This window comes from Streptomyces sp. CNZ287, from assembly GCF_007827615.1.
On the sequence record NZ_VISV01000005.1, the window covers coordinates 57,018 to 114,688 of the forward strand.

The window sequence follows — 57,671 nt, forward strand, 5'->3', positions numbered from 1 at the left end:
CGTCCATCTGATCGACCCGCTGCCGCCGGGCGCGGGCCGGGAGTGGCGCACCGGGCAGGACCGCTCGCTTCTGCTGGACAGGACGGCGGGCCGGGTGACGGCGTTCGCCGGCGAGGGCGTGATGCCGGCGGACGCGCCGCAGCGCCGCGGGCCGGGACTGTACGAGTGGGCGCGGGCGCTGGCCCGTTCCGGAGCCGGCGGCGCGGACGCCGCCGAGGCGCGCCGGCTCGGCCCGGACTCGTATCCGACCCGGGCGCTCGCGGGCAGTTACTTCCGGTGGGTGTTCCGGCAGGTCGCCGTGGCGAGCGCGGAGTCCCTCGCGCTGCGGGTGCACGCGGCGCAGGCGGTGGCGCTGGACGACGGGCCCGGCGGCACCCAGGAGATCCGGCTCACCGGCGGCAGGCGGCTGACCGGCCTCGACGCCGTGGTGCTCGCGCAGGGCCGGATGCCGGTGCTGCCGACCGCGCGGGAGCGCGGGTACGCCGCGTTCGCCGCCGAGTTCGGCCTGGTCTACGTCGCCCCCGGGAACCCCGCGGACGCCGACCTGAGCGCGATCGCCCCCGGTGAGCCGGTCGTCCTGCGCGGTCTCGGGCTGAACTTCTTCGACTACCTGACGCTGCTGACCACCGGGCGCGGCGGCCGGTTCGACCGCGACCGGGACGGCCGGGTCACCTACCGGCCGTCCGGCCGCGAGCCGCGGGTCCTGTGCGGTGCCCGCCGCGCGGTCCCGTACGGGACGGGCGGCGGGCACCGCAACGGCGGCGGCCGGCGCCTGCCGCGGGTGTTCACCGAGGAGCTGACCGCCCGGCTGCGCGCGCAGCACGACGGGCCGCTCGACTTCCGCGAGTCCCTGTGGCCGCTCATCGCCCGGGAGATGGAGTCCGCGTTCTACACCGCGCTGCTCCCCGGCCGCGACCGGCCGGAGCGGGCGCCGGTGCTCCACGGCGTCCGCCCGGGTGCCGGTCCCCGCGGGGGCGCCGCGGGCGGGCCGGTCGAGGCCGCCCTCGACGTGCTGCACGACCTGCGCGACGAGGTCCGGCTCGCGGTCGACCACGCGGGTCTGGGCGGCGAGTCGCGCCGCCGCGACCTCGACGGCTGGTTCGCCCCGCTCGGCACCTACCTCTCCGGCGGCCCCGCGGCCCGCCGGACCGAGGAGCTGATCGCGCTCGTCCGCGCGGGCGTGGCCCGGATCGTGGGCCCGGGGATGCAGGTGGCGGCCGACCGGGAGGCGGGCACGTTCGCCTGCGAGTCGCCGTGGGTCAGTGGCTCGCGCGAGACCGCCCGGGTGCTCGTCGAGGGCCGGCTGCCCGGCGTCGATCTGCGCCGCACCGCCGACCCGCTGCTGCGGCACCTGCTCGACACCGGGCAGTGCCGCCCGTACGGGCTGGGCCCCGGCAGGACCGGCTACGTCGCGGGCGGACTCGCCGTCACGGGGCGGCCGTTCCACGTCGTGGACGGCGACGGGGCGCCGCACCCGCGGCGGTTCGCCGTGGGCGTGCCCACGGAGTCCGCGGACGGGGTCACCGCGGCGGCGATCCGCCCGGCGGTGGGCTCGGCGACGCTCACCGACACCGACGCCATCGCCCGCGCCGTCCTCGCCCCGGCGGGACCGCCTCCGCGCGGGCGCGACGACCGCAGCAACCGCCGGGCGGAAGAAGCGCGGCGGGGCTGAGCCGGGTGCCGGGCACCACCACCGCACGGGGGTGCCCGGCCCCCGGACAGGAACCGCCGGCCCCCGCGCCGTCGCGCGGGGGCCGGTGCTCCCTGTCGTACGGATCCGCCTGCCCGGGCGGCCCGCCGCCTGCGGGCTACGGGCGCGGGGGCTTCAGCCCGAGAGCCGGGCGGTGGCGCGGCCCTGCACGATGCGGGCCACGTGCACCCGGGACGGGCAGTCGAGCCGCTGCATGACCTGCCGCAGGTGGTTGACCACCGTCCACTCGGACAGCTCCAGCGCGCGGGCGATCTGCCGGTTCGTCATCCCCTCGGCCACCAGCTCCGCCACCTGGAGCTGACGGTGCGTCAGTCGCTCAAGACCGCCCGCGGGCGCGGCCTCCGCCTCCTCCCGCGCGGCCTCCGCCAGCGCGGCGCGCGCGGCGAGGAGCATGCCCCCGTGGCCGTCGGGGGCCGCGGGCTCCGGCGCCCCCTGCGGCGGGTCGTCGCCGCGCTCCGGGATCCGGTCGGCCAGCGCGCCCAGCCGCCGGTACGCCTCCCCGCCGGCCGGCACCGTCCCGGCGGCCGCGAGCAGCACGGCGCGGACGTCCCGTACCGGCGCGGCGTGCGCCAGCAGCAGTTCCACTGCCTCGCCTGCCCCGGCCCGGGCCCGGGCGTGGCCGCGCTGCGCCACCGCAAGCGCGGCCAGCGTCAGCGCCGCCTGCCGCGGCTCGCCCAGCTCCAGCAGCCCGCGCGCCGCCTTCACCAGCGGCTCCTCCGGCTGCCGCCGGCCGACGGCGGCGCGCGCGGCGGCGAGCGTACGCAGTACGCGGGCGGCCGCGACCGTGCCGCCCGGGGCACGCTTGCCGGCGAGCGCGAACTCGGCCTGCTGGAGGGCGCCCACGGCGTCGCCGCGGCCCAGCATCAGCTCGGCGCGGAGCGCCGCGGCGCGGGCGGCGGCGTCGAGGGAGCGGCCGAGGCGTTCTATGTACGCCTCGGCGCGTGCCCAGTCGCCTTCCGTCAGGGCCCAGCGGGCCGCGGCCTCCGTGGCCTGGGCGCCCTCGGCGCCCGTGAGCGCCGCCAGGGAGCCGTCGAGCAGTGCGCCCGCGGTGCCGAGGAGGTCGTGTACGGTCCACGCCTCCTCCAGCGCCAGCAGCATCCGGGCTGCCGCGGCGTGCTCGCCTGTCTCCTGGTTCAGCCGGGCGATCGCGAACAGATCGGGCGTGCGCTCGGCCACCAGCTCCAGCCAGTACGCGCGCTCCTTCGGCAGCCGCAGCCCCTGCCGGGCCTGGAGCGCGAACTCCAGCGTGTGCGCGGCGTGCCGCGCCCGGGTGGCCGCCAGGTCCGCGGGGTCCGCGGCCAGCCGCGCGCGGTAGTGCTGACGGGTGGCGCGGAACATCCGGAACTCGGGCTCCGCGCCCTCGCGCTTGACGCTGTGCAGCAGGCTCTTGCGGACCAGCGCGTCCAGTCCCTGCACGGTCTGCGCCCAGGTGAGGCCGGCGACCTGCTGGGCCACGGCCAGGTCGAAGGCGCCCTCGCAGACCGAGAGACGGCGCAGCAGTTGCAGCTCGCCGGCGGTGAGCGCCGCGTCTCCCCAGGAGAGCGCGGCGTCCATGGAGCCGTGCCGGGAGGGTACGTCCACCAGCCTTCTGCTGTAGAGCTGTTCGCCGTCGCGTATGCGCTGGAGCATCCGGCGCGGGCTGAGGGCGCCGACCGCGCGGGCGGCTTCCTCCACCGCCAGCGGCACGCCCTCCAGGAGTGCGCAGATCTCCGCGATGCCGTCGCGGTCCGCGGCGGAGGTGACGGCCCAGCGGTAGTGCGGCTGGAGGCGGGCGACGAACAGCCGCGCCGCGTCGGACGCCGCGGACGGTCCCGCCGCCCCGGCGGCGCCGGTGGCCAGCGGGCCGAGCGGGAAGATCCGCTCGGCGTGGATGTCGAGCGCGACCCGGCTGGTGAACACCACGCACAGCCTGGGGATGCGCCGCAGCAGCACGGCGATGTCCCCGGCGACGGCGCGGGCGGCCAGGTCCCCGTTGTCGAGGACGAGCAGCAGCTCGCGGTCGGCCGCGCGGTCGGCGAGCGCCGTCCAGGCCGCCTCCCGGGCGTCGCCGTCCGGCGGCCGGCTCAGTGCCGCCGCGACCCGCGTCCAGACGCCGTCCGCGTCGGCGGCGGCGGCCAGGTCCACGCTCACCGCGGCGCTGGGGTCCGTGCCGGTACGGTCCGCGAGCGCGGCGCGTACGAGGGCGCTCTTGCCCACGCCCGCCAGGCCGGTGACCGTCAGCAGCCGGCAGCCGGGGGCCGCCAGCCTGGCCCGGACGTCGGCGATCTCCTGCTCCCGGCCGATCAGGGTGTCGTGGAGCCCCGGAGGCCCCTCGGGAGCGAGGTCGGCGTCCCACTCGCCGGGTGCCGTAGAGCGGGTCAGTTCCACGAGAATGCTCACCAGATTGCCCCCTTGGCAGCGTCGATCAGGTGGTCCCCCGAGAGCACCAACAACGTCGCCTCTTTCCGGTGCATCTCATCTCCCCGCATCGCGTGACCAGCGTGCGCTCCGCACATCCAGAACCGCTGAAGGATCGGTGGAAGAGCAGGCCCGGTCACGCGTATCCGCGCAGGTGCGCCCGCAGGCGGGGGGCCGGCGGGCGGGGGTGCCCCGGCGGCGGGCGGCCCCGGCCGCGTACGGCAGCCGGAAGGCGGCGGTGCCGCGGCCGGCTCAGGCGTCCGGTTCCCGGGCGCACGGCAGCACGGCGGCCACCGCGAAACCGGCCGCGCACGGACGGTGGCCCGCGGTGAGCAACCCGCCCACGCTACGGGCGCGTTCCCGCATGCCGGCGATGCCGTAGCCCTCGCGCCGCGGGCCCGCCGCCGGCAGCGGCTCCCTGCCGCGGCCGGCCGGTCCTTCGTCGGTGACGGAGACCGACAGCGCCTCCGCGTCCTCGTCGTAGCGCACCTCGACCAGCACCCGCACGCCGGGCCCCGCGTGCTGCACGGCGTTGGTGAGCGACTGCTGCACGATCCGGTACGCGGCCGCCCCCACCGCCTGCGGCACCTCCGGCTCCGCCGCGACCTCCAACCGCACCCGCGCGCCCGCCGACTGCGCCGCCTCGGCCAGTCCTTCGAGTCCCGCGAGCCCCGGCAGCGGCCCGGTGGCGTCCTGGCCGCCGTCGCCCGTGCGCAGCACCTGGAGCGTCGTGCGCAGCTCCGCGCGGGCGTGCCGGCAGGTGCCGGCGATGCCGTCCAGCGCCTCGGCGACGGCCTTGCGGTCGAGCCGGTCCGGATCCGAGACGAGGAGGTGGGCGGCGACGGAGGTCTGCACCCCGATCAGCGTGATGCTGTGCGCCAGCAGGTCGTGCAGGTCGCGGGCGATGCGCAGCCGCTCCTCGACCACGCGTCTGGCCGCGGTCTCCTCCCGGGTGCGCTCGGCCCGTTCGGCCCGCTCGACGATCGCGGAGAGGTAGTTGCGGTGCACCCGGGCGGCCTCGCCGAAGAGGGCGACGGCGATGATCCAGCCGGAGATCCGCAGGATGTCCATGGCGCGGCTCATGTCGACCGTCGTCAGCACGCCCGTCAGCGCGGCGAGCATCCCGCCGACGACCAGCGCGGTCCGCAGCCGGGGCCCGGCGAAGGCGAGCGAGTAGACGGCGACGACGGTGGCGGGCCCCGGCGCGTGGTGGACGTTCTGCAGTGCGTGGTACGGGAGTTGCAGGGCGATCACCGCCGCGAACGCCGCCATCGGCGCAGGACGCCGCCACGCGAGCGCGGCGCAGGTGGCGGCCAGCAGCACCCAGCCCAGCGCGTCGGGCCGGTGCGCGCCCTCCTCGACCTCCGCCAGCAGCGCGAGCCCCGCCGACATGGCCGCCACGGACACCGCGAGCGCTATGTCCCTGCGGAGGGGCATCACGAACCGCCCCTGTACCGATATCGGTGACGGCATGCGGTTCTTCCTCACCCGGACGGCCCGGTCGTGTCGTCGCGGGGAGGGGCTCCGGGCGACGGTGGAAGCCCCGCCGGGCAGCCCTTGGGGGTGCCGCCCGGCGGGGCGGGGACCGCGGGTTCCGGCCGGGGGAACCGGAGCCCGCAGGCTGGTGGGTTGAGCACCGCGCCGGCCGCCGGACGCCGCCCGTCGCGGACCCGGCCGGGGGGAGCGGGCCCGCACAGGAGGCGGACGCGCCGCCGCTACCCGGACACCTCCCCCACCCGTTCGGGACGACTGATGTTCCCGTGCTCGTACGTACCCAGCGTCCCGGCAGCCCGGGCAGGTGTCCTCGCTCCCGCGACCGAGACCGGCGCTACTGCCCCGGGCGGCCCGGGCGGGCCGCTACTCCCGCGGGAGTACCCGCCGGTAGTAGTGCGTCTCCCGGTCAGCCGCCGGGGGTGAGCTTCCTGGTCATCACCACGTGCGGACCGACGCCCTCGATGTCGAACTCGGCGCCGCGCACCTCGAAGCCGTGCTTCAGGTAGAAACCGGCCGCCGAGGTACGGGCGTTGCACCAGACCAGGTGCGCGTCGCGGGCCGCGGCCTCGGCGAGCCCCGCGGCCAGGACGGCGACGCCGTAGCCCCGCCCGCGGACGGCGGGCGCGCTGGCCATGCCGCGGAAGCGGTAGGCGGGGGTGCCGTCGCCGGGGAGGAGTTCGGGGCAGAAGGAGACGCAGGCCGCGAGCGCGCCCCGCTCGTCGTACGCGGCGAGGTGGAAGGCGCCCGGCGCGCCGTCCTCCGCGAACTCCGCCTCGGCGGGCGGGCGTCCGGGCAGCAGCACGGAGTGGCGCAGTGCGAAGATCTCGGCGACGTCGACCCGGGCGGTGCGGATGGCCATGCGCCGAGCATAGGCCGGGCCCGCGGGACTCCCGCCGGGCGGGGGGCGTTGCCCGTACGGCGGCGCCCTCTCCGCCGCACGCCTCGGGCCCGCGACCGTCAGGTGGACGGACGGCGGGCCCGCCGCGGCACGGTCCGCTCCCTACGCGATCAGGTCCGCCAGCGGCACCGCCGGGTCGCCCAGGCGCTCCGCATCGACCCGGGCGCCGGAGCGGACCAGGTTCTGGATGCCCTCGGTGACGTCCCACACGTTCATGTTCATGCCCGCGAGCACCCGGCCCTCCTTGAGCCAGAAGGCGACGAACTCCCGCCGCCCCACGTCCCCGCGGCACACCACCTGGTCGTACGAGCCGGGCGGCGCGTGCCCCGAGTACTCCAGGCCCATGTCGTACTGGTCGGAGAAGAAGTACGGCACCCGGTCGTACGTCACGTCCTGCCCGAGCATGGCGCGGGCCGCGGCCGGGCCGCCGTTGAGCGCGTTCGCCCAGTGCTCCACCCGCAGCCGGCCGCCCCCGGCGGCGGGGTGGAGGAAGGAGGCGACGTCGCCGGTGGCGTAGACGTCGGGGTCGGAGGTGCGCAGCGAGGCGTCGGTGGCGATGCCGCCGCCCTCCGCGCGGGGCGCGACGTCGAGCCCGGCGGCCTCGGCGAGCGCGGTGCGCGGGGCGGCGCCGATGGCGGCCAGCACGTCGTGCGCCGGGTGCTCCTCGCCGTCGTCGGTGAGCGCGGCCAGCACCATGCCGTCCTTGCCGGTGATCGCGGTGAGCCGGGCGCCGAAGTGGAACTTCACCCCGTGCTCGCCGTGCAGGTCGGCGAAGACCTGGCCGATCTCCGGGCCGAGCACCCGGTGCAGCGGCGTGGGCTCCGGCTCGACGACCGTGACCTCCGCCCCGTACGTGCGCGCCGCCGCGGCGACCTCCAGGCCGATCCAGCCGGCGCCCGCGATGACGAGCTGGCCGTTGTCCCGGCCGAGGGCGGCGAGGACGCCGCGCAGCAGCTCGGCGTGGGCGAGGCGGCGCAGGTGGTGGACGCCGGCGAGGTCGGTGCCGGGGATGTCGAGGCGGCGGGGCTCGGCGCCGGTGGCCAGGAGGAGCTTGTCGTAGTGCACCCGGGTGCCGTCGCCGAGGCTCACGGTCTTCGCGGCGCGGTCGAGCGCGGTGACCGTCTGCCCGAGGTGCAGTTCGACCTCCGCCTCCGCGTACCAGCCGGACGGCTGCGCGAAGACGCTGTCGCGCTCTTCCTTGCCGAGGAGGTAGCCCTTGGACAGCGGCGGTCGCTCGTACGGGTGGTCGCGCTCGTCGCCGATGAGGATGACCCGGCCGGTGAACCCTTCCGATCGCAGCGTCTCTGCTGCTTTCGCACCGGCCAGTCCTCCACCGACGATGACGAACGTCTGATGTGCGTCGACCACTTCACGCCTCCTAGTCCCTGGCCCCGACCATCCATTTTGCCGTGTCCTCGGCTGCGTTGCCGACACCGCGAGCCTCCCGCACCGGGGCGTGACGGCGGAAGGGGGAGGCGCGCCAGGGCTGGGCGGACGGGCGGGGCGGCGGACGGGACGGGCGGGATCGGGGGCGGGCCGCGAGCGGCGGCGGTGCAGGGGCGGGTGGTGGGAGAACGGGCTGGTGGGGGCGGTGACGGGCGGGTACGGGGGCGGGGCGGGACCCCGGTACGCGACCGGGGGCGCTCCGGCCTCCCCGCCCGCCCCCGTGCCCGACGGTGCGCCGGTGGCCGGAACTCGCCGTTCACCCCGGCGGCGGTCGTGGCGCCGGGGGCGCACCGCCGCCGCGTGCGGGGAGCTACCCGGTCAGCCGGGCGTGCAGCCGCCGCGCCGCCGCGTCCGTCAGCGCCGCGATCTGGTCCACCACCGCCCGCAGCCGCCCGGCGTCGTCGGCGGCCTCCTCGTACAGCGCCCGGAACTGCGGGTCCAGGCCCGCCGGCGCCCCCGCCGTCAGCGCCCCGGCCAGCTCCCCCAGCACCACCCGCTGGTCCGCGCGCAGCCGCGCCTGGTCGGGGCGCTGCATGACGAACCGGTCCGCGACCGCCTTGAGCACCGCGCACTCCAGCCGCTCCGCCCGCGGCACGATCAGCTCGGCGGCGTAGCGCGACAGCGCCCCCGTGCCGTAGGCGGCGCGCGTGGCGCCCTCGGCGGCGAGGCAGAACCGGCCGATGAGCTGGCTGGTGGCGTCCTTGAGACGGGCCTGCGCGGCGGCGGTGCCGTCGTAGCCGTGCGGCCACCACTCCTGGGCCAGCAGCCGGTCGAGCGCCTCGGCGAGTTCCGCGGCGTCCGTGCCCGGGGCGTACCGCCCGGCGGCGACGGCGAAGACCTCGGCCCGCTCGGGACCGGCGAGCAGCACCGCGGGGTCGAGGTGGCCGGCGTGCAGGCCGTCCTCGACGTCGTGGACGGAGTACGCCACGTCGTCGGACCAGTCCATGACCTGCGCCTCGAAGCAGGTGCGGCCCGCGGGACCGCCGGGCGCGCCCGCGCGCAGCCAGTCGAAGACCGGCCCGTCGTCGGGGTACACGCCGAACTTCACCGCGTCCGGGCCCGCCGGGTGGCCGCCGCGCCGCCAGGGGTATTTGGTGGCGGCGTCCAGGGCCGCCCGGGTGAGGTTCAGCCCGACGGACCTGCCGTCGTCGGTGAACCGCTTGGGCTCCAGCCGGGTGAGCAGCCGCAGCGACTGCGCGTTGCCCTCGAAGCCGCCGCAGGGCGCGGCCAGCTCGTCGAGCACCTGCTCGCCGTTGTGCCCGAACGGCGGGTGCCCGAGGTCGTGCGCCAGGCAGGCGGTCTCGACGAGGTCGGGGTCGCAGCCGAGCGCGGCGCCCAGCTCGCGGCCGACCTGAGCGCACTCCAGGGAGTGCGTGAGCCGGGTGCGGGGCGTGGCGTCGGCGAAGGTCAGGGCTTGGCCGCCCACGCCGTCGTCGCTCACGCCGGGCGTGACGACCTGGGTCTTGCCCGCGAGCCGGCGCAGCGCGGCGGAGTGCAGCACGCGGGCGCGGTCGCGCTGGAAGGCGGTGCGGCCGGGGCGCTTGTCGGGCTCGGGGGCCCAGCGTTCGAGGTCGGCGTCGGTGTACCCCATGCACGGAACGGTAGCCGGGCCGGTGCGCGGGGGTTCGGGCGGTACGGGCCGGACGCCCCGGTTCGTACGGGATGGGCGCCTCCGGTGCCGGTCGTGTGCCGTCCGCTACGCCGCCACCTCCGCGATCCGCGTCTCGTACGCCGGCACCGCCACCTCCTCGTCGTCCAGGCACCGTCCCGTCGCCAGGTCGAACCGCTGCTTCAGCAGCGGCGACGCCACGAACGGCCGGCCCCCCTCCGCCGGGGGCGCCGACCCGAGCAGCCCCCGCGACAGCACGTACGCACCGGTGAACGGGTCGCGGTTGCCGATCGCGTAGGCGTTGCCGGTGCGGCCGAGGAAGACGGCGACCTGGGTGCCGTCCGGCAGCAGCGCCGCGACGCCGCGGCCGCGGGTGAGCAGGGCGAGGTCGCACACCGGGTGCCAGCCGGCCGCGGTGCGGATCTCGACGCGCAGGACGGTCCGGGCGGGCGCGTACGCCGTCGTGGTCATGCGGAGGCTCCTTCCAGCGTCCCGCGCACCGGGATGGCGGGGCCTGACAGCAGGGTGAGGTCGGGCTTGACCTGGTCGCGCTCGGGGACGAACCGCACGGTGGGGTCCGGCACGCCCGGCGCGTTGACGAACGAGACGAAGCGCGCCAGCCGCTCGGGGTCGGCCAGGGTGGCGGCCCACTCGTCGCGGTAGTGCGCGACGTGCGCGGCCATCTGCTCCTCCAGTTCGGCGCCGATGCCGAGGGAGTCGGCGACGACGACGTCCCGCAGGTGGCCGAGGCCGCCCTCCAGCCGCTCCAGCCAGACCGAGGTGCGCTCCAGCCGGTCGGCGGTGCGGATGTAGAACATCAGGAACCGGTCGATGAGCCGGATCAGCTCGTCGTCGGCGAGGTCCTGGGCGAGGAGGTCCGCGTGCCGGGGGGTGGCGCCGCCGTTGCCGCAGACGTACAGGTTCCAGCCGTTCGCGGTGGCGATGACGCCGAAGTCCTTGCCCTGCGCCTCCGCGCACTCGCGCGAGCAGCCCGAGACGGCGGCCTTCAGCTTGTGCGGCGAGCGCAGCCCGCGGTAGCGCAGCTCCAGGTCGATGGCCATGCGGACGCTGTCCTGCACGCCGTAGCGGCACCAGGTCGACCCCACGCAGGACTTCACCGTGCGCAGCGCCTTGCCGTAGGCGTGCCCGGACTCGAACCCGGCCTCGACCAGCCGGGCCCAGATGGCGGGGAGCTGGTCGACGCGGGCGCCGAAGAGGTCGATGCGCTGGCCGCCGGTGATCTTCGTGTAGAGCCCGAAGTCGCGCGCCACCTCGCCGAGCACGATGAGCTTGCCGGGGGTGATCTCGCCGCCGGGCACGCGCGGGACGACGGAGTACGAGCCGTTGCGCTGGAGGTTGGCGAGGAAGTGGTCGTTGGTGTCCTGCAAGGCGCCCTGTTCGCCGTCGAGCACGTAGCCCGCGGCGCCGATCTCGGGCGCGAGCGAGGCGAAGATCGACGCGACGGCGGGCTTGCACACCTCGCAGCCGTCGCCGCTGCGCGCCTCCTCGCGGCCGTGCTCGTCGAGGAGGCGGACGTACGAGCTGATCCGCTTGACGCGGACGATCTCGTACAGCTCGGTCCTGGTGTGGGCGAAGCAGCGGCACAGGCCCTTGTCGACGGCGACGCCGCGGGCCGCCAGCTCGTCGTTGACCAGCGCGGTGAGGACCTTCTCGCAGGAGCCGCAGCCGGATCCCGCGCGGGTGCACTTCTCCACCTCGCGCACGGTGGTGCAGTCGTGTTCCGCGACGGCGCCGCGGATGGCGGCCTTGGTGACGTTGTGGCAGTTGCAGACCACGGCGTCGTCGGGGAGCGCGGCGGGCCCGAGGGCGGCGGGGGCGCCGGCGCCCGGGGGGAGCACCAACTGCTCGGGCGGTACGGGCGGCACGCTGCCGGTGAGCGGGCGGAGCATGCCGTACGCGTCGGTGTCGCCGACGAGGACGCCGCCGAGGAGGGTGCCGTCGCGGGCGACGACGAGCTTCTTGTAGAGGCCGGCGCGGGAGTCGGAGTAGACGACGTCGAGGCAGTCGTCGGCGGTGCCGAGGGCGTCGCCGAAGGAGGCGACGCCGACGCCGAGGAGCTTGAGCTTGGTGGAGGTGTCGGCGCCGGTGAAGGTCTTGGGGGCGGCGGCGGGGGCCTGTGCGGTGGCGATCGCGGCGGCGGCGGTCTCCGCCATCTCGTACCCGGGCGCGACCAGCCCGTAGACCCGGCCGTCCGCGGCCTGCGCGCACTCGCCGATGGCGAAGACCGCCGGGTCGGAGGTCCGGCACCGCTCGTCCACGGCGACGCCGCCGCGCTCGCCCACGTCCAGGCCCGCCTCGCGGGCGAGCCGGTCCCGGGGGCGTACGCCCGCGGAGAAGACCACGAGGTCCGCGGCGACCACCGAGCCGTCCGACAGCTCCATCCCGGTCACCGCGCCGGCGGCGTCGGTGCGGATCTCCTTCCCCGCGACCCCGGTGTGCACGTCGAGCCCCAGGTCGCCGATGGTGCGGCGGAGCGCGGCGCCGCCGCCCTCGTCGACCTGGACGGGCATGAGCCGTGGCGCGAACTCCACGATGTGCGTCGCCAGCCCCAGCCCGCGCAGCGCGCCCGCCGCTTCGAGCCCGAGCAGTCCGCCGCCGACGACGACTCCGGCGCTCGCCCCCTGCGCGTACGCCTCGATGGCCAGGACGTCCTCGACCGTGCGGTAGACGAAGCAGCCGCGGGCGTCCTTGCCGGGGACGGGCGGGACGAAGGGGAAGGAGCCGGTGGCCAGCACCAGCACGTCGTACGGGACGGTGCGGCCCGCCGCGGAGGTGACGGTGCGCGCGGCGCGGTCGACGGCGACGGCGGGGTCGCCGACGTGGAGTTCGATGCCGTGCTCCGCCATGAACCCGTCGGGGGTGACGGAGAGCCCTTCCGGGGTGGTACCGGAGAAGTAGGAGGTGAGGTGCATGCGGTCGTAGGCGGGCCGGGGCTCTTCGCAGAAGACGACGACGCGGTGGGTGTCGGTGACGCGGTGCTCGGCGAGGGCTTCGAGGAAGCGCTGCCCGACCATGCCGTGTCCGACGAGCACGAGGGTGCGGGAGTGCGGGGCGGCGGTCATGGTCCGGAACCTCCGAGGTGGTCGGTGAGCAGGTGGTGCAGCGGGGTGCCCGCGGGCAGCGGCGTGTCGCCCTCCCAGGCCCGGGCGAGGGCGCCGACCGCGGCGAGGTCGCCGAGGAGGATGCCGCCGACGAGCCGGTCGGCGCGGACGACGACCTTGCGGTAGACGCGGCGGGTGGCGTCGGCGAGGTGCACGACGTCGTCGCCGGGGGCCGGTTCGGTTTCGCCGAAGGCGGCGAGGTCGAGGGGGGTGTCGGCGGCGGAGAGTGTGAGGCGGGTCAGCGCGCGGGTGCCGGTGTAGCGGGGCTCCCGGGGGCCGGACCCGGTGAGGATGCGGGCGAGCAGGTCGGCCTGGTCGAGCGCGGGGGCGGCCAGTCCGTAGAGGACCCCGGCGTGCTGGGCGCAGTCGCCGATGGCGTGGACGGCGGGATCGGAGGTACGGAGCGCGTCGTCCACGACGACACCCGCGCTTACGTCGAGCCCGGCGGCCCTGGCGAGCCCGACGCGGGGCCGGACACCGCAGGCGAGGACGACGAGGCGGGCGTCGAGGACGTAGCCGTCGGCGAGTTCGACACCGGTGACGGCGCGGGTGGCGGGGGCCGGGCGCGGGGTGGCGGCAGAGCCGGTCAGGGGCGCGGCGGGGCCGTCGCCGGGCCCGGCGACGCGGGCGCTTCCGGCAGGGGCGAAGGCGGAGCCGTCCGCAGGCGCGGCGGGGCCGTCGCCGTCGGCCCTGCGGGCCGGGGGCCGTGCCGTACGGCGCGGGCGCCCCGGCGCCGCGGCGCGTGTCCGCACGCCCCGTACCCGGCACTCCGTGTGGACCTCCACCCCCAGCTCCTCCAGGTGGGTCCGCAGCAGCCCGGCCGCCGCCGGGTCGAGGTGGCGCTCCATCAGGCGCTCCCCCTGCTGCGCCAGCACCACCCGCGCGCCGCGGCGGGCCAGCGCCCGGGCGGCCGAGACGCCGAGCAGCCCGCCGCCGACCACGACCGCGGCGGCGTCCGGGGTCGCCGCCGCGGCGAGCGCAAGGCAGTCGTCCATCGTCCGGAAGGCGTGCACCCCCGCCGGCAAGGCGACACCGGCACCGCCGGCGTCGTCGCCGTCGTCGTCGAACAGCCCGCGCAGCGGCGGCAGCACCGGCCAGGCGCCGGTGGCCAGGACCAGCACGTCGTACGGCACCGCCCGCCCGTCGTCGCACTCCACCCGGCGCGCGGCGCGGTCGACGCGCACCGCGCGCACGCCCCGCAGCACGCGGACAGCGGGGCCCGCCGCAAGGTCGGGGAGGCGGATCACGTCCGGCGCGTAGTGCCCGGCGAGGACGTCGGCGAGCAGCACCCTGTTGTACGGGGCATGCGGCTCCTCCCCGACGACCGTCACGCCCGCCCCGGCACCGGCGAGCTGCCGCGCGAGCCGCGTACCGGCCATGCCGCCGCCGACGATCACGACGCGACGCCCGCCGGCGGGTGCGGCGGGGCCGGCGGGTGCGGCGGCTTCGGGCACGGGCAGGTTCATGCGCCCACCCTGCGGCGGGGCCGTTACCCCGCCGCATCACCACTGTTTCCGCGGCGCAACACTGCCCTCAGCGGCGGACGGGCGGCGCTGTGAGCGGCCGGCGGGCGGCGCGGGACCGCACACTTCGCTGCCCTGCATCCACCCGCACAAGATCGGGCTGGAGCCGGACCGCATCGCGCTGGCGTACAGACCGGGGCCCGGCAGAGCCGCAGCCTACGCCGCGGTCCCGAAGGCCATGGAGACTCTCCCCCGCGGTCGGTGACGCTGATACCGGCGTACACCAGGTCGAGCGCCCGGCGACGGCGCTCCGTCTCCCGGGGGCCGATCCGTGCCCCTGCCGCCCGTCACGGGGAGTGCGCGGGCGGCGGGGGTCCACGCCGGGCCGCCCTCCGCCCTCGCCGAGATGTCCGGCGGCGGGGGCGGGAGTTGAGCCACGCGGGGCGGGAGTCACGGGGGCGGCGGGGCGCGTTCGGGCCATGTGCTCGCCACGGGCCCCGCACCCCGGGGCGGGCCGTTAACACGTAGCCGCTGCGGGTTGCCTGAGCTGAAACTCGGCCCACACGACCTTGCCAGGGCCGGTGCGGTCGGATACTCCCCAGTCGTCCGCGAGCGTGGAGACGAGCATCAGCCCGCGGCCCCGGTCGTCGGTGTCCAGAGGCGTGCACACGTGCGGGGTGGCGATGCTGGCGTCGTGCACCTCGATGCGGACGACGCTGTCGGTGCAGATGATCCGAACGAGGAAACGCCGGCCAACGGGGGTGTGCTGCAGGGCGTTGGTCGCGAGTTCGGAGACGCACACGCGGATGTCGTCGGCCTGCTCGGAGGTGCATCCATCGATGTGACCAGCCACGAAACTCCGTGCACGGCCGACGGCCGCGGCGCTGCGGGGGAACATGCGCGAGTTCACGCGGAGTCCGCCCGTTCTGGGGTGGGCACGGAGTCGGGGTCGCCGCGGAACCGGTCAGCCGCGGCAGTCCGGCGGCGGATGCCGACACCGCGGCTCCGGTGCGGTTGGCCGCTGTCGTCCGGCTCTGCCTCGATCGCCTGTAGTAACTCCGGCTGAGGCGACAGGTGTTCGTACACCATGCGTCGACCCTCCTTACTCTCAGCATCGTCAGAATTCTCTCCCTAGCGTGCTCCCCACTCTCTGCGCCACGCAAGCAAATGCATGAAAGAATGAGAATTCTCAATCGTTGACGAGAGTGTGACCAAGGAGAGGGGAAGCGGCATGACACGCGCTGATCACGCACGGCAGACTGTCGGGCAGAACCACGGGAGCGGAGGAGAAGTGAGCGCACCGACAGTGCGACGGCGCAGGCTCGGCGCCAAGTTGCGCGCTCTTCGCGACGGGCGCGGCCTCACGTTGGAGGAGGCGGCCGAGCAGTCCGGCGGGCGGATCACCGTCGCGAAGCTGTCACGGCTGGAGACTGCACGGAGCGCGGCGAAGGCTGTCGACGTTGAGGCACTGCTCGATCAGTACGAGGTCACCGACACGGAGTTGCGGGCCGCCGTGCTCGCGCTGACCCGCGAGGGTGCCCGGCGCGGCTGGTGGCAGTCGTACCGCGGCGTGCTGTCACCTGTGTACGAGGATCTGATCAGCCTTGAGGCCGAGGCTGAAGCGCTGTACACGTGGCAGCTCTCCGTCATCCCGGGGCTGCTCCAGACGGCCGAGTACGCGCGGGAGATCATCGGGGCGACGGCGATGTCCGAGACTGTCGATGCCAAGGTAGATGCGCTGGTCGAGGTGCGCCTCGCTCGGCAGGCCGTCCTGACCCGTGAGAACCCGCTCGACCTGTGGGCGATCATCGCCGAGAGCGCCCTGTCCACGCAGTGCATGGGCGAGGGCGTCATGCGCGATCAGCTCGCCCGGCTGCACTTGCTGAGCAAGCGGCCGAACATCAGCATTCAAGTCCTGCCCACGGACAGCCCGCCGCACGTCGGGCAGTTGGGCTCGTTCTCCGTGCTCAGCTTCGAGGGACATCGGGACCTCGACGTGGCGCACTCAGAAAGCCTGACCTCGTTCGTGTACTTCGAGGACCAGGAACAGGTCAGCGCATACCGGGACGCCATCAGCCGGCTACGGGATGCCGCCCTGCCGGTCGAGGTGTCCGCCGAGCGAATCGCAGAGAAAAGGGATCAGGTATGAACCACATGAACGACGCCTCAACCCTCGCCGTGGCCTGGTGGAAGTCCAGCCACAGCGGCGCGCAGGCCGACTGCGTCGAGGTCGGCATCGTCGACGAACGGGCCGTCGCGGTACGCGACAGTAAGGACCCTGCGGGGCCGGCGCTGCTGCTGACCCGCGACCAGTTCGCCGGACTGGTCGACTCGGTCCGCGCGGGACGCTTCGAGGTCTGAGCGACATGACGAATCGCCCCCTGCACGGCCGTGCAGGGGGCGATTCGTCGCGCTCTCAGCCCAACGCTTCGATCGCCTTGAGGATCAGCGCCCGCGCTTCCGCGCCGTACACCGCAAGCTGTGTGAACTTCGCGAACGCCTGCTCGTACAACTCGATCTCGCTGGGCGCGGTGACTCGCACGCGCGCGGCCAGCAGTTCAACGTTGACCTGCGAGTCATCGAAGATCGTGAACGCCTCCAGCGGCCACATGACTGTCTCCCGCGGCATGGCAGTGGGCACGATGCCGAGGGAGACCGCGGGCAGCGTCATGCACGCGAGCAGGTTGCCCAACTGGCCCGACATCACGCCCGCGTCGCCGAGGCGATGGTTCAGCACGTGTTCCTCGACGAGTACCGCGAAGCGGTGGTCGCCTTCGCGGATGACCCGTGAGCGCCGCATGCGCGCGGCCACAGCCTCGCTCACGTCGTCCGGGGTGCCGCGGAAGCTGGCGATGGTGCCCATCAGAGCGGTGGCGTAGGCCGGCGTTTGCAGGTAGCCGGGTACGACGTTCGAGGCGTAGGTGCGGAAGGCTCTGGTGCGTTCGTACAGCGGTGCGGCGGCTTCCTGCAGTCGGCGTAGTCCGGTGCGTTGGAGCCGCCGCCACTGGACGTACATCTGGTCGGCCTGCCGGTTGGCGGCGATGAGGTCGGGAGCCTGCCCCTCGGCGTGGCACGCGGTGCACCAGGCGCGTATGTCGGCGTCGGACGGGGCAGTGTGGGCGTTCTCGATACGTGACGGCTTGGCGACCGACCAGCCGCAGCGCGCGGCGAGTTCCTTGCTGGTGATCCCCGCGTCCAGGCGCAGCTCTCGCAGCCGGGCCGCGAGAGCTGCACGCGCCTCTTGAGCACTGGACGACGGGGACATGGGCATCGGTGCTACTGGATCTCGTATTCCTCGTGCGGGATCGCGCGTGCCCAGACGTCCTCGAAAGCCGCGGCGCAGCGTTCGACGAGCGATCGATCATCCTGCAACTGCAGCCAGCTCGGCAAGGAGCGCCGGGACGCGCGCAACCGCGGCGACCACTCGGCCGCCACCGACTGCTCCGTCCTCATCCGCCGGCATCCCGCCCACTGAACTCCCGCCCCCTGGCCGACCGAATCCTTTGGCCAGGGGGCGGGCTCCGGCCGAACGACCGCACATCGGCCCGGCCGGACGCGCCCCCACCTGCCGCAACCTGCCGGCCCGGCAGGCGGGGCGCCACACCACCGCCCCGGGCGGTCCGGGGCGCGCCGGAGAGGAGGCACACCCGATGACCTTCAACAACCCGCTGACGATCACCCCCGCCGCCTGGGGCGACCCGGGCGACGAGGACGACAACACCGACATCGAGGACGGCGACGGCGGAGGCGGCAACCCGTCACCCGGCCACCGCTGACATACCCCGACATGTCAGTCCCCGCGGCTACGGTGCCGCGGGGGCCGACACAGACCGACAGGAGCAGCATGGGCAGCGAGCAGACCGGCACCGGCCGCGTCACCGTCTTTACGCTCACCCACCACTGGCCCGATCGCCGCTGCCTGCTCGCCTACACCACCACCGGCGACTTCGGCACCACAGCCATCGTCGGCGTCCTGCCGGTGCCGGAACTGGAACACCCCGAACTGCTGGCGGTCGCCGCCGCACATCACGCCCAGGGCCTGTACGGCTCCCGCCGCGGGCACGAGAACGCCTGCGCCGGCTGGGTGATCTGCACCGGCTGGTCCGCCCGCATCGGCGGCTCCGGCCCCCGCCTCGACGTCCAGCACACGGCGTGGAGCCTGCACCTCGACCGCCGCATCCCCCTGGCCGAGCAGATGTACGGCCACGACGTACTCCACACCGGCACCTTCACCCTTAACGACGACGAGCTGATGCAGCAGGCCCTCCAGCTCATCCGATGAACGTCCGCCGCCAGCACGGCGGACGGTCCCCACCAGCCCTCGGCCGGGGCCCCCGCCCCCGGTTACCCCGCCGCGGCCACCGCCTCGTCCACGCCCCGCTCCCGCGGGCCCAGATGGCGCGGGTCCGGCGTGAACACCGCGTCGTACGCCGCCTTCGCCGCGCCGGGGATCTCCCGCAGGCCGCCGTAGTACCAGGCCCCGCGCCGCGGCTCGTCCACCCCGACCCCGTACGCGTCGATGCCCGCCGCCCGGCACAGCGCCAGCGGCCGGCGGATGTGGAAGCCCTGGCTGACGAGCAGCGCCCGGTCGACGCCGAAGACGCGACGGGCGCGGGCGCAGGAGTCCCAGGTGTCGAAGCCGGCGTGGTCGCGGACGACGGCGGCGGCGGGGACGCCGAGGCCGACGAGGTAGCGCCGCATGGCGGTGGGCTCGTCGTAGCCGCGGGTGCTGTTGTCGCCGCTGACGAGGATGGCGTCGACCTTGCCGAGTTCGTACAGCTCGGCGGCGGTGTCGAGGCGGTGCGCGAGGTACGGGGACGGATCCTCGCCCCACAGCCCGGCGCCGAAGACGAGCGCCACGGGCGCGCGCGGCGCGCGCTCCGCGGCCACGACGCGGTCGCCGGCGGCGACGAACAGCCACGCCGGGGGCAGCAGCGCGAGGACGCACGCCAGCACCGCGGCCCGCAGCGCCCGCCGCTGCCCGGCCCGCGTCCGCGGCCACCGCGGCCGCGGCACGCCACCCGGCCCGCGCGCCCGTACACCGGGCCGCGCCCGCCCCGCCGGCCGCCGCGCCCCCGTCCCCGGCAGCCGCTCCCGTACGGCCACCGCGGCCCGTCTCGCCCGGTCCCCCCACAGCGTCCCCACGCGGAACTCCCCTCCCCGTCCCCTGAAACGAAGCCGCCCCTGATCCCGGTTCCACCCCGCCTCCCGGACGCCTCCCCACCGGGGGTTACGCTCGCCCGACGATGCCCGACATACCCCTGTTGACCCTGGTCATGCTCTGTCTCGCCGCCGCCGCGGCAGGCTGGATCGACGCCGTGGTCGGCGGCGGCGGGCTGCTGTTGCTGCCCGCGCTGCTGCTGGGGTATCCGCATCTCCAGCCCGCGTATCTGCTCGGCACGAACAAGGCCGTGGCCATCGTCGGCACCTCCGCCGCGGCGGTGACGTACGCCCGCAAGTCCCCCGTCGACGTACGGCTCGCCGTGCGCATCGGGGCGGCGGCGCTCGCCGGCTCCGCGCTGGGGGCGTTCTTCGCGGCCGGGGTGAGCAGCGACGTGCTGCGGCCGGTGATCATGGTGGTGCTGCTCGCGGTGCTCGCGTTCGTCGCGCTGCGCCCGTCGTTCGGCACGGACGCCCCCGCGACCGGCCCGGTGACGCCGCGCCGGATCGCCGCCGCGGTGGCGCTCGCGGGGCTGGGCATCGGCTTCTACGACGGGCTGATAGGCCCGGGTACGGGCACGTTCCTGGTGCTCGCGCTGACGGCCGTGCTGCAGATGAACCTCGTCCAGGCGTCCGCCACCGCCAAGATCGTCAACGTCTGCACCAACTTCGGCGCACTGGTGATGTTCTCGGTCCAGGGCACGGTCCTGTGGTCGCTGGCCGCGCTGCTCGCGGTCTTCAACCTGGGCGGCGGCTGGCTCGGCGCGCACATGGCGCTGAAGAAGGGCAGCGGCTTCGTCCGCGGCGTCCTGGTCGTCACGGTCGTCGGTCTGGTCGCCAAGCTCGCCTACGATCAGTGGGCATGACGGACTTCCTGACAGTGCTCACGACGACGGACGCCCGGGAGAAGGCCGATGCGCTGGCGCGCGGGGCGGTGGAGGCGAGGCTGGCGGCGTGCGCGCAGGTGAGCGCGGCGGTCACGTCGGTCTACCGCTGGCAGGGCGCGGTCGAGGAGACCCGGGAGTGGCAGGTGCTCCTCAAGACGACGACGGCACGGTACGCGGAGCTGGAGGCCCACCTGCGCGAGGCGCACGACTACGACGAGCCGGAGATCATCGCCACCCCGGTGACCCACGGCAGCGCCGGGTACCTCGCGTGGGTGGAGCGGCAGACGACGGCCTGACGCCGCGTACGCGACGCACCCGCCGCTACTCCCCCGCGGGACCCGCGCGCCCTGCCCGCTCGATCCGTACCGCGCACACCTTGAACTCCGGCATCCGCGACACCGGGTCCAGCGCCGGGTTCGTCACCGTGTTCACCCGCCCCGCGCCCGGCCAGTGGAACGGCATGAACACCGTGTCCGGCCTGATCGCCGTGGTGATCCGGGCCGGCGCCACGGCCCGGCCGCGTCGGGAGAGAACCGCGACCGGGTCGCCCTCGTCGGCGCCCACGCGGGCGGCCAGCTCCGGGTGCATCTGCACGTACGGCCCCGGTGAGGCCGCGTTCAGCTCGCTCACCCGGCGCGTCTGGGCGCCCGACTGGTACTGGGCGAGTACCCGGCCCGTCGTCAGCCACACCGGGTACTCCGCGTCCGTCTCCTCCGCCGCGGGCCGGTGCTGCGCCCCCGAGAACCGCGCCCGCCCGTCCGGCGTCGCGAACCGGTCGAGGAACATCCGCGGCACCGGCTCGCCGCCCTCCGGGCACGGCCAGAACACGCCGCCCTCCGCCTCGATCCGCGCGTACGTGATCCCCGAGTAGTCCGCCTTCCCCCCGGCCGACGCCCGCCGCAGCTCCGCGAAGACCTCCTCCGCCGCCACCGGGAACCCCGCCGCCCGCGCCGGCGCCAGCCGCTCGGCGAGGCCGCGCAGCACGTCGAGGTCGCCGCGTACGCCGGGCGGCGGGTCGGCGGCGCGGCGGCGCAGCAGCACCCGCCCCTCCAGGTTCGTGAGCGTGCCGGTCTCCTCCGCCCACTGCGCCACGGGCAGCACGACGTCCGCGAGCGCCGCCGTCTCCGACAGCACCACGTCCGCGACCGCCAGGAAGTCCAGCGACCGCAGCCGCCGTTCGACGTGCGCGGCGCGCGGCGCGGAGACCACCGGGTTGGAGCCCATGAGCAGCAGCGCCCGCACCCCGTCGGGCCCGGGGGCGCCGAGGGCGTCGAGCAGTTCGTACGCGCTGCGCCCGGGGCCCGGGAGGGTGCCGGGGTCGACGCCCCAGACGGCGGCGACATGGGCGCGGGCGGCGGGATCGGTGAGCAGCCGGTAACCGGGGAGCTGGTCGGCCTTCTGGCCGTGTTCGCGGCCGCCCTGCCCGTTGCCCTGTCCGGTGAGGCAGCCGTAGCCGGAGTAGGGGCGTCCTGGACGCCCGGTGGCCAGGCAGAGGTCGATCCACGCGCCGACCGTGTCGGTGCCCTTGGACTGCTGCTCGGGGCCGCGGGCGGTGAGGACCATGGCCGCCCCGGGGTCGCAGAAGAGCGCGACGGCCCGCCGCAGTTGCGGTACGGGCACGCCGGTGATCCGCTCGACCAGCTCCGGCCAGTGGGCCATGGCGGCGGCGCGGGCGGCGGGCCAGCCGGCGGTGCGTTCCGCGATGTAGGCGTCGTCGGTGCGGCCTTCGGCGATCACGAGGTGGAGCAGCCCGAGGGCGAGCGCGAGGTCGGTGCCGGGGCGGGGGGCGAGGTGCAGGTCGGCCTGCTCCGCGGTGCGGGTGCGGCGCGGGTCGACGACGACGAGGGTGCCGCCGTTGGCGCGCAGCTCGGTGAAGTAGCGCAGGGCGGGCGGCATGGTCTCGGCCGGGTTGGCGCCGACGAGGATCACGCAGCCGGTGCGGGGGATGTCGGCGAGGGGAAAGGGCAGGCCGCGGTCGAGCCCGAAGGCACGGGTGCCCGCGGCGGCGGCGGACGACATGCAGAAGCGGCCGTTGTAGTCGATCTGGGAGGTGCCGAGGATGACGCGGGCGAACTTGCCGAGCGCGTACGCCTTCTCGTTGGTCAGCCCGCCGCCGCCGAAGACCCCCACGGCGTCCGCCCCGTGCCCGTCCCGGGCCGCCGCGAGCCCGGCGGCGACGCGGTCGAGCGCCTCGGCCCAGGAGGCGGGGCGCAGCGGTGCGCCGGGGTCGTCGCGGCCGTCGCGTACGAGGGGCTGCGTCAGCCGGGCGGCGGAGCCGAGGACGGCGGGCGCGGTGCGGCCCTTGCCGCACAGGGCGCCGCGGTTGACGTCGAACGCCGGGCGCTCCCGCACGTCGAGCCCGTCGCCGGCGGCGGCCGGTGCGAGCGTCATGCCGCACTGGAGGGAGCAGTAGGGGCAGTGGGTGTCGACGGTCATGGGGTGAGGGTGCGGGACGGATGTCACCCCCGGTGGACGGGGGTATTACGGGCGGGGTTCGCCGTCCTCAGCGGCGGGGGCGCAGGGGAGTGAGCAGCCGTCAACAAGACGAAGCGGCGGGGAAACGGCGCCGCAACGGCGGTGGGGCAGGCTCGCCGTATGACGACCGCGGCAGAGCTGATGAGCAGGATCACCGCCGAGCTGAGCACGGGTCTTGCGGCGGCGGGCAGGGGACGGGGGCGCCCGACGCTGGTGGCGGTGGCGCACGGGAGCCGGGACCCGGCGGCGGCGCGTACGGTACGGGCGCTGCTGGCGGCCGTACGGGCGCAGCGCCCGGGGCTGCGGGTACGGCCGGCCCACGTGGAACTGAACGAACCGCTGCTGCGGGACACGTTGCACACGCTGACGGGCGACGCGGTCCTCGTCCCCCTGCTCTTCGCCCGGGGCCACCACGTCACGAGGGACATCCCGGATGCGGTACGGGCGGCGGGGGTGTGGCCCTCGGCCCGCGTCGCCGGCCCTCTCGGGCCCCATCCCCTCCTCGCCGCCGCGCTCGCCGGCCGGCTGGCGGAAGCCGGGTGGCGCGGTGACGGGGTGGTGCTCGCCGCCGCCGGGTCGCGGGCCGCCCCGGCGGCGGCCGACACGGCCGCCACCGCCGCGCTGCTCGCCGGCCGGCTCGGGGTGCCCGTGCTGCCCGCGTACGCCTCCGCGGCCGCGCCGACCGTCGCGGAGGCGGCCCGCACCCTCGCCGCCCGGGGCTGCCGCCGTATCGGGGTGGCCTGCTGCTTCACCGCCCCCGGCCTCTTCGCCACCCGCACCGCCGCCACCGCCCGCGACCTCGGTCTGACCGTAGCGGCGCCGCTCGGCGCCCACCCGGCGCTCGCCCGGCTCATACTCCACCGCTACGACGAAGAGCTCGCCCGCGCCGGCACCCGGGCCGGCGCCCCCGGCGCCCCGGCCGCCGCCACCGCCCGTGCCGCCGCCTGACGGCGAGCGGACAGCTCTGCGTAACCGGACTGTTGCCGCTCCGTCAACCTCGCAGTTCTATGGTGCGAAGGCGGCTCGCGGGCGGCTGTCCCCGGGCTCCCCCACCTCAAGGAGTGGATGGTCGTGGAGCGCCGTTCTTTCCTGCGCGGAGCGGTCGTCGGCGGTTCGTCCGCGGCGTTCGGCGGCAGTCTGTGGCGGGGTTCCGCCGCCGCGGATCCGGCGCAGCCGGGGGCCGGCCCGTACGGGGCGCCGGGCCAGGCGGACGGGAACGGGATCCGGCTGCCGCAGGGTTTCACCAGCCGGGTCGTGGCCCGCTCCGGGCAGCAGGTGGCGGGGACGTCGTACACCTGGCACCCCGCGCCCGACGGCGGCGCCTGCTTCGCCGACGGCGACGGCTGGATCTATGTCTCCAACTCCGAGGTCACCCCCTCGGGCGGGGCCGGCTCGATCCGCTTCACCGCCGCCGGCGAGGTGGCGGGCGCGTACCGCATCCTCTCCGGAACCCGGCAGAACTGCGCGGGCGGCAAGACGCCGTGGGACACCTGGCTCTCCTGCGAGGAGGTCGACCGCGGCTACGTCTACGAGACCGACCCCTGGGGCGCGAAGGCCGCGGTCCGGCGGGACGCGATGGGCCGCTTCACGCACGAGGCGGCGGCCGCGGACCCGGAGCGGCGGGTCGTCTACCTGACCGAGGACGTCTCCGACGGCTGCTTCTACCGCTTCCGGCCCACCACCTGGGGCTCGCTCTCCGCCGGCACCCTGGAGGTGCTGCGGATGGGCTCGGGCACCTCGGGCCCGGTGACGTGGGCGCAGGTGCCGGACCCGAGCGGGGCGTCGACGGCGACGCGCAACCAGGTCGCGGGCGCGAAGCGGTTCGACGGCGGCGAGGGCTGCCACTACGCGAGCGACAGCGGCATCTGCTGGTTCACGACGAAGGGCGACGGCCGCGTATGGCAGTACGACGCGGCCGCGCAGACCCTGGAGCTGGCGTACGACGACTCCCTCGTACCGGGCGCCGCCCCGCTCACCGGCGTCGACAACGTCACCGGCAGCCGCTCCGGCGACCTCTACGTCGCCGAGGACGGCGGCACCATGGAGATCTGCCTCATCACCCCCGACGACGTCGTCGCCCCGTTCCTGCGCGTCGAGGGCCAGGGCGGCTCGGAGATCACCGGCCCGGCCTTCACCCCGGACGGCACCCGGCTCTACTTCTCCAGCCAGCGCGGCACCACGGGCAGCTCCTCGGGCGGCCTCACGTACGAGATATCGGGCCCGTTCCGCACCTGAGCCCGCCCGCCCCCGTCACCGGGGGTTCCGCCACAGCCGTACGGCGCCGTCCTTGCGGTCGGCGCCCGCGATCAGCTTCCCGTCCGGGCTGAACGTCACCTCCTCGACCGCGCCCTTCCCCTCCTCGTCCTCCTCGCCGGTCTCCAGGAGCGCGCGCGGCATGCGGTCGGCCACGTTCCACAGCAGCACGCCGCCGCCGAGGGCGGTGGTGGTGGCGATGGTCTTGCCGTCCGGACTGAACTCCAGGTCCGCGACGGCGGTGAGGTAGTCGTTGCGGAGCATCCCCTTCTTACGGCCCGTGGTCACGTCCCACAGCCACACCTCGCCGTCGGGGTGGCCGACGGCGAGGGTCCTGCTGTCCGGGCTGAACGCCGCGGCCGTCGCCTCCCGGGGCTGGTCGAGGATCTGGCGCGGGCCGTCCTGGCCGTGTGGTTGCGGGTCGAGCTTCGCGACGTTCCAGAGCTGCGTGGTGTCGTTGCGGCCGGAGTTGCTCTCGGAGTCGTCGCCCGCCGAGGCCACCGTCCTGCCGTCCGGGCTGAAGGCGAGGGCCGTGACGTCCGACCTGTGGTCGAAGTACGCGACGATGTCGTCCGAGCGCTCGGCGGGGTCGAACAGGTACACCGAGCCGGTCCTGCTGCCGATGGCGAGCAGCTTGCTGTCCGGCGAGAACGCCAGGCTCTCGCCGCCCATGTGCAGGTAGTTGAGCGGCCGGTGCTTCGCCACGTCCCACAGCCCGGTCTGGCCGGTGGGGAGGCCGGTGGCGAGCAGCTTGCCGTCGGGGCTGTACGTGACGGTGCCGACGCCGAACACGTTGCCGGCCTCGTCGTCCTGGGTGAAGGCGGCGCGCTGCTTGCGGCGGGCGACGTCCCAGAGCCGGATCTTGCCGTCGTCGCCGACGGTGGCCAGCGTCTCGCTGTCCGGGCTGAAGTCGATGCCCGCGGGGCCGGCGGCGCGGGCGGGGAAGGCGAGGGTGCCGGTGGGCTCGTACGTGTCGTACGGGGAGTCCGCCTGCGGCTTGCCGGGGTCGCCGGAGGGCAGGAAGACGGCGATCAGGACGAGGACGAGAACGACGGCGACGGCCCCGCCGATCAGCAGCGCCAGGGGCGCGAGGGTGCCGGTACGGGCGTCGGGGTCCGGGGGGCGGGGCACGGTGCCGGGGGCGGCCGGGGCGGCGGCGGTGCGGGTGGCGAGGTCGTGCGGGCCGGGCGCTGCCGGCGCGGCGGGTCCGGCGGGGGGCGTGCCGGCCTCGTCGAGCGCCGTGGGCCGGGCGGACACCGTACGCTCCGCGTCCCCCGGGCCTGACGCCACGGCCGGTCCCGCGACGCCGGGAGAGGTGCCCGGCGCCGGCACCGCTAAGACGGTGGCCGGGTGTCCACCCGCGCCCGCGGCGGCGGCCAGGCGGCACAGCTCGATGACCTCGGCGGGCGTCGGCCGCCGCTCCGGATCCTTCGCCAGGCAGGCCGCGGCGACGGCCCGTACCGGCTCGGGACTTCCGTCGAGGTCGGGTTCCTGCTCCAGGATCCGGTAGACCACGCCGTGGTCCGTACCGCCGCCGAAGGCGTGCCCGCCGGTCGCGGCGAAGTGGGCGACGCCGCCGAGGGCGAAGATGTCGCCCGCCTCGGTGACCGTCTGGCCCCGGATGTACTCCGGCGCCATGTAGGCGGGGGTGCCGGTGCGTACGCCGGTGGCGGTCACGGCGGTGAGGTCCGCGGCCCTGGCGATGCCGAAGTCGATGACCTTGGGCCCGTCATCGGTCAGCAGGATGTTGGAGGGCTTGAGGTCGCGGTGGATGACGTCGGCGGCGTGGATGGACTGCAGCGCCTCGGCCACTCTGGCTATGAGCGCCAGCGCCGCGTCGGCGGGCAGCGGCCCGCTCTCGGCGACCGCGTGCTGGAGCGAGGGCCCGGGCACGTACGCGGTGGCGAGCCAGGGCTCGTCGGCCTGGAGGTCGGCGTCGACGACGGGCACGGTGTAGAGGCCCTGCACCCGCCGGGCGGCGGCGACTTCCTGTGCGAAGCGCTGACGGAACGCCGCGTCGCCCGCGTACTCGCGGTGCACGAGCTTCACCGCCACCGCGCTGCCCGCCGGCGTGCGCCCCAGATAGACGCGGCCCATGCCGCCCGCGCCGAGCACCGCCTCCAGCCGGTAGGGACCGGCCACGGCGGGGTCGGCCGCCCCCAGCGGCAGGTGCGGCGGCGCGACCGCGGACCACCCCGCGTCCCCCGTACGGCCGTGCGGCACGGCCGACTCGTCCGGTCGGGACATGCTCCCCCCTCACCCCCGGCGGCCTGCCGACCGCCTCGCCTGCCCGGAACCGCCACCCGCGGCCCCGTAGAGCGAACGACAGCGTAACGAACACCGCCCCGCCCGCGGTCCTCGCGGTGAGCGGCCGGTCTCCCTTCCCGCACGGAGCGCTTTCGTGTCGGCGGGCGCGGTGCACCGGGCGCGTTTACGGTGGTCGGGGGTGTGCGTACCGCAGGCGGCACGGCGCGCCGCCCTGACTGCCGTGTGCTCGACGGAAGGTGACCCATGAAGATCGCAGTCATCGGCGGAACCGGCCTGATCGGGTCGCAGGTCGTGAAGAAGCTGACCGCGGCGGGACACGAGGCCGTGCCGCATTCACCGTCCACGGGAGTGGACGTGATCACCGGCGAGGGCCTGGCCGAGGCGGTGGCCGGCGCCGACGTCGTCGTCAACCTGACGAACTCCCCGACGTTCGACGACGCCTCCCGGGCGTTCTTCCAGACCTCGATGGACAACATCCTGGCCGCGTGCCGGGGCGCCGGGGTACGGCACGCGGTGATCCTGTCGATCGTCGGCGTCGACCTGGTGCCCGGCCTGGACTACTACCGGGCCAAGTCCTTGCAGGAGGACATCCTGAAGGCCGGCCCGATCCCGTACTCCATCGTCCGCGCCACCCAGTTCATGGAGTTCATGGCGCCGACCCTGGCCATGACCACCGACGGCGACACCGTCCGGCTCCCCTCCACCCCGGTCCAGCCGATCGCCGCCCAGGACGTCTCCGACACGGTCGCCGAGGTCGCCGCGGGCAGCCCCCTGAACGGCACGGTGAACATCGCGGGCCCGGACGTCTTCCCCCTGGACGAACTCGGCCGGATCACCCTGACGGCCCGCCCCGACGGCCGCGCGGTCGTCACCGACACCACCGCCGGCATGTTCGCTGCGGCCCCCGGCGACGCCCTCCTCCCCCCGCCCGACGCCCGCATCGCCCCCACCCGCTACCGCGAGTGGCTCGCCTGAACCAGGGTCGAGGGGCGGCGCCCCCGCACGGGCGCCGCCCCTCTGGGAACCGGTCTGCCGTCGGGTGAGGGTCAGGGCAAACGCCGACGGTGGCCGGGGGATCAGGTGGCCGGTTGCGGCTTCCTGCCGGTCCTGGCGTCGCGGGCCGGCTTGCCGTTCGGGGAAGTCCCGTTCTGCGCAGCGCCGTTCCGCGTCCCGTTCGCCGCCGCGTGGGCCGCCGCCCGTGCCGCCTCCAGCCGGGCCACCGGGATGCGGAACGGGCTGCACGAGACGTAGTCGAGTCCCACGTCGTGGAAGAAGTGCACCGACTCCGGGTCGCCGCCGTGCTCGCCGCACACGCCCAGCTTCAGGTCGGGGCGCGTCGCCCGCCCCGCCTCCACCGCGTCGCGGACGAGCGCGCCGACGCCGTCCTTGTCGATCGTCTCGAACGGGGAGACGCCGAAGATGCCCTTCTCCAGGTACGCGGTGAAGAAGCTCGCCTCCACGTCGTCGCGTGAGAAGCCCCAGACGGTCTGCGTCAGGTCGTTGGTGCCGAACGAGAAGAAGTCCGCCGACTCCGCGATCTGACCCGCCGTCAGTGCGGCGCGCGGCAGCTCGATCATCGTGCCCAGCGACAGCTTCAGCTCCACTCCCCGCGCAGCCTCGACCTCCGCGATGACGGCCTCTGCCTCGTCCCGTACCAGCTCCAGTTCCTGCACCGTGCCCACCAGCGGGATCATGATCTCCGCCCGCGGGTCGCCCTTCGCCTCCAGGCGCTGCGCCGCCGCCTCCGCGATGGCCCGCACCTGCATCGTGAAGAGCCCCGGGATCACCAGCCCGAGCCGCACGCCGCGCAGGCCCAGCATCGGGTTCTGCTCGTGCAGCCGGTGGACGGCCTGGAGCAGCCGCAGGTCGTTCTCGTTGTGGTCCTTGCGGGACTCGGCGAGCGCGACCCGTACCGACAGCTCCGTGATGTCCGGCAGGAACTCGTGCAGCGGCGGGTCCAGCAGCCGCACCGTGACCGGCAGCCCGTCCATCACCTCGAAGAGCTGCACGAAGTCCCGCTGCTGGTGCGGCAGCAGCTCCTTCAGCGCCGCGTCGCGCTCCTCCTCGTGGTCGGCGAGGATCAGCCGCTCGACCAGCTCGCGCCGCTCGCCGAGGAACATGTGCTCGGTGCGGCACAGCCCGATGCCCTGCGCGCCGAAGCGGCGGGCGCGGGCGGCGTCGTCGAAGTTGTCGGCGTTGGCCCGGACACGCAGCCGGCGGATGCGGTCCGCGTACGACATGAGGCGGTGTACAGCGACGACGAGTTCGTCGGCGTCCTCGGCGCCCGCGTGCATGCGGCCCTCGAAGTACTCCACGACCGGCGACGGCACGACCGGCACCCGGCCGCGGTAGACCTTGCCGCTGGAGCCGTCGATGGACACGACGTCGCCCTCGTCGATGACCTCGCCGCCGGGCGCGGTCAGTTGCCGCCGCTTGGTGTCGACCTCCAGCTCCTCCGCGCCGCACACGCACGTCTTGCCCATGCCGCGGGCGACGACGGCGGCGTGCGAGGTCTTGCCGCCGCGGGAGGTGAGGATGCCCTCGGCGGCGATCATGCCGTCGAGGTCGTCGGGGTTGGTCTCGCGGCGGATGAGGATGACCTTCTCGCCGGAGCGCGACCACTTCACCGCCGTGTACGAGTCGAAGACCGCCTTGCCGACGGCGGCGCCCGGCGAGGCGGCGATGCCGCGGGCGAGCAGGTCGCCCTTGTGGCCGTTGTCGAACCTCGGGAACATGAGCTGCGCCAACTGCGCCCCGTTGACGCGCTGCAGCGCCTCGGCCTCGGTGATGAGCCCCTGGTCCAGGAGCTGCACGGCGATACGGAACGCCGCCGCCGCGGTGCGCTTGCCGACCCGCGTCTGGAGCATCCACAGCTTGCCGCGCTCGATGGTGAACTCGATGTCGCACAGGTCGCGGTAGTGCGTCTCCAGCGTCTCCATGATCCGCATCAGCTCGTCGTAGGACTTCTCGTCCAGGTCCTGGAGCTTGGCGAGCGGCACGGTGTTGCGGATGCCGGCGACGACGTCCTCGCCCTGCGCGTTCTGCAGGTAGTCGCCGTAGACGCCCTGCTGGCCGCTGGCGGGGTCGCGGGTGAAGGCGACACCGGTGCCGGAGTCGGGGCCGAGGTTGCCGAAGACCATGGAGCAGACGTTGACGGCGGTGCCGAGGTCGCCCGCGATGCGCTCCTGGCGGCGGTAGAGCTTGGCGCGCTCGCCGTTCCAGCTCTCGAAGACGGCCCGTACGGCGAGGTCCATCTGCTCGCGCGGGTCCTGCGGGAACGGCCGTCCCGTCTCCCTGGCGACGATGTCCTTGAACGTGCCGACGAGGGCTTCGAGGTCGGCGGCGTCCAGCTCGACGTCGGTGGCGACGCCCTTGGCGCGCCTGGCGTCCTCGATGGCGGTCTCGAACAGCTCGCCGTCGATGCCCTGCACGGTGTTGCCGAACATCTGGATGAGGCGGCGGTACGAGTCCCAGGCGAACCGCTCGTCGCCGGCCTGGGCGGCGAGTCCCGGCAGGCAGGCGTCGGTGAGGCCGATGTTGAGGACGGTGTCCATCATGCCGGGCATGGAGAACTTGGCGCCGGAGCGTACGGAGACCAGCAGCGGGTCGTCGGCCTGGCCGAGCCTCTTGCCCATGCGCCGTTCGAGGGCGTCGAGGTGGGCGCTGACCTCGTCGCGGAGGGCCGGGGGCTCGGCGCCGCTGGCGAGGTAGACCTTGCAGGCGTCGGTGGTGATGGTGAAGCCCGGCGGGACGGGCAGGCCGAGGTTCGTCATCTCGGCGAGGTTGGCGCCCTTGCCGCCGAGGAGGTCCTTGAGGTCCTTGTTGCCCTCGTGGAAGTCGTAGACGAACTTGACCACGGCGGCCTTGGCGGAGGCGGCCCCTTTCCCCGGGGACTTCTTCGCTGCCTTCTTCTTATCCGGCTTCGTTTCCGGCACGGGATCGACTCCTCGTGTGGGACCCCTGGCGGGGAGCTGCCCTGACGGCGAGGAACATACCCAGATCGAAGGCTCCCGGGGATGAGGCGTAGACGATCACGAGGGGGTTCGGCCCTCACACCTGGGATCCTGTCGGCGACCGGGAGCCGCGCCCCTTCTTCACTTCTCTTAACGACGATCCCGGACGGGCGGCTATCGGCAAGCCGGGGCGGGTCATCCGCGTTACGGAACGCGTCGGTGGCTTCGAGGGGTGAAGGAATGAGAGTGGCACTCAGTGCCGCGCATACGAGAGATGACGTCCACATTTGAGCGCTCGTTTGAGCGCAAGCCCTATCAAGCGTGGGGAGAATCACGCGATCGGACGGGCAGGATCTCACGATGTGGACAGCGGTCCGTGCGAAACACGGGCCGGCCCGCCCGGAGCCGGAGGCGGGCGGGCCATGCTCCCGCAACGTGCGTACGTGCGCCCCCGGTTCTGCTTGTCGACCCGACAGACGCGCGCTAGTTTTGCGTGCCAACCAGACTTAATAGCGCGATGACGCGTTGACACCTCGCCGAGGGAGGCGCTCGCATGAGCGGCGTGGAACACCGTCTTCTCTTCCACGGCGGGGCGTTCGCCGCGGTGACCCGCGCCGGGGACATCACCGGCGCCCGGGGCACGCAGCCGGACGGCTTCTTCCTCGGGGACACCCGGCATCTGAGCCGCTGGCAGTTGACGGTGGACGGCGCGGTACCGACCCTGCTGGTCGCGGAGCCCGCCGCGGCCGTCCTCGTACCGCCCACGGGCCGCGACGAGCCGCCGCCGCACACGGTCTTCCGCGAGCAGCGCGTCGAGGGCGGCGCGCTGGTCGACGTCCTGCGCGTCACCTCCAACCGCGCGGAGCCGGAGAAGCTGTGGCTCGCGCTCACGGTGGACGCGGACTTCGCCGACCAGTTCGAGTTACGGGCCGACCACCGCGTCTACGGCAAGTCGCACGCGGTACGGGGCCGGGAGGTGCTGCCGGCGGGCGTGGAGTTCCACTACCGCCGCGGCGGCTGGCAGGCGAGCACCACGGTCACGGCGGAGCCGCCGCCGGATGCGGTGGAGGAGACGGGGAGCGGCGCACGACGCCTGGTGTGGCACCTGAAACTGGACCCGCACGAGACCACGGAGCTGACACTCCGTGCCGCAGCCCGTCCGGGGGCGGGCCCGCTGCCGACGGCGGGGCCGGGGACGGTGACGGAGGACCCGGCGGAGGAGGACCCGGCCGTGGACGCAGCGGCACGCCGGGCGGCCACGGACGCCGGCGCCCGGGCCACGGGGACGGAGGCCGCGGAGGCGGCAGTCGGCGCGGCCCCGCGGCCGGCCGCCGTCGCCGCATCGCGGCCGGAGGCCGCGCCCGGTGCCGCAGACGTGCCGCCCGGTGCCGCCGGCACGGCCCGTACCGCCGCGACGCCCGTCCCCGCATCGCACCACCCCGCCCCCTGGCCCGGCCTCGCCCAAGCCGCCGAGCAGGGCCTCGCCGACCTCGACGGGCTCCTCATCCCCGCCGCCGGACCCGGCGGCGGGCAGGTGCGGGTGCCGGCGGCCGGGGTGCCGTGGTACCTGGCGCTGGTGGGCCGGCACGCGCTCGTGACCTCGCTCTTCGCACTCCGCCACCGCCCCGCGCTCGCCCGCGCCACGCTCCTCGCGCTCGCCGCGACCCAGGCGGAGGAGGCGGACGGCGAGCCGGGGAAGATCGTGCACGAGGTGCGCCACGGCGAGTTGGCCCACTTCGGCCAGGTGCCGTACGGGCGCTACTACGGGGCCGTCGACACCACCCCGCTCTTCCTCGTCCTCCTCGGCGCGCTCACCGGGCACACCGGCGACGACAAGCCGGCCCGCCGTCTGGAGCCGCAGGCCCGTGCCGCGGTGGAGTGGATGTTCCGCGACGGCGGCCTCGGCGACTCCGGCTACCTGCGCCACCGCGCCGACGACGGCCGCGCGGGCACGGGACCGGCGAACCAGAGCTGGCGCGACTCCCCCGGCGCCCTCTGCGCCGCCGACGGCACCCGCGTCACCGGAGCCCTCGCGCCCGCCGCCCCCCAGGGCTACGCCTACGCCGCCCTCGTCCACACCGCCCGCCTCGCGAGCACCGCCTGGGCCGACCGGCGGCTCGCCGACCGCCTCACCGCCGCCGCGGACGACCTCCGCGCCCGCTTCCTCACCGACTTCTGGCTCTCCGCCCAGGACTTCCCCGCCCTGGCCCTCGACGGCGCGGGCCGCCCCGCCGACGCGCTGGCCTCCGACGCCGGGCACCTGCTCTGGTCCGGGCTGCTGGATCCCGAGCGGGCGAGGCGGGTGGGACGGCGGCTGCTGGAGCCGGACTTCTTCTCGGGCTGGGGGGTGCGGACCATAGCCGCGGGGCAGGGGGCGTACCACCCGATGGCCTACCACCGCGGCAGCGTCTGGCCGCACGACAACGCGATCCTGACCCTGGGTCTGGCCCGCTACGGCCTCCACGAGGAGGCCCGTACGGTGGCGAGGGCCCTCACCGACCTGGCGGCCCACAGCGCGGGCCGTCTCCCGGAGGCCACCGCCGGCTACCCCCGCGCCTCCCAGCCCACCCCGGTGCCCTTCCCCCACGCCGCCTCCCCGCAGTCCTGGTCGGCGGCCGCCCCCCTCGCCCTGCTCACCGCCCTCACGACCGCGGGGAACCCGTCGGGGGGTCTGCCGTCGTGAGGGCGGTGTTCCGTCAGGCGGGCCCTGCGCCCGGGGTGATCGTCATGCCGACCGACCCGTAGTCCGGGCCGACGTGGTTGTCGCCGTAGAACCTCACGCCGGTCGAGGCCGAGGTGACTTCCATGACCCGGGTCGAGGAGCCCGTGAAATCGTTGCGGGTGATCGACACGTCGTCCGGCCCGTCGAGCTTGATGGACTGGTTCCAGCTGTCGCCCATCTCGTTGTCCGCGACGATCCAGTTCTTCATGCCGTCGGTGTTGCCGCCGGAGTTCCCGCCGCGGCCGTAGTCCTCGACCATCAGCCACTGGTGGATGCTCGGCACGCTGTTCTCGCGGTCCGGGTTCGCCGGGCCGACGGCCTTGTTGCCGCGGATCTGCACGTCGTCACTCGCGATGGGGTGCGAGCTGGACACCCACGTCTGGATGAAGTCGGTGTGGCTGTCACCCGGGTCGCCGGTCACGAAGTCGACGGCGGTGTTGTAGAGGATCTTGTGCCGGTTGCCGAAGAACGTGACGGCGTTCAGGTCGCCGGGGCCCTCGACGCCCTTGATGTCGTTGTTCTGGATGGTCACGTCGGTGTTGTCGTCCGAGTAGATGCCGTACTGCTGCTCGGCGTCGACCCGGCAGTTCTGGATCACCACGTGGTCGGCGTCGATCAGCACGCCGCCGCGGATGGTGTTGCCCTGGCAGTCGTAGACCTTGGGCGCGGCGGAGGTGCCGCCGGATTCGATCTCGAACCGGGAATCCCGGTCCGGAACGAGGATCGCCCCGGGCGGCGTCGCCACCCCGCCGACGCCGAGGGACTGCCCGGGAGGCTGCGGATCGCCACCGGGCTCCCCGGACACGGCCGCCTCCGTGATGCTCGTCCACTTGGACGAGTCGGAGGAGTCGTTGCCGTGCCCGACGATCCGTACGTAGCGGGCGGACCCCTCGGCGAAGTCGTACGTCTCCAGGCTGCGCGTGGTGCCGCTGCTGGTCTCCCGGGAGAGCACGGTCGACCACGTCGAGCCGTCCTGGGAGAGCTGGACGTCGAACGTCGACCTCCGGCTGTCCCCGACGTACCAGGCCAGCGCTACCGAGTCGACGGTGGTGACCGAGCCGAGGTCGAAGCGGATCCAGACCCCGTCACCGGCCCCTGACCACCGGGTGGAAAGGTCACCGTCGATCGCGTTGGCCGGCACGTTGCCGTCGTGGGAGCTGGCCGTCGCCGCCGAGATGGGCAGGGTCGCCGCCGACGCGGCCGGGGCGAGCAGCGCCACCGAGCCGACTGCGGTGCAGGCGCAGAGCGCGGCGGTGAGCATGCGTCTCACTGATGCGCCTTTCCTCCGTGCCGCAGGCGTGCGCGGGGACGGGCGTAAGACCGGAGGAGATGTCCGGGTGTTCGGATCGTTCACGTGCGTCTCCTTGGAGTACGGGCGGGAAGCGGCACCCGTGCCGGACCGGATCGGCCGGCACGACGGGCGACGACCGGCGGCGACTGGGCCGCCACCGGTCGTGTGGCGCGTCCTACGCGGCGCTCGGGCCGACGTCGGCCGCGGTGAGGGGGGCTCGCGTGACGGCGGACGACGACCGCTCGTCGGCTCCGGCGTCGACGGCGCCGGTGCGGGCCTGACCGTCCATGTCGTCGGTCACGAACGCGAAGCGGCCGGTGCCGGCGTCGATCGCCGGGCTACCCGCGCCGATCCGGTGCACCGGCCCGTCGGGGGCCAGCAGCGGATCGGCCGCCCTGACGGCGTCGGAGGGCACGGTGACGCCGATCGTCGCCGATCCGGTCGGCCACGCGATGTTGCCGGCGTAGGTCATGTCCACCGGCGCCTTGAGTTCGTTGAACAGCTTGCCGGTGCCGCCGGTGACCACGTTGTCGGCGACGACCGAGTCGACAGGCGCGAGCCGGTAGTTGGCGCCGACCTCGATGTTCGACACGTTGTCCACGAAGGTGTTGTTCACGACGGTCGCCCGGTAGACGCGCCAGTGCGCGTTCAGTGCGCCCGAGGTGTCGACGTCGCCGCCGTCGATCTGCAGCGCGGCGTCATGGCCGGTGCCGGTGAGGCCCTCGAAGTAGTTGTTGTAGATCTTGTGGTCCTGGCCGTAGAGCCGGATTCCCCCGGTTCCCGCCTTTCCCTCCCCGAGGAAGAAGTTGCCGTAGAAGGCGCCGCGGTTCCCGTGCCGCTGTGACAGCACGCCCTGCGAGGTGCGGAACGTGTTGTGGCGGACGATGTTGTCGTTGCTCTTCACGGAGACGATCTCCGGATCACCGTCGCAGTCCTCGAAGAGGTTCGACTCGACGACGGTGAATCCGCTCGACTGGGAGATCTCGCTCCAGCCGACCCGGATGGCTTCCATCTCGTTGGCCGCCCGCGGGCCGATGTTGCGGAAGTGGTTGTGGTCGATGCGATCGTGCTGCGACTGCTGGGTTTCGGATCCGTCGATGGTGATGAAGTTTCCCAGTTGGTGCTTTTCCTCGAAGAGGTTGTGATCGATCCGGTTGTGGTGGCTGTTCGCGCCCTGGATGATCACCCACTTCAGCGAGGATTCCTCGGTCAGCCGGAAGTGGTTGCGGGTCAGGCGCACGTTGTTCGAGCCGGTGATCTTCAGCGTGTCGCTGTTCGTCCACTTCAGGCCCTCGAAGGTGACGTACGAGGAGCCGGCGACCTCCAACTGCCCGTCCGTGACCACCGCCCGGCCGCGGTTCTCCGCGACGACGGTGATGGGCTCGTCGGCGGTGCCGTTCCTGCCGCTCATCTTGCCGATCGTGTACTCGCCGTCCGCGAGGACGATGCGGTCCCCGGCGCGCGCGTCCCCCATCGCGTCCCGCAACTGGTCCGAGTCGGCGACCTCGACGGTACGGCCGGGGCCGGGATCGCCGGGATCACCGCCGTCGCCGCCGTCGGCTCCGTATATCGCCGTCTCGGTGATGCTGGTCCAGTCGTTGGAGGTGTTGCCGTGGCCGACGATGCGCAGATACCGGGCGGTGGTGTCGGCGAAGTCGTACTTCTGCGGCTGGAGCGTGGTCCCGCTGCTGGTTTGGCGGCTCAGGACCGTTCTCCACGACGATCCGTCGTCGGAGACCTCGACGTCGAAGGTGTTCTTCCTGGTGTCGCCCTGGTGCCAGGCGATCGACGTCGACCCGGCGGTCTTCGCCGAGCCGAGGTCGTAGCGGATCCACACCCCGTCGCCCTCGGCGGACCAGCGGGTGCTCAGATCGTTGTCGAGGGTGTTGGCCGGCACGTTGCCGTCATGGGCGCTCGCCGTGACTCCCGTGACCGGCACCGGAGCACCCGGGGAGTCCCCTCCCGGCGTGACCGGATACGTCCTGACCCAGTCGACCTCGAAGACCGCCGGGCGCAGACCGCTGTCGCCGGTGAAGTTGTCGAGCTGGATGACGAGGTTCCCCAGCGGCATCTTCTGGATGTCCCCGCGGTCGGAGTTCGCGCCGTCCGCCAGCCGGAACCATTCGGCACCGTCGACGTAGCCGACCAGCGCGTCCGGCGTCCACTCGAACGCGAAGTTGTGCCACTGCGTCATGTCCACGGGGCAGAGCTCGCGGTATTCCTTCTCGTCCGAGGGGCTCTCCGGGTAGTGCAGGAACGCCGAGAGACACTGCGCGTCGGGGTTCGAGTACTCGACCCAGTCGTACTCCCCGTTCTTGAGCCGGTCGCCGGCGGTGGGCCAGATCAGGTGCAGGGGGTGGTAGAGCCCGCCGGAGGAGCCGGTGTTCCGCGAACGGGAGCGGATCTCCCAGCGTGCGTACTGGGTGTCACGGCTCTGCCTGATCCATCCGGTGTCGCCGTTCGCCTCGCCGCGCATGGTCATGATCCCGTCCGCGACGGTGCTGTTCTTCCCGCACCTGCGGCCGTTCCCGGCGTGCCCTTCCCAGCACTGGGCCGTGCCGCCGACGGTGCCCGACGGTACGTCCCACTTCTCCGGGTCGACCGGTCCGGTGTAGTCGAACTCGTCGGAGATCGGCAGTGGTTCGCCCCAGCCGTACCGCTCTGCCGCCTCCGTCGGGTCCCCGGCCCCCTGGCCGTCGTCGTGGGTGACGCTCAGGTCGTAGATCTCCACCTGGCCGTAGTTGTCGTCGCTGCACGGCGACGAGCGTTCGCAGTCGGCCTGGGTGTACGCGCCCGCCTTGAAGTAGCCGCCTTCGAAGTCGGCCGCGAGCGTGGTCTGCAGCACTCCGTTGTAGTACGCCTTGATCTCGCCGTCGCCGACCACGAACTTCGCCTGGAACCTGTCGCCCAGCGCGTAGTCGTCCGTCACCAGCTTGTAGTTGCTGTCGTCGGGAGAGGTGACGTAGAGCTTGCTGCCTTCCAGGCGGAAGACCGACACGTCGTCGTCGGCGTCGTGGATCTGCCCGGCGACGACGTGCGGCTTGTCCGCGGGAAGGTCCGTGATGGCCTGGTCGATCACCATCGTGTGCGTGCCGGAGGTCGACGACCAGCTCGCCTTCGTCTCCCCGGAGTCCGTCATCTCGCGCAGCTCCGAGCGGGGGTAGTTGGACCCGCTGGTGGTGACCCCGTTGACGGCGGCGCGGAACTGGACGGCGTCGCAGTCCGGCGTGGCGGTGAACCAGGGGTCGTTCGCGTACGTGGCGAGTTCCGGCTGGTAGACGTTGGTCGGCGACTCCTCCTCGCCGACCGGCAGCCCGATGTACCAGTCCGTCAGGTCCAGCACGTCGGCCGGGTAGTCACAGGAATCGCCGCCGCCGTCGGCTCCGTTCAGCGCCGTCTCGGTGATGCTGGTCCAGTCGTTGGAGGTGTTGCCGTGGCCGACGATGCGCAGATACCGGGCGGTGGTGTCGGCGAAGTCGTAGTTCTGCGGGTGGAGCGTGGTGCCGCTGCTGGTCTTTCGCGACAGGACCGGCGTCCACGACGATCCGTCGTCGGAGACCTCGACGTCGAAGGTGTTCTTCCTGGTGTCGCCCTGGTGCCAGGCGATCGACGCCGAGCCGACGGTCTTCGCCGAGCCGAGGTCGTAGCGGATCCACACCCCCTCGCCCTCGGCGGACCAGCGGGTGCTCAGATCGTTGTCGAGGGTGTTGGCGGCCACGTTGCCGTCGTCGGCGCTGGCCAGTACTCCCGCGACCGCCAATCGGGGACCCGCCTCGGCCGACGCGACGGGGTGGTAGGCGGCCGAGACTCCGAGGGCTAACAGCCCCACCAGAAGCGCACGATGTATTCGTCTCACAGGGCCTCACTGTGGTTGAGGGGATGACCTGCCGGGCTTCAGAATCCGGGCCACGCTGTCAGACACGGGCGGGGACCGGTCCCCGAACGCCGCACCCGGATGCCGTCAAGGGGATGCGGGCCGCGCGTTGCGATGAGTCCCCCGGAGTTCGCCGGTCTTACTGTCGAACCCCTTACCGAGGAGGACGTGCGATGCGCAGCGTGACGTATTCGATGGCTGTTTCACTCGACGGCTTTGTCACCGGACCCGACGGCGGCATCGACTGGGGGGCACCCAGCGAGGAGGTCTTCCGCCACTCCATCGAGGAGATCCAGGACGTGGGCGTTCATCTGATGGGGCGGCGGCTCTACGAGACGATGCTCTACTGGGAGACCGCCGCGCAGGACCCCTCCTCCCTCAGCGAGACGGAGCGGGAGTGGATCAGGTTGTGGAACCCGCTGCCCAAGGTGGTGTTCTCCCACACGCTGACGGAGGTCGAGGGCAGCGCGCGGCTGGCCTCCGGAGGGCTGGCCGAGGAGATCGCGCGGCTGCGTGAGGAGCCGGCTGAGGGGGACATCGCGATCGGCGGGGCGACGCTCGCCGCGGAGGCGGCGGAGCTGGGGCTGATCGACGAGTACCGGATCAGGGTGAACCCGGTGCTGCTCGGCGGCGGCACGCCGTTCTTCGCCCGTATCGAGCGCCAGGTGGACCTCGAACTGGTGGAGACCCGCACCTTCGACTCCGGCGTCGTCTACCTCCACCACCGCGTACGCCGCTAGGTCGTTTCCCCCGTGTCGTCAGATCGGCGGTCCGGGTGCGTCGTCGCCCAGGGCCCCGCGGCCACCCACCGGCCGGCCTCGGTGAACGCGGCCGCCGCCCAGTCGCGGGCGATGAGCTGCGACTCCGCCTCCGGCAACCCGGCTTCTGTCGCCGCACGCCGGTGGTCGGCCTTGACGCCGACGGCGCTGGGAGTCGGGTTGTCCGTGTTCCGCGAATCGGCGGCCCCTGCCCCCCCCAGTCCTGGCAGCCCCCTCTGGTCCTCCTCACCTCCCTCACGACGACGCAGTGCCGGTCCGCCCTCGCCGCGACGTGAAATCCCCGAGCAGTTCCCGGCCGGCGACGGTGAAGGGGTGGTCGGCTCCCAGGCTGCGCTCCCGCCTCGCCAGGACGTCCGTCATGATCTCGATCCCCGCGGCCAGGCGGCCCCGTGCGACATGGGTGCGGGAGAGCAACTGCCGGGCGGAGAGCGTGATCGGGTAGTCGGGGCCGAAACGCCGCAGGTACGCCTCGGTGACCAGCCGCGTTTCCCGCTCGGCCGCATCGAAGCGGCCCAGTCGGTACAGCGTCCAGGCGCGGTTGTGCCGGGCGCCCAGGGTCACGGTGTGATCGGGGCCGAGGATGCGGATCGCGATCCGGTCGGCCTCCTGCTGGGTGCCGCGGTGCGGGGCGAGGTCCTGCAGCACCCGGGCAGCGTCCTCGCGTGGCAGTACGCCGATGTGCTGCAGCTCGGCCCCCGGCCACCAACGGGCGGCCGAGCGGCGCGTCGTCACCACGACCGTGCCGCGAGGGCTGGTACGCAGCCAACTTCCGTCGCGGAGGATCTCGGGTTCGTCGGCGTTGTCCAGGACGAGCAGCCAGGGCTCCACGGAACGGTCGAGGTGCTGCCAGACGAGGTCGGCGGCGGGGCGCAGACCTCCGCGGGCTGCCAGCAGTTCTCCGTATCGGGTCTTCGCCAGTGGAATCCGCCACATGAGAAAGCTCGAACGCGGACAGCCTTCAAAGAGCGCGGATTCGCCAGTTGGGAAGCCTTCGCGGCAGGTGAGTGGGACCGTGCCCTCTCCCTCACCGACGAAAGGCGCGACACCTACGCACAGCAGTTCCAGGAGGCAGCGCGGCTCGGAGTCGTGCAGCGCCGCCTTCGCGTAGTGGAATTCCCGGTGACCCCGTACGTGCAGTGGGAATTCCATGTGCTGCGCGTACGCGTGGAATTAGGTGACAACATCAGGGTGCTGGATGCCAGCAAGATCGCGGACATCGAAAAGCACCGCCCCGTTCCCGAAGTGGTGATTCTCGGGGACGTCTCCATGTACGAGGTGCTCTACGACGACGACGGAAACGCGATGGGGTCCCATCGCTTCACCGATCGCGCCCTGATCGAAGAAACATCGGCCGGGTTCGACGCCTTGTACGAACGTGGCGACGACTTCCACGACTTCTTCGCCAGGGAGATCGCCCCGCTCGCCGCGCCCGCGGTCGCCTACGGGGACGCCGGCCGCTCCACGCCGTAGCGGAGGGTCCGGGAACCACCGCGCGCGTCGCGATACGCCGCTAGCCGCTTGCGGCGCTGCTCCAGGGGCCGTCCGGGGCGAGGTCGGCGAGGACGGCCTTCAGGTGCGGGGGTTCGAGCGGGTCGGGGAGTGCGGGGATGTCGGGCCAGGCGATCCAGGCGTGGCCGGCGAGGGTGACCTGCTCGTCGGGGAGGAGACCGGTGCGGCGCAGCGGGGGGCGGTCGTCGGGGTAGCGGGCGAGGAAGAAGTGCTCGGTGCCCACGAAGTGGGTGCCCTTCCAGTGGAAGTCACGCGCGACGGGCACGCCCCGCTCCGCCACGGCGGCGGGGTCGAGTCCGGTCTCCTCGGCGAGTTCGCGCCGCGCGGCGGCGAGCGGCGTCTCGTCCGGCTCGATGCCGCCGCCGGGCGGCTCCCAGATCAGCGCACCGTCGAAGGGGTCGCGCCAGCGCAGCAGCAGTATGCGCTGGGCGGCGTCGAGGCAGATGACCCGCGCGGCGGGCCGATGGGTCGTGTCCACCACTCCGAGGCTAGCCCCGGGGGGAGCGGGCCGGGAGCGCCGGGCCATAACCCAGGAGGCGGAGGTCCGAGGGCCCGGCCCCCGGTTTCGGGTAGGGGCGGGGCGGGGACCACCCCCCGCCTCAGCCGCCCGACGTGTCCAGTTCCGCCGCCGCGTCGACCTGCGCGCACTCGTACGGGTCCGCCAGCCAGCCCTCCGGCAGCACCACCTTGTTCCGCCCCGCCGTGCGCCCCCGCGGGCCCTCCGCGCCCTCCGGCCACGGCTGGTCCAGGTCGAGGGTGCCCAGCAGGTCGTCCAGCTCCGCCAGCGTGCCCGCCATCGCCATGCGGTGGCGCAGTTCCTTGCCGACCGAGAAGCCCTTCGTGTACCACGGCACGTGCTTGCGGAAGTCGATCACGCCCCGCCGCTCGTCGCCGAGCCACTGCCCCAGCAGCTCCGCGTGCCGCAGCATCACCCCCGCGACCTCCTTGAGCGCCGGCCGCGCCGACGGCTCGGACGACCCGTCGAACGCCGCCACCAGGTCGCCGAAGAGCCACGGCCGTCCCAGGCAGCCGCGCCCGACCACCACCCCGTCGCACCCCGTCTCGCGCACCATCCGCAGCGCGTCGGCCGCGGACCAGATGTCCCCGTTGCCCAGCACCGGGATCTCCGGCACGTGCTCCTTCAGCCGGGCGATCGCGTCCCAGTCCGCGGTACCGCCGTAGTGCTGGGCCGCCGTGCGGCCGTGCAGCGCGATCGCCGTCACGCCCTCCTCGACGGCGATCCGGCCCGCGTCCAGGTAGGTGAGGTGGTCGTCGTCGATGCCCTTGCGCATCTTCATCGTCACCGGCAGGTCCCCGGCGCCGGCCACCGCCTCGCGGAGGATCGCCCGCAGCAGGTTCCGCTTGTACGGGAGCGCCGAGCCGCCGCCCTTGCGGGTCACCTTCGGGACGGGGCAGCCGAAGTTGAGGTCGATGTGGTCGGCGAGGTCCTCGTCGGCGATCATGCGGGCCGCCCGCCCGGTGTACACCGGGTCCACCCCGTAGAGCTGGATGGACCGCGGCTTCTCCGTGCCGTCGAAGTGGACGAGCCGCATCGTCTTGGCGTCCCGCTCCACCAGGGCCCGCGTCGTGATCATCTCGCTGACGAAGAGGCCCCGGCCGCCGGAGAACTCCCGGCACAGCGTGCGGAACGGCGCGTTCGTGATCCCCGCCATGGGCGCGAGCACCACGGGCGGGGAGACGGTGTGCGGGCCGATCTGCAGCTCGGACATGGGACTACCTCGTTGCGTACGGGGACGGGACAGGGACGGGACGGGGACGGACCCTCCATTGTCCCTCACCGCGGGCAGGACCGCGTACGCACCGGCCCGCGGCCCCTGACCAGCGGCCCGTCAGCGGCCCGTCAGCGTGCCCTCAGCGGTCCCCGTCCCGCCGGACCCGTACCGCCAGCGCCAGCTCGTCCATGTCCTGCGCCGCAGCCGCGAGCCGCCCCACGTCGGAGCTGAGGGCGCGGACCAGGACGTCCACGCCGTGCGGCTCGGAGCGGAACGCGTAGTTCAGCGAGCAGCCGAGCGTGCCGTCGCCCGGGTCGGTGAAGTAGCGCATGGCCCGCAGCCCGTTTCCCAGGTGCGGGTGGCGGAAGAGCTCCACGATCGGCGCCTCCACCGCCTCGGCGTCCATCGACCGCACCAGCTCCCGCAGCCGGTCGTTGCGCTCCCCCGCCGTCGCCAGCCCCCACACCGCCAGCGGCACGGGCGCCTGCCGCGGGTCCGGCAGATACAGGTACAGGTCCTGTCCGGGGAAGACCGTGCCCGCGCGGGTCGCGAACTCCAGCAGCGCGTCCCGCAGCCGCGCCACCTCCTCCTCGTCACCCGGCTCGACGTCCGCGAGCGTCCACCACGCCTCCGCGAACGCCTCCGCCCACTCCGCGGGCCCGGACCACGGCATGCCCTCCCACTGCTGCGGCACCCACAGCCACTTGGCGTCGTCGTAGTCGACCTCGATCCAGCTCACCGGCTGCTCCTCGTCCAGCGGAAGGTGGTCATCAGGGCGTCGAAGAGCTCGACCAGCACGTCCGCGAACTGCCCCTTCGGATCGCCGTCCGCGAGCGTGCTGAACCCCACCGTCACCCACCGGGTGTCGTCCTCGGGGACAGCCAGCACGTAGTCGACGCGCCGCGAAGCGTACTCGCCGCCCTCCTCGCCGGAGCCGCGCGCGACCCGCTCGTTGCGGTAGCCGACGGACCCGTCGACGGCCGCGGGCTGCGACTTCTCCGCGTCGGCGAGCAGCCGGGCGAGGATCAGCGACGGGTCGGCACCCGTGGCGAGGGTGATCTCGGAGACGACGAACGAGGCGGCGACCGTCACGCCGTGCATCTGCTGGACGGGGAGGTAGAGGTCGAGGCCGCCGCTCTTGCGGGCGTCGGCTGCGGCCTTGCGCAGCCGCCGTACCAGCTCCAGGCGCACCTGCGGTATCCGGTCGCGCGGCATGTCGTCGGGGAGGTCGGCGACGGCCTCGTCGACGATCCGCATGATCGCCTCGTCCGTGCCGTCGCGCAGGGGGATGCGGGACCAGTTGGGCGGCAGCACGAGGGTGTAGCCGACGGCGGCGCCCTCGTCCCGGTCCTTTACGGACCTCTCTGTACGGTCCGCGGGCGCTGCCCGCCCGGACGGTTCCCTAGGCGCCGCGTCCTCCGGCCGTGTCGTACGCTCCGGCTGCCCGGCCCGTTCCGTACGCCCCGGCCGCTTGACGTAGTCGATGCGTCCCGCCTGCTCAGCCACCGCCTGCTCCCCCGCTCTCCCTCTTGCGCCGCTTCTTCTCCGCATGGTGCGCCCGCACCCGCGCGTCCCGCTCCCGCCGCTCCCGCGTGCGCCGCCGCTCCGCCCGGTCCGTACGCACCGCGGACACCACCCCCGTCACCAGCGCCACCCCCGGCACCGCGACCAGCGCCACCGGCCCCGTGAAGTACGCGGCGATCATCAGCAGCACCGACCCGAAGACCGCGGTGACCTCCAGCTCGCCGTCGCCCACGTTCCGTACCGCCGCCGTGACCACCGACCGCACCAGCACCGCGACCGCCGCACACAGGAGCCCCCGCTCGGCCCAGGCCATCGCGTCGGCGGTCCCGTCGAGGAGCGCCGCCAGCGCGACGAGCACCGCCCCCGCCGCGAGCGGCACCAGCACGGCGGCGCGGGCGGCCACCAGCAGCGGCCCGTCGGCGCGCCCCCGCGCGGACGGGGTGGTGCGGCGGGGCAGGAAGACCATCGGCTCCTCTTCACGTCGGGTGCCCGGCCTTCGGGCGTTACGGCGCCGGCTGCCTCACCACGTCGAGCCGATCGGCGCCTTCCAGGTGTCGCCCTTCCAGTCGTTGTACGAGTCGTTGAACGGCTTGAAGGGCAGCATGTCGCTGCTGCCGAACGCCTTGTCGCCGAGGTCGACGATCGTACCGCCCCAGGCGGCGCCCAGAGAGGCCGAGTACGCGGCCCCCGCCTTCGCCGCCGTACCGCCGCTGACCAGGCCGGGGAACCGGTCCGAGATCCGCCCGATGTTGCGGATGAGGGACAGGCCCTCGGTGTCGCCCATGTTCAGGATCTTGCCCAGGCGCCCCACCGACGGCAGGTTCTGCGGCACGCTCGTCGCCTGCCGCCGCGCCTGCGCCTTCAGCGCGTCGATCTGCGCACGCGCCGAGCGCTTCGCGGCGGGACTCGCCGTACGGCTGCTGAGCACCCGGCCCAGGGCCTGCCGCTGCGCGGACGACCGGGCGAGGTTCTGGGCGACCTGCTGCGAACGGGCCCCGGTCGCCGCCGTCTTCGTCAGCGCGTTGGTGCCCTTCAGCGCGGCCATCCCGGCACGGCCGAGCCCCATCGTCAGCAGCCCGACGGCGTCGACCAGCACCTCCATCCAGCTCGCGTTGCCCGTGGCCGCGAGCAGGGCTCTGCCCCCGACCACCAGCAATCCCGCGATCAGCAGGAACGCCACCACGTTCAGGCCCGGGATGAACAGCGAGATGATCGCCACCGCCGTGGCGATCCAACTGATCACGTCGATGACGATCTTGATGATGTCCGCGTACTTGTCGACGAAGTCCTTGACGTTGTCCCACCAACTGTCCTTGACATCGTCATCGATGGACTTCTTGATCCGCCCGGCGGCGGTGTCGGCGTCCCTGTCCCGCGCGGACGTCGCCCGCCCGAGCATCCGGCGCGCCTCTTCCAGCTCCCCCTCGGCCGCCCCGTACGCCTTCTCCCGCCGCTTCTCCGCTTCCTTCTCGTCGTCGGTGGGCTCCGGCGCGTCCGGCGAGGACGCCTGGTCCGGCGGCTTGTTCTGCGCCATCGTCCCGGCGGCACTCTGCGCCTTCGTCAGTGCCCGCTCGGCGGCCTTCTGCGCCTCGTCCAGATCACCCGCCCACGTCGACAGATGCCCGGCGACCTCCTTGTACCGCCCGGAGGTCTTCTCCATCTTCCCGGCCAGATCGGTGGCGGCGCTGCGCAGCTTGTCGGCGTACTTGCCCTTCAGGGCACCGTCTTTGCCGATGTCGCGCAACTTGCCGACCTGCGACTCGATCGTCTCGCCGATCTTCTTCAGCCGGGCGGCCTCATCGCGTATGTCCTCGACGTTCCCCGGTACGGGATCGGAGTCGGCGAGCGGCTGCCAGTCGGTGGGGCGGGCCATGACCGTCACTCACCCTTGCATTCCTGCTCAAGCTTCTTGTCCGTCTTCAGGAACGACTGATGGACGCTGCTCGCCATCTCGCCGACCGACTTCACGGACTCCAGCACCTCTTTGCGGTGCCGGTCCCAGTTGGTGGTGAAATCCTCCATCGCATCCGCGACGGTGCCGGATCCCCATATTCCGCGCAATTGCTCCTGATGATCCTCGCAGCTTTCGAACTCCCGCTTCACGATGCCGAGATCACGCTCGATCACCTGAAGGCGTTCGTAGTCCACGCAGAGATCGCCCATGTTCGTCCCCCTGAGGTCTTACGTCGCTGGCGGCAGGGTACCGGCGGTCGTACAACCGCGCATGTATCGACTTCGTACGGCACATGAGCCACTACCTTCGGTCACATGAAACAGACACGACGGCCGGATCCTACGACTCACCACGCACGTTCTATGGAGCGGAGTTGCGCCGACTGCGCGAGGATGCGGGATTGTCACAAGAACGGCTCAGTGAGCGGGTGTTCTGCTCACCGGCGTACATCGCTCACTTCGAGAGTTGCGTGCGCCTGCCGCAGGAGGAGATCTCGAAGCTGCTGGACGACCTCTTCGGGACGGGGGAGCACCTGCAACGACTCTGCCTGTTGGCGCGGAGGAGTTCGTATCCGGACTACTTCACGGATGCGGCGGATCTGGAGACGGTGGCGACGCACCTGTACGACCACGCCCCGCAGCTTGCCCCGGCCTGCTTCAGACACGGGAGTACGCCCGGGCAATCTACGTGGCCACCGCACCGTGGATGCCCGACGATGTGATCGAAAAGCACGTCCAGGCTCGCCTGGAACGCCAGCAACTGTTGAGGGCCCCTGAGGCCCCGAAGATCTGGGCGGTCCTTCATGAGGCGGTGCTCCGCACAGCCTTCGGAGGGCCCGAGGTCGCAGCAAAGCAGCTACGCCACATCGCGGATCTGGCCCGCGCGCGCCGGATCGTCGTGCAGGTGCTCCCCTTCGAGGCGGCGGCACAGGGCTTCATGAGCGGCATGGCGAGGATCATGAAGTTCGCCGAAGGCCCGTCGATGGTCTACGAGGAGGGCACCCACAGGGGCAACTTGATCGACGATCCGGCCCTGGTTGCCCGATACCAGGCGTCCTACGATCTGATCAGGGCCGCTGCTCTGTCGCCGATGGCGTCCCTGGAGATGCTGGAATCGGTGGCAGAAGGCTACGAGAGGTCATGATCACCTGGCGTAAGTCGTGGTACAGCAATGGTGAAGGCGGAGAGTGCGTGGAGGTCGGCTCCTGGCGTAAGTCGTCGCATAGCAACGGCAGCGGCGGGGAATGCGTCGAGATCGGGGAAGGCGTCCCCGATCTCGTGCCCGTCCGTGACAGCAAGGACCCCGACGGTCCCCCACTCCTCTTCAGCACCGCGGGATGGACCGCATTCCTCTCCGCCGTGAAGAACGACGAGTTCTAGCCCGAAACTCAACCCCGCAGCGCACCCCACGTATCGGGGCCCACCTGGCCGTCGACCGCCAAGCCCTCGGCGCCCTGGAACTTCTTCACCGCCGCCTCCGTGCTCGGGCCGAACGCTCCGTCGACGCCGGCCGAGCCGAGGTCGTAGCCACGCGCGTGGAGGATGCACTGCACCTGCACCACGCGTTCGCCGTTGTCGCCCCGCTGCGTGAGGGCGGTGCCCGAGTAGTACGTGCAGGAGTCCCACGGGTCCGCGGGCGGGGCCGAGGTCGTCGGGCCGCTCGTCGGCTTCGCCGAGGTCGCGTCGGGGCGCGTGGGCTCGGGGGTGGGGTCGGCGGTCTTGCCGGGGGTCTCGGTCGGCTCGGAGGTGCCTGCGACGGAAGGGCTCGGGGACGGGGATGTGGACTCCTTGCCGTCCTCCTTCTCCTCGGCCGGCTTCATGTCGCCCCGCTGTTTGCCGTCCCCGGCCGGGGCGCTCGAACTCCGGTCCGCCCCCGCGGCGTTCTCGTCGCCGTCGTCGGAACCCACCCACCCCGGCACCGTGAACGCGGCAGCCGCCACGGCCGCCACCGCGACCGCGGCGCCGGCCAGCACCAGGGGTCGGCGGCGCCGCGGCGGTCGCCGCCCGGGGGAGGTGTCCGCCGAGCCGGGAGAGCCGCCCTGCCCGTGCGGGGTGAACTGCGGCCGTCCGCCCTGGCCGTACGGGGCGGCCGCCGCGCGGCCCGCCGCCGCGTTCAGGGCCTCCGGCGGCATCGACGGCGTATGCGACTCCGGCGCGGGCCCGAACCCTCCCCCTACGCCTGGGGGCGTGGGGGTACCCCCAGCCCCCGCACCGCCGCCGGAACCGCCCGCTCCCGCGCCCGTACCGCCGCCGGTCGCGGTGAGCGGGCCGCCCAGGCGCATCGTCTCCGCCGGGTCCGGCAGCGGCTCCCCCGCCGCCACCGCCGCCAGCAGCCGGCCCGCGCGGAGCGCGTCCGCGCGGCGGTCCGGGTCCTTCTCCATCAACTCCCGCAGCGCACCGGTGAGCGCGCCCGCGCGCTGCGGCTCCGGCAGCGGGTCGACGACGATCGCGCTGATCGTCGACCACGTGGAGGAGCGGCGGAACGGCGACATGCCCTCCACCGCCGCGTACAGCGTCGCGCCCAGGGACCACACGTCGGACGGCGGTCCCGGCAGGTCGCCGCGGGCGCGCTCCGGCGACAGGTAGTCGATGGAGCCGACCATTTCGCCGGGGGCGGTCAGCCGCGTCGTGCCGTCGTCGCCCGGGTCGTCCATCGCGGCGATGCCGAAGTCGGTGAGGACGACGCGGCCGCTGCGGGCCAGCAGGATGTTCGCGGGCTTCACGTCGCGGTGCAGGATGCCGGCCCGGTGGGCGGCGGCCAGCGCGTCGACGACCTTCGCGCCGATACCGGCGGCCTCCGCGGGGTCGAGCACGCCCCGTTCACGGATGACGTCGTCCAGCGACGGTCCGTCGACCAGCTCCATGACGATCAGCGGCCGGCCCTCGTGCTCCGTGACGTCGTGCACGGCGATCACGCCCGGGTGGTCGACACGGGCCGCGGCCCGCGCCTCCCGCTGCATCCTCAACCGCAGCTCGCCCGCGTCATGCGCGGCGACCTCGCCGAACGCCCGCAGTTCCTTCACCGCGACCTCGCGGCCCAGGACCTCGTCCACGGCACGCCACACCGTGCCCATGCCGCCCCGGCCGAGCTGCCCCACCACGCGATACCGTCCGGCGAGCCGCCGACCGGCCCCCGCTTCGCTCTCCCCCACAGCCGCCCTCTGCCGTTCGGTGCGCGCACCGTGTCCGATGCGCGCACTGTGTCCATGCTTCGGGAGGCAGCCTAACGGGCCCGGGTGACAACGGAGTCGGAAGCGTCAGCCGGGGCGCGGAGCCCGCGGCGGTACGGGGGCGGGAGCTGCCCCCGTACGCCCCCGGCTCACTTCCCCGCGCCCCCGTCCCCGGCTCCGGCCCCGACCTCGGCAGCGGCACCCGCACCCTCTCCGGCACCCGCACCCTCTCCGGCACCCGCACCGGCCAAGTCCTCGGCGCCGGACCCGTCGTCGCCTCCGGCCCTGCTCTCGCCTCCGGCCGCCTTCCCGCCTCCGGCCTCGTCCTCGCCTCCGGCGCCCGCCGCGCCCTCCGCGCCCCGCAGTGCCGTGAACGCCAGCACCGCCACCGACAGCGCCAGCAGCGCGCTGATCACGCCCACCGCCGCAAGACCCCCCGCGAACGCCTCCCGCGCCGCGCCCAGCAGCTCCGCGCCCCGCTGCCCCGGCAGCTCCTCCGCCACCGCCACCGCGCCCGCCAGAGTGTCCCGCGCCGTCTCCACCGCCGCCTCCGGCGTGCCCTCCGGGACGCCGCCGCCGACATCCGACCGGTACACCGCCGTGCCCACGCTCCCCAGCACCGCGACGCCCAGCGCCACACCCAGCTCCGAACTCGTCTCGCTGATCGCCGACGCCGCCCCCGCCTTCTCCGGCGGCGCCGAACCCACCACCATCTCCGTACCCAGCGCGAGCACCGGCCCGATACCGGAGTTCACCAGCGCGTACGCCACGACGATGAGCGCGATGGCCCCCGCGTCACCCGGCTCGACCCGGGTCAGCAGCAGGTACCCCACCGCCGACGCCACCAGCCCCGCACCCATCACCGGCCCCGGACCGAACCGCCGCGCGAACACCGGCGCCGTCACGGAAGCGGCGATCAGCACCCCCGCGGGCGGCAGCAGCCACAGCCCCGCGCGAAGCGCCGACTGGCCCTCGACCATCTGGAGGTACTGCGTCACGAACAGGTACGTGCCGCTCACCGCGACCGTCCCCACCAGGATGATCAGCAGCGCGCTGCGGAACGACCGGTCGGCGAACAGCCCCAGGTCCAGCAGCGGGTTCGCCAGCCGCCGCTGCCTGCGCACGAACAGCGTCCCCGCCGCCACCCCCACGACGGCCGCCAGCAGCGGCAGCACCGCGAGGCCGTGAGCCAGCTCCTTGATCGCGTACGTCACCGGCAGCATCGTCACCAGCGACAGCACCACGCTCGCCGCATCCACCCGGCCCGCGTCCGGATCCCGCGACTCCGGCAGCAGCAACGGCCCCGCCACCAGCAGCAGCACCATCACCGGGATACCCAGCAGGAAGGCGGAACCCCACCAGAAGTACTCCAGCATCGCGCCGCCCAGCACCGGCCCCAGCGCGACCCCCAGGGAGAACATCGCCGCCCAGATCGCGAACGCCAGGCCCCGCTGCCGCGGGTCGGGGAAGAGATTGCTGATCAAGGAGAGCGTCGACGGCATCAGCGTGGCACCGGCCACCCCCAGCAGCAGCCGGGCGGCGATCAGCGCCTCGGGGCTCGGGGCGTACGCGGCGGCGACGGACGCGGCGCCGAAGGCGGCGGCTCCGATCAGCAGCAGCCGGCGGCGGCCGACGCGGTCGCCGAGGGTGCCCATGGTCACCAGGAAGCCGGCGATCATGAAGCCGTAGATGTCGATGATCCACAGCATCTGGGTGTTGCCGGGCTGCAGATCGGCCGCCAGATGCGGCACCGCCAGGTGCAGCACGGAGACGTCGAGGGCCAGCAGGACGGTGGGCAGGGCCAGCACCGCGAGCCCGGCCCACGCGCGCAGCCCGGCGCGCTCGCCGGAGCCGCCGGGATCGGGGGCGTCGGTGCCGGTGGTGAGGTCGGTGTTCACGGGAATCCCTTCGAGGTGGCCGGGTGCTGCGGACCCGACTGTGCGGCCCGCCTCTCTCGGTCCGCTCCAGATCCGCTCTCGGCCCGGCGCCCCGCAGCCGGGAGCGGCCCACCGCGCACGCCGGGTGACGGCCGGGACACGGCGGGGCGGGATGTCAGACCGGCTGCGTACCGTTGAGGCATGCGATACGGGGTCCTCGGTCCGCTGGCGGTGTGGACGGACGCCGGCGAACCGGTCAGGGTCGCCGAGCGCAAGGTCCGCGCGCTCCTCGCCGACCTGCTGCTGCACGAGGGCCGCACCGTCTCCGCGGGCCGCCTCGTCGACGACCTGTGGCCGCCCGGCAGCCGCCCCGCGAACCCGGCCGCGACGCTCCAGACCCGCGTCTGGCAGTTGCGCCGCGCCCACGCCACCGCCGAGCCCGGCGCCCGCGACCTGGTCGTACGCGCACACGGCGGCTACCGCCTCGCCGCGCCCCCCGAATCCGTCGACGCCGGCCGCTTCGCGGCCCTCCTCGCCCGGGCCCGTACGGTCGAAGACCCGGAGAAACGGGCGGCGGGACTCCGCGAAGCCCTCGCGCTGTGGCGCGGCGGCGCCTACGAGGACGTCGCCGACCAGGACTTCGCCCGCGCCGCAGTCGCCCGGCTGGAGGAGACCCGGCTCACCGCCGTCGAGGAGCTGGCCCACGCCCGGCTCGCCCTCGGCGAGCACGGCCCGCTCGCCGCCGACCTGGCCGATCTCGTGGACCGCCATCCGCTACGGGAACGGCTGCGCGCCGCACACATGACCGCCCTGTACCGGGCGGGCCGGCAGAGCGAAGCCCTCGCCGCCTACGGCGACCTGCGCCGCCACCTGGCCCGCGAACTGGGCCTGGAGCCGGGGCCGGAGGTCGCCTCGCTGCAACGCGCGATCCTGGCGCAGGACCCGGCGCTGCTGGCCGCGGGCACGGAGGCCGCGGGCGCGCGTACGGCGGCGGACCCGGGGAGAGCGGGCACAGCCGCCGCCCCCGCGCCGGGATCGGCGAGCCCCGCCGCCGGCACACCCGGCCCCGCACCCGCCACACCGCCGTCCAACCTCCCCGCGCCCGTCACCGAACTCATCGGCCGCGACCGCGAGCTGACCGACGTACGCAAACTCCTCCACACCGAACGCCTCGTGACCCTCGCGGGCCCCGGCGGCGTCGGCAAGACCCGGCTCGCCCTCGAAGCCGCCGCCCAGGCCCTCACCGACTCCCCGGCCGGCCTCCCCGGCGACTTCCCCGACGGCGTGTGGCTCGCCGAACTCGCCGGCCGCCGCTGCTACGACGACCCCGCCGACGTCATCGCCCAGGCCCTCGGCGTCCACGACACCGAGGGCAGACCCACCCACGACGTCCTCGCCGACGCCGTACGCGCCAAACGCCTCCTCCTCGTCCTCGACAACTGCGAGCACCTCGTCGAGGCCGTCGCGCCGCTCACCGCCCGCCTCCTGCGCGCGGCACCCGGCCTGCGCATCCTCGCCACCAGCCAGGAGCAGTTGGCCATCGCCGGCGAAACCCTCTACGCCGTACCGCCCCTCGACCTCCCCCACCCCGGCACCCCGCCCGCGCCCACCACCGCCGCCGGCACCCCCGCCGCGAGCACCACCGCCCCCGCCGCCGCGTGCCTGCACGAGTCCAGCGCCGTACGGCTCTTCCTCGCCCGCGCCGCCGCCGCGGCCCCCGGCTTCCAGCTCGAACCCGGCAACGCCGCCGCCGTCGCCGCCATCTGCCGCCGCCTCGACGGCATCCCCCTCGCGCTCGAACTCGCCGCCACCCGCGTCCGCGCCCTCGGCGTCCACCACCTCGCCGAACGCCTCGACGACCGCTTCCGCCTCCTCGCCGCCCCCGGCACCCGGCGGGACGCACCCGAACGGCAGCGCACGCTCCGCGCGACGATCGAATGGAGCTGGGAACTCCTCACCCCCGCGGAACAGGCCGTCCTGCGCCGGCTCTCCGTCTTCGCCACCGGCACCACCCTGCCCGCCGCCGAAGCCGTCTGCGCCGGTACGGACATCGACCCCGCCGACGTCGCCGGCCTCCTCGCCCGCCTCGTCGACCGCTCCCTCGTCGTCACCACCCCCGGCCCCGGAGGCCCCCGCTACGGGCTGCTGGAATCCGTCGCCGCCTACGCCCTCGAAGAACTCACCGCCGCAGGCGAACACCCCCGCGCGCTCCACCGCCACGCCACCCACTACACCGACCTCGCCGAGCGCGCCGCCCCCCACCTCTGCACCCGCACCCAGACCCCCTGGCTCACCGTCCTCGACGCCGAGTCGGCCAACCTGCGCCGCGCCCTGGACACCGCCACCACGACGGGCGCCGCCGCCCTGGCGCTGCGGCTGGCGAACGCCCTGGCGTGGTACTGGTTCCTGCGCGGCCGCCACCGCGAAGGCACGAGAGCGCTGACGCGCGCCCTGGAGACAGGCACGGCGACCCGCGCCCCTGACGGCGGGGCCGCCGGCGTCACCGTGCCGCGGGCCACGGCCGCCGCCTGGCACGCCGGCTTCGCCCTGCTCGACTCCGCGATCCGCACCCCGGCCAGGCCAGGCGAGCCCGGCGGAGCCGGTACGGACGGCCCGTACGAGACACCCCCGGAGAGCGGAACGCCCCCGGAGAACGGGACGCACGAGGACAGCGCCCGCCACTCCCCGGGCGACGGCCCGGAGTTCCCCGGGGACGATGCCGACACGCGCGCGGTGTGGTTCCTCGCCTTCGCCGAGGCCGGCTTCGGCAGCATCCCGCGCGCCGGGGCACTCGCCGACCGGGCCCTGGGCGAGTTCCGTGCGCGCGGGGACCGCTGGGGCGAGGCCGCCGCGCTCGTCGTCCAGGCGACCGTGGCGCTCTTCCGCGGCGAACTGGCCGTCCTCGCACGGAACTCCGCGACCGCCGCCCGCATCTTCGGCGAACTGGGCGAGGACTGGGGCCGGCTCGAAGCCGGCGAGGCCATGGCCGAGCACGCCGAGATCACCGGCGACTACGCGCGCGCCGCGCGCCTGCACCGCGACGACGCCCGCCGGGCGGAGGAACTCGGCCTGTGGGCCCAGCAGTCGTACCGCCTCACCGGGCTCGGGCGGATCACGATGCTCACCGGCGACCTGGCCGAGTCGCGGCGACTGCACGAGGAGGCCAGGGCGCTGGCCGTCGCGCACTTCGACCCGGTCGGCGAGGAGTTCGCCGAGATCGGCCTCGGCATGGTCGCCCGCAGGGCCGGCCGGCCCGAGGCCGCCGAGGCGCACCTGCGCCCCTGGCTGGAGTGGTGGCGCGGACTCGACTGCTCCGCGGCACCGCGCGGGGTGGCGCTCATCGCGGCGGAGCTGGGCTTCATCGCCGAGCAGCGCGGCGACGCGGAGGAGGCGCGCGCCCTCCAGCGCGAGGGGCTGGCGGCGGCGCTCGCCTCGGAGGACCCGCGGGCCGCGGCGCTGGCGCTGGAGGGGCTGGCGGGCGTCGAGACGCTCACCGGCAACCACCTGCCCGCCGCCCGCCTCCTCGGCACCGCAGCCGCCCTCCGCACGGCCGCGGGTGCCCCCTTGCCGACGGCGGAACGCGGCGACGTGGACCGCATCACCGCCCGCGCCACGAAGGCCATGGGCCGCGAAGCCTTCGCCGCGGCCCACGAAGAGGGCCAAAACACCCCCCTAACAGCCCACCTCTCAACCCACGCCCCCGGAAGCGCAACGGTCCCCGGTTGCCATCGACTACATTGACGCTCGCTCCCGGTTCCAGGAAACCGGCCGCGACCTTCGGAAACGAAGTCAGGTCGCACCACTTCATCTGAGAGAGGCTGTTTGTGTGGGACCTGGCGTCGTCTGATCCGCGTGTGGTCGGGCCGTATCGGACTCGTGCGGTGTTGGGCGAGGGGGGCATGGGCCGGGTGCTGCTGGCATCCGATCCGGCGGGCGGTTTGGTCGCGGTCAAGCTGGTCCGTGACGCTTTCGCTGCTTATGACGACAGCTTCCGGCAGCGTTTGCGGCGTGAGGCCGTGGCTGCGCAAAGAGTCCATGGCCCCCGCACCGCGCGGGTGGTCGACGCCGATGCGGACGCCGGGATTCCGTGGCTGGCTTACGCGTTCCACCACGGGCCCACGCTCCAGAACGCTCTGAGCACGACCGGGGCGTTGCCGGAAGAGAGTGTGCTGCATCTTGCGGCGGGATTGGCCGCGGCTCTTCGCGACATCCATGCTGCTCGGTTCATTCACCGCGATCTGTCGACTGCCAATGTTCTGCTGGCTGACGACGGGCCCGTGGTGATCGACTTCGGTATCGCCAGATCGGCCGGAGTGGCCGCGGATTCGGTGGATCAGACGCAACTCCTGACGGTGACTCGTACCGGTATGGTGATCGGGAACCCGGGGTTCATGTCGCCCGAGCAGGCCATGGGCATGGCCGACCTCACGCCCGCGAGTGACGTGTTCTCTCTGGGGACCCTCCTCGCAACGGCGGCCACCGGCCGTAATCCGTTCCAGGGCGCCACGAGTGAACAGACGCGCTACAACGTCATGATGGCCACCGCGGAACTGGACCAGGTCCCTTCCGCGATACGCGAGGTCATCGAACCCTGCCTGACCCGCGATCCCGCCGAACGGCCCGACGCGGCACACCTCCTGAGCACCATCGGGACACCGCCCGCGGTTCCGCAAGTCTGGCCCGAAGCGGTCCACGCCCTCACCCGGCAGCAGCACGCCGAAGTAAGCCGCTACACCGGCATCGACCCCACCACCGTCCTCCCCGGACCACACGACCTCGACCCGACCACCATCTTCACCACAGAAGCGGAACCGGGTGCCGGTCCCGGCGGCCCGCCCCCGGCCGAGGCGCCCGTGACGCCTGGCGGAAGGTGGCGCACCGGCCTGCGCGTGCCGGCCGCCGCAGTCGCCGCCGTGGTCGTCGCGGTCGTCGCGGTCGTCTCCGCCGTCGTCCTCTGGCCGAACGGTGGCGACGGTGAAGCCGCGCCGGAGAAACCGGCCGAAGCCGCCGCGGACGTCTTTCCCGTCAAGGTCAAGCACGACTACGGGGAGACGGTCGTCCTGTCCAAGCCGCAACGGGTGGCCGCCTGGGGCTGGGGCGCCGCCGAGGTCGCGATCGCGTTGGGGGAGTACCCGGTCGGCATCGTCGAGGAGGAGTCCGAATCCGGCAAGGGGATGATGCCCTGGGTCGCGCAAGCCTACGAGGACGAAGGTCTCGACGACCCCGTCCTCTTCACCGAGGGCGGCTCGACGAGCTGGGGGTTGCCCGAGGAGCAGATCGCGGCGACCGAACCGGATCTCATTCTCGCTCCCTACTCGGGCCTGACCGAGGAGCAGTACGAACAACTCACGGACATCGCTCCGGTCGTGGCCCGCCCCGTGGGCGCCTCGGTGGAACCGTGGGAGGGCGTCATCGCCACCACCGCGCAAGCGCTGGGCGTACCCGCGGAGGGCAAGGAGTTGCTCGCGGAGTCCGACGCCCGGCTCGCCGAACTCGGTGAGCGGCACGGGCTCACCGGGTCGTCCTTCGCGGCGGTCGTCAACGACCCGCCCCGGCGCAGGGTCCACGTCTTCTCCGACGCCAGCCCGGTCGTCCGGGTGCTCGAAGGGCTGGGCCTGCGGCCGGCGGACTCGGTGGCCGAGCTGGATTCCGACGGCAACGGCATGATGCACTCCCTGGACTACGAGGATCTGGACCGGCTCGAATCCGATGTCGTCGTCCTGTACTCCACGACGTCCGACTGGGCCGAACGGGATCTGGCCAGCGAGGAACTGAACGCCCTGCCGGCCTTCGCCGCGGGGCGGATCGCTCAACTGTCCGGCACCGACGAGTTCGCCTCGGCCACCTCACCGACGGTGCTGTCGATCCGCTGGCCCGGCGGAATGCCGGTGCTGGCCGAGTCCCTGGAGAAGGCGGAGGCAGTCCGGAACTGACCCCGCGTTTGCCCCCCACCCCGCAACAACGGAAGGACCACCTCCCATGCTTCGCCCCAGAGCCGCGCTCGCAGCCGGCATCGTCTCCTTGGCCCTGCTGACCGCTTGTTCCGATAAGCAGGAGGAACCCCCGGCCAAGGACGAGGGCAAAGCCAATTCCTCGGCCCCCG

46 protein-coding genes and 1 pseudogene (2 of these 47 cut by a window edge) are annotated in these 57,671 nt (G+C 73.8%); 19 read left to right on the forward strand and 28 right to left on the reverse strand.

Translation table 11 applies throughout. The features are described from left to right. Positions 1-1,672, forward strand: the 3' portion of a protein-coding gene (locus FB457_RS12265; protein WP_486589005.1) for an FAD/NAD(P)-binding protein. It extends 101 nt beyond the left edge of the window; 1,672 of the gene's 1,773 nt are visible here — the last part of the coding sequence; its start codon lies off the left edge, out of view; it ends in the stop codon at positions 1,670-1,672. A 153-nt stretch (positions 1,673-1,825) separates the two neighbouring features. On the opposite strand, the gene FB457_RS12270 is transcribed toward FB457_RS12265, so the two are convergent. The 9 genes from FB457_RS12270 to FB457_RS12310 all read right to left on the reverse strand — a co-directional run bounded on the left by FB457_RS12270 (position 1,826) and on the right by FB457_RS12310 (position 15,038). Continuing rightward, positions 1,826-4,090, reverse strand: a complete 2,265-nt coding sequence (locus tag FB457_RS12270) for a winged helix-turn-helix domain-containing protein (protein WP_047015677.1) — start codon at positions 4,088-4,090, stop codon at positions 1,826-1,828. A 270-nt stretch (positions 4,091-4,360) separates the two neighbouring features. Continuing rightward, complete coding sequence (locus FB457_RS12275; RefSeq protein ID WP_047015678.1) at positions 4,361-5,581, reverse strand: sensor histidine kinase; 1,221 nt, start codon at positions 5,579-5,581, stop codon at positions 4,361-4,363. Between the two features lie 427 nt (positions 5,582-6,008). After that, positions 6,009-6,461: a GNAT family N-acetyltransferase gene (locus FB457_RS12280; protein WP_047015679.1), complete on the reverse strand. Its 453-nt coding sequence runs from the start codon at positions 6,459-6,461 to the stop codon at positions 6,009-6,011. 141 nt (positions 6,462-6,602) lie between these two features. Then, positions 6,603-7,868, reverse strand: a complete 1,266-nt coding sequence (locus tag FB457_RS12285) for an NAD(P)/FAD-dependent oxidoreductase (protein ID WP_047015680.1) — start codon at positions 7,866-7,868, stop codon at positions 6,603-6,605. A gap of 388 nt (positions 7,869-8,256) precedes the next feature. After that, on the reverse strand, positions 8,257-9,537 hold the full coding sequence (locus tag FB457_RS12290) for a deoxyguanosinetriphosphate triphosphohydrolase (protein ID WP_047015681.1): 1,281 nt from the start codon (positions 9,535-9,537) through the stop codon (positions 8,257-8,259). Between the two features lie 105 nt (positions 9,538-9,642). After that, positions 9,643-10,026 (reverse strand): nitrite reductase small subunit NirD, encoded by a 384-nt coding sequence (nirD, locus tag FB457_RS12295; protein ID WP_125934740.1) that lies wholly within the window; start codon positions 10,024-10,026, stop codon positions 9,643-9,645. Then, entirely contained in the window at positions 10,023-12,638 is a 2,616-nt protein-coding gene (gene nirB / locus FB457_RS12300) for a nitrite reductase large subunit NirB (protein ID WP_047015683.1), read from the reverse strand. Before nirB ends, nirD begins: the two co-directional genes overlap by 4 nt. Next, entirely contained in the window at positions 12,635-14,143 is a 1,509-nt protein-coding gene (locus FB457_RS12305) for an FAD-dependent oxidoreductase (protein WP_145781865.1), read from the reverse strand. Before FB457_RS12305 ends, nirB begins: the two co-directional genes overlap by 4 nt. A gap of 514 nt (positions 14,144-14,657) precedes the next feature. After that, a complete protein-coding gene (locus FB457_RS12310) occupies positions 14,658-15,038 on the reverse strand; it encodes an ATP-binding protein (protein WP_145781967.1) in 381 nt (126 codons plus the stop codon). Positions 15,039-15,431: 393 nt separating this feature from the next. Here FB457_RS12310 and FB457_RS12315 point away from each other — a divergent pair, with 393 nt between their 5' ends. Both FB457_RS12315 and FB457_RS12320 read left to right on the forward strand, forming a co-directional pair. Next, positions 15,432-16,289 (forward strand): helix-turn-helix domain-containing protein, encoded by an 858-nt coding sequence (locus tag FB457_RS12315; protein WP_047015686.1) that lies wholly within the window; start codon positions 15,432-15,434, stop codon positions 16,287-16,289. Continuing rightward, positions 16,286-16,501: a DUF397 domain-containing protein gene (locus FB457_RS12320; RefSeq protein ID WP_047015687.1), complete on the forward strand. Its 216-nt coding sequence runs from the start codon at positions 16,286-16,288 to the stop codon at positions 16,499-16,501. The genes FB457_RS12315 and FB457_RS12320 overlap by 4 nt, the downstream gene beginning before the upstream one ends. A 55-nt stretch (positions 16,502-16,556) precedes the next feature. Here the strand turns inward: FB457_RS12320 and FB457_RS12325 are convergent, their stop codons facing one another. Then, positions 16,557-17,411, reverse strand: coding sequence for a Scr1 family TA system antitoxin-like transcriptional regulator (locus tag FB457_RS12325; protein ID WP_145781867.1), 855 nt, complete (start codon positions 17,409-17,411; stop codon positions 16,557-16,559). A 5-nt stretch (positions 17,412-17,416) separates the two neighbouring features. Then, positions 17,417-17,575: a DUF6879 family protein gene (locus FB457_RS35210; protein WP_164492493.1), complete on the reverse strand. Its 159-nt coding sequence runs from the start codon at positions 17,573-17,575 to the stop codon at positions 17,417-17,419. Positions 17,576-17,790: 215 nt separating this feature from the next. On the opposite strand from FB457_RS35210, the gene FB457_RS36085 reads away from it, so the two are divergent. Together FB457_RS36085 and FB457_RS12330 are read left to right on the forward strand one after the other, a co-directional pair. Then, entirely contained in the window at positions 17,791-17,916 is a 126-nt protein-coding gene (locus tag FB457_RS36085) for a hypothetical protein (protein ID WP_301540163.1), read from the forward strand. Between the two features lie 68 nt (positions 17,917-17,984). After that, positions 17,985-18,422 carry a hypothetical protein gene (locus FB457_RS12330; RefSeq protein ID WP_145781869.1) on the forward strand — a complete coding sequence of 146 codons (438 nt, stop codon included), beginning with the start codon at positions 17,985-17,987 and terminating at the stop codon, positions 18,420-18,422. A 62-nt stretch (positions 18,423-18,484) separates the two neighbouring features. Here the strand turns inward: FB457_RS12330 and FB457_RS12335 are convergent, their stop codons facing one another. After that, positions 18,485-19,285: a SanA/YdcF family protein gene (locus FB457_RS12335; protein ID WP_486589006.1), complete on the reverse strand. Its 801-nt coding sequence runs from the start codon at positions 19,283-19,285 to the stop codon at positions 18,485-18,487. A gap of 101 nt (positions 19,286-19,386) precedes the next feature. On the opposite strand from FB457_RS12335, the gene FB457_RS12340 reads away from it, so the two are divergent. Next, entirely contained in the window at positions 19,387-20,166 is a 780-nt protein-coding gene (locus FB457_RS12340; RefSeq protein ID WP_047015691.1) for a sulfite exporter TauE/SafE family protein, read from the forward strand. Further along, positions 20,163-20,483 carry a divalent-cation tolerance protein CutA gene (gene cutA / locus FB457_RS12345; RefSeq protein WP_047019888.1) on the forward strand — a complete coding sequence of 107 codons (321 nt, stop codon included), beginning with the start codon at positions 20,163-20,165 and terminating at the stop codon, positions 20,481-20,483. The genes FB457_RS12340 and cutA overlap by 4 nt, the downstream gene beginning before the upstream one ends. Positions 20,484-20,508: 25 nt before the next feature. On the opposite strand, the gene FB457_RS12350 is transcribed toward cutA, so the two are convergent. Beyond that, positions 20,509-22,623, reverse strand: a complete 2,115-nt coding sequence (locus tag FB457_RS12350) for a molybdopterin oxidoreductase family protein (RefSeq protein WP_145781871.1) — start codon at positions 22,621-22,623, stop codon at positions 20,509-20,511. Between the two features lie 159 nt (positions 22,624-22,782). On the opposite strand from FB457_RS12350, the gene FB457_RS12355 reads away from it, so the two are divergent. Continuing rightward, on the forward strand, positions 22,783-23,610 hold the full coding sequence (locus FB457_RS12355; RefSeq protein WP_052770280.1) for a sirohydrochlorin chelatase: 828 nt from the start codon (positions 22,783-22,785) through the stop codon (positions 23,608-23,610). 123 nt (positions 23,611-23,733) lie between these two features. After that, the gene (locus tag FB457_RS12360) at positions 23,734-24,897 is read left to right on the forward strand and encodes an alkaline phosphatase PhoX (protein WP_047019890.1); all 1,164 of its coding nucleotides are present in this window, start codon (positions 23,734-23,736) and stop codon (positions 24,895-24,897) included. Positions 24,898-24,912: 15 nt separating this feature from the next. On the opposite strand, the gene FB457_RS12365 is transcribed toward FB457_RS12360, so the two are convergent. Beyond that, complete coding sequence (locus FB457_RS12365; protein WP_145781872.1) at positions 24,913-27,162, reverse strand: serine/threonine-protein kinase; 2,250 nt, start codon at positions 27,160-27,162, stop codon at positions 24,913-24,915. Positions 27,163-27,426: 264 nt separating this feature from the next. Between FB457_RS12365 and FB457_RS12370 the strand changes: the two genes are divergently transcribed. Continuing rightward, positions 27,427-28,158, forward strand: a complete 732-nt coding sequence (locus tag FB457_RS12370; protein ID WP_047015694.1) for an SDR family oxidoreductase — start codon at positions 27,427-27,429, stop codon at positions 28,156-28,158. Between the two features lie 101 nt (positions 28,159-28,259). Here the strand turns inward: FB457_RS12370 and ppdK are convergent, their stop codons facing one another. Beyond that, the gene (gene ppdK, locus FB457_RS12375; protein ID WP_173534921.1) at positions 28,260-31,040 is read right to left on the reverse strand and encodes a pyruvate, phosphate dikinase; all 2,781 of its coding nucleotides are present in this window, start codon (positions 31,038-31,040) and stop codon (positions 28,260-28,262) included. 649 nt (positions 31,041-31,689) lie between these two features. Here ppdK and FB457_RS12380 point away from each other — a divergent pair. Next, positions 31,690-33,819 carry a glycogen debranching N-terminal domain-containing protein gene (locus FB457_RS12380; RefSeq protein WP_145781874.1) on the forward strand — a complete coding sequence of 710 codons (2,130 nt, stop codon included), beginning with the start codon at positions 31,690-31,692 and terminating at the stop codon, positions 33,817-33,819. A 13-nt stretch (positions 33,820-33,832) separates the two neighbouring features. Here the strand turns inward: FB457_RS12380 and FB457_RS12385 are convergent, their stop codons facing one another. Then, positions 33,833-35,119: a discoidin domain-containing protein gene (locus tag FB457_RS12385; protein ID WP_253911591.1), complete on the reverse strand. Its 1,287-nt coding sequence runs from the start codon at positions 35,117-35,119 to the stop codon at positions 33,833-33,835. Positions 35,120-35,324: 205 nt separating this feature from the next. After that, complete coding sequence (locus tag FB457_RS12390; protein WP_486589007.1) at positions 35,325-38,978, reverse strand: chondroitinase-B domain-containing protein; 3,654 nt, start codon at positions 38,976-38,978, stop codon at positions 35,325-35,327. A 218-nt stretch (positions 38,979-39,196) separates the two neighbouring features. Between FB457_RS12390 and FB457_RS12395 the strand changes: the two genes are divergently transcribed. Then, complete coding sequence (locus FB457_RS12395) at positions 39,197-39,763, forward strand: dihydrofolate reductase family protein (RefSeq protein WP_047015699.1); 567 nt, start codon at positions 39,197-39,199, stop codon at positions 39,761-39,763. Between the two features lie 273 nt (positions 39,764-40,036). Here the strand turns inward: FB457_RS12395 and FB457_RS36090 are convergent, their stop codons facing one another. Together FB457_RS36090 and FB457_RS36095 are read right to left on the reverse strand one after the other, a co-directional pair. Then, positions 40,037-40,363 (reverse strand): tetratricopeptide repeat protein, encoded by a 327-nt coding sequence (locus FB457_RS36090; RefSeq protein ID WP_486589023.1) that lies wholly within the window; start codon positions 40,361-40,363, stop codon positions 40,037-40,039. An 18-nt stretch (positions 40,364-40,381) separates the two neighbouring features. Further along, a pseudogene (locus tag FB457_RS36095) lies at positions 40,382-40,702 on the reverse strand (tetratricopeptide repeat protein); the annotation flags it as partial. On the opposite strand from FB457_RS36095, the gene FB457_RS12405 reads away from it, so the two are divergent. After that, positions 40,643-41,272 carry a DUF6879 family protein gene (locus tag FB457_RS12405; RefSeq protein ID WP_486589008.1) on the forward strand — a complete coding sequence of 210 codons (630 nt, stop codon included), beginning with the start codon at positions 40,643-40,645 and terminating at the stop codon, positions 41,270-41,272. The pseudogene FB457_RS36095 and the gene FB457_RS12405 overlap by 60 nt on opposite strands. A 40-nt stretch (positions 41,273-41,312) precedes the next feature. Here FB457_RS12405 and FB457_RS12410 read toward each other — a convergent pair whose 3' ends face one another. The 7 genes from FB457_RS12410 to FB457_RS12440 all read right to left on the reverse strand — a co-directional run bounded on the left by FB457_RS12410 (position 41,313) and on the right by FB457_RS12440 (position 46,716). Further along, positions 41,313-41,789, reverse strand: a complete 477-nt coding sequence (locus FB457_RS12410; RefSeq protein WP_486589009.1) for an NUDIX hydrolase — start codon at positions 41,787-41,789, stop codon at positions 41,313-41,315. A 121-nt stretch (positions 41,790-41,910) separates the two neighbouring features. Next, a complete protein-coding gene (dusB, locus tag FB457_RS12415) occupies positions 41,911-43,041 on the reverse strand; it encodes a tRNA dihydrouridine synthase DusB (protein ID WP_047015702.1) in 1,131 nt (376 codons plus the stop codon). Between the two features lie 142 nt (positions 43,042-43,183). Continuing rightward, on the reverse strand, positions 43,184-43,783 hold the full coding sequence (locus tag FB457_RS12420; RefSeq protein ID WP_047015703.1) for a hypothetical protein: 600 nt from the start codon (positions 43,781-43,783) through the stop codon (positions 43,184-43,186). Further along, positions 43,780-44,358 carry a hypothetical protein gene (locus FB457_RS12425; RefSeq protein WP_047019892.1) on the reverse strand — a complete coding sequence of 193 codons (579 nt, stop codon included), beginning with the start codon at positions 44,356-44,358 and terminating at the stop codon, positions 43,780-43,782. The genes FB457_RS12420 and FB457_RS12425 overlap by 4 nt, the downstream gene beginning before the upstream one ends. A 184-nt stretch (positions 44,359-44,542) precedes the next feature. Next, a complete protein-coding gene (locus tag FB457_RS12430) occupies positions 44,543-45,034 on the reverse strand; it encodes a hypothetical protein (protein WP_047015704.1) in 492 nt (163 codons plus the stop codon). Between the two features lie 54 nt (positions 45,035-45,088). Next, positions 45,089-46,441 (reverse strand): putative T7SS-secreted protein, encoded by a 1,353-nt coding sequence (locus FB457_RS12435; RefSeq protein WP_253911201.1) that lies wholly within the window; start codon positions 46,439-46,441, stop codon positions 45,089-45,091. A 5-nt stretch (positions 46,442-46,446) separates the two neighbouring features. After that, positions 46,447-46,716 (reverse strand): hypothetical protein, encoded by a 270-nt coding sequence (locus FB457_RS12440; RefSeq protein ID WP_240662078.1) that lies wholly within the window; start codon positions 46,714-46,716, stop codon positions 46,447-46,449. 206 nt (positions 46,717-46,922) lie between these two features. Here FB457_RS12440 and FB457_RS36100 point away from each other — a divergent pair, with 206 nt between their 5' ends. Genes FB457_RS36100 through FB457_RS12450 form a run of 3 tightly spaced genes read left to right on the forward strand, consistent with a single transcriptional unit; the run spans position 46,923 to position 47,901 of the window. Beyond that, a complete protein-coding gene (locus tag FB457_RS36100) occupies positions 46,923-47,243 on the forward strand; it encodes a helix-turn-helix domain-containing protein (protein ID WP_486589010.1) in 321 nt (106 codons plus the stop codon). Continuing rightward, complete coding sequence (locus FB457_RS36105; RefSeq protein ID WP_486589011.1) at positions 47,210-47,665, forward strand: DUF5753 domain-containing protein; 456 nt, start codon at positions 47,210-47,212, stop codon at positions 47,663-47,665. The genes FB457_RS36100 and FB457_RS36105 overlap by 34 nt, the downstream gene beginning before the upstream one ends. Continuing rightward, a complete protein-coding gene (locus FB457_RS12450; RefSeq protein WP_078898217.1) occupies positions 47,662-47,901 on the forward strand; it encodes a DUF397 domain-containing protein in 240 nt (79 codons plus the stop codon). The genes FB457_RS36105 and FB457_RS12450 overlap by 4 nt, the downstream gene beginning before the upstream one ends. A gap of 8 nt (positions 47,902-47,909) precedes the next feature. Here the strand turns inward: FB457_RS12450 and FB457_RS12455 are convergent, their stop codons facing one another. Both FB457_RS12455 and FB457_RS12460 read right to left on the reverse strand, forming a co-directional pair. Next, complete coding sequence (locus FB457_RS12455) at positions 47,910-49,619, reverse strand: serine/threonine-protein kinase (RefSeq protein WP_145781879.1); 1,710 nt, start codon at positions 49,617-49,619, stop codon at positions 47,910-47,912. Positions 49,620-49,840: 221 nt separating this feature from the next. Then, positions 49,841-51,589, reverse strand: coding sequence for an MFS transporter (locus tag FB457_RS12460; RefSeq protein ID WP_486589012.1), 1,749 nt, complete (start codon positions 51,587-51,589; stop codon positions 49,841-49,843). Positions 51,590-51,769: 180 nt separating this feature from the next. On the opposite strand from FB457_RS12460, the gene FB457_RS12465 reads away from it, so the two are divergent. The 3 genes from FB457_RS12465 to FB457_RS12475 form a co-directional block, all read left to right on the forward strand. Continuing rightward, a complete protein-coding gene (locus FB457_RS12465) occupies positions 51,770-55,309 on the forward strand; it encodes an AfsR/SARP family transcriptional regulator (RefSeq protein ID WP_047015708.1) in 3,540 nt (1,179 codons plus the stop codon). A gap of 113 nt (positions 55,310-55,422) precedes the next feature. Further along, positions 55,423-57,501, forward strand: coding sequence for a serine/threonine-protein kinase (locus FB457_RS12470; protein WP_145781880.1), 2,079 nt, complete (start codon positions 55,423-55,425; stop codon positions 57,499-57,501). Positions 57,502-57,547: 46 nt separating this feature from the next. Further along, on the forward strand, positions 57,548-57,671 hold the start of the coding sequence (locus FB457_RS12475) for a hypothetical protein (protein ID WP_047015709.1). The gene runs 365 nt beyond the window's last position; the window shows 124 of its 489 coding nt (coding positions 1-124); the start codon lies at positions 57,548-57,550; its stop codon lies off the right edge, out of view.

Bases quoted from the DNA above. Each gene is read 5' to 3' on its own strand.
- FB457_RS12320 (WP_047015687.1), top strand. From the start codon at position 16,286: ATGAACCACATGAACGACGCCTCAACCCTCGCCGTGGCCTGGTGGAAG.
- FB457_RS12465 (WP_047015708.1), top strand. From the start codon at position 51,770: ATGCGATACGGGGTCCTCGGTCCGCTGGCGGTGTGGACGGACGCCGGC.
- FB457_RS12280 (WP_047015679.1), bottom strand. From the start codon at position 6,461: ATGGCCATCCGCACCGCCCGGGTCGACGTCGCCGAGATCTTCGCACTG.
- FB457_RS12355 (WP_052770280.1), top strand. From the start codon at position 22,783: ATGACGACCGCGGCAGAGCTGATGAGCAGGATCACCGCCGAGCTGAGC.
- FB457_RS12290 (WP_047015681.1), bottom strand. From the start codon at position 9,537: ATGGGGTACACCGACGCCGACCTCGAACGCTGGGCCCCCGAGCCCGAC.
- FB457_RS12325 (WP_145781867.1), bottom strand. From the start codon at position 17,411: ATGCCCATGTCCCCGTCGTCCAGTGCTCAAGAGGCGCGTGCAGCTCTC.
- FB457_RS12370 (WP_047015694.1), top strand. From the start codon at position 27,427: ATGAAGATCGCAGTCATCGGCGGAACCGGCCTGATCGGGTCGCAGGTC.
- nirB (WP_047015683.1), bottom strand. From the start codon at position 12,638: ATGACCGCCGCCCCGCACTCCCGCACCCTCGTGCTCGTCGGACACGGC.
- FB457_RS12435 (WP_253911201.1), bottom strand. From the start codon at position 46,441: ATGGCCCGCCCCACCGACTGGCAGCCGCTCGCCGACTCCGATCCCGTA.
- FB457_RS12385 (WP_253911591.1), bottom strand. From the start codon at position 35,119: ATGCTCACCGCCGCGCTCTGCGCCTGCACCGCAGTCGGCTCGGTGGCG.
- FB457_RS12395 (WP_047015699.1), top strand. From the start codon at position 39,197: ATGCGCAGCGTGACGTATTCGATGGCTGTTTCACTCGACGGCTTTGTC.
- FB457_RS12450 (WP_078898217.1), top strand. From the start codon at position 47,662: ATGATCACCTGGCGTAAGTCGTGGTACAGCAATGGTGAAGGCGGAGAG.
- FB457_RS12305 (WP_145781865.1), bottom strand. From the start codon at position 14,143: ATGAACCTGCCCGTGCCCGAAGCCGCCGCACCCGCCGGCCCCGCCGCA.
- FB457_RS12430 (WP_047015704.1), bottom strand. From the start codon at position 45,034: ATGGTCTTCCTGCCCCGCCGCACCACCCCGTCCGCGCGGGGGCGCGCC.
- FB457_RS12350 (WP_145781871.1), bottom strand. From the start codon at position 22,623: ATGACCGTCGACACCCACTGCCCCTACTGCTCCCTCCAGTGCGGCATG.
- FB457_RS36085 (WP_301540163.1), top strand. From the start codon at position 17,791: ATGACCTTCAACAACCCGCTGACGATCACCCCCGCCGCCTGGGGCGAC.
- FB457_RS12275 (WP_047015678.1), bottom strand. From the start codon at position 5,581: ATGCCGTCACCGATATCGGTACAGGGGCGGTTCGTGATGCCCCTCCGC.
- dusB (WP_047015702.1), bottom strand. From the start codon at position 43,041: ATGTCCGAGCTGCAGATCGGCCCGCACACCGTCTCCCCGCCCGTGGTG.
- cutA (WP_047019888.1), top strand. From the start codon at position 20,163: ATGACGGACTTCCTGACAGTGCTCACGACGACGGACGCCCGGGAGAAG.
- nirD (WP_125934740.1), bottom strand. From the start codon at position 10,026: ATGACCACGACGGCGTACGCGCCCGCCCGGACCGTCCTGCGCGTCGAG.
- FB457_RS12340 (WP_047015691.1), top strand. From the start codon at position 19,387: ATGCCCGACATACCCCTGTTGACCCTGGTCATGCTCTGTCTCGCCGCC.
- FB457_RS12380 (WP_145781874.1), top strand. From the start codon at position 31,690: ATGAGCGGCGTGGAACACCGTCTTCTCTTCCACGGCGGGGCGTTCGCC.
- FB457_RS12310 (WP_145781967.1), bottom strand. From the start codon at position 15,038: ATGTTCCCCCGCAGCGCCGCGGCCGTCGGCCGTGCACGGAGTTTCGTG.
- FB457_RS12365 (WP_145781872.1), bottom strand. From the start codon at position 27,162: ATGTCCCGACCGGACGAGTCGGCCGTGCCGCACGGCCGTACGGGGGAC.
- FB457_RS12330 (WP_145781869.1), top strand. From the start codon at position 17,985: ATGGGCAGCGAGCAGACCGGCACCGGCCGCGTCACCGTCTTTACGCTC.